Source organism: Candidatus Eisenbacteria bacterium (genome assembly GCA_035712145.1).
Lineage (GTDB): Bacteria > Eisenbacteria > RBG-16-71-46 > RBG-16-71-46 > RBG-16-71-46 > DASTBI01.
The window spans coordinates 1-57671 of the sequence record DASTBI010000159.1 but is presented as its reverse complement, the minus strand read 5'-3'; the positions used below and the strand labels follow the sequence as shown (position 1 = coordinate 57671).

The 57671-nt window shown below is 66.4% G+C and carries 49 protein-coding genes (1 of these 49 running past the window's edge); 38 read left to right on the top strand and 11 right to left on the bottom strand.

The window, feature by feature from the left end:
* From VFQ05_10635 to VFQ05_10610, 6 genes are all read right to left on the bottom strand, one after another.
* Positions 1 to 874 carry the 5' portion of a PilX N-terminal domain-containing pilus assembly protein gene (locus VFQ05_10635; protein ID HET9327221.1) on the bottom strand. Its footprint begins 383 nt before the window's first position, so only the first 874 of its 1257 coding nucleotides appear in the window; it begins with the start codon at positions 872 to 874; the stop codon falls past the left edge of the window.
* Positions 871 to 3888 (bottom strand): SdrD B-like domain-containing protein, encoded by a 3018-nt coding sequence (locus VFQ05_10630; GenBank protein ID HET9327220.1) that lies wholly within the window; start codon positions 3886 to 3888, stop codon positions 871 to 873. Before VFQ05_10630 ends, VFQ05_10635 begins: the two co-directional genes overlap by 4 nt.
* Positions 3888 to 4304, bottom strand: a complete 417-nt coding sequence (locus VFQ05_10625) for a prepilin-type N-terminal cleavage/methylation domain-containing protein (GenBank protein ID HET9327219.1) — start codon at positions 4302 to 4304, stop codon at positions 3888 to 3890. Before VFQ05_10625 ends, VFQ05_10630 begins: the two co-directional genes overlap by 1 nt.
* Positions 4305 to 4312: 8 nt before the next feature.
* Positions 4313 to 4792, bottom strand: coding sequence for a prepilin-type N-terminal cleavage/methylation domain-containing protein (locus tag VFQ05_10620; protein ID HET9327218.1), 480 nt, complete (start codon positions 4790 to 4792; stop codon positions 4313 to 4315).
* A 218-nt stretch (positions 4793 to 5010) separates the two neighbouring features.
* Positions 5011 to 5961, bottom strand: coding sequence for a M23 family metallopeptidase (locus VFQ05_10615; GenBank protein HET9327217.1), 951 nt, complete (start codon positions 5959 to 5961; stop codon positions 5011 to 5013).
* Positions 5962 to 6034: 73 nt separating this feature from the next.
* Positions 6035 to 8740: a M6 family metalloprotease domain-containing protein gene (locus VFQ05_10610; GenBank protein ID HET9327216.1), complete on the bottom strand. Its 2706-nt coding sequence runs from the start codon at positions 8738 to 8740 to the stop codon at positions 6035 to 6037.
* A gap of 189 nt (positions 8741 to 8929) precedes the next feature.
* On the opposite strand from VFQ05_10610, the gene VFQ05_10605 reads away from it, so the two are divergent.
* The 6 genes from VFQ05_10605 to VFQ05_10580 all read left to right on the top strand — a co-directional run bounded on the left by VFQ05_10605 (position 8930) and on the right by VFQ05_10580 (position 19886).
* A complete protein-coding gene (locus tag VFQ05_10605) occupies positions 8930 to 10240 on the top strand; it encodes a GWxTD domain-containing protein (protein ID HET9327215.1) in 1311 nt (436 codons plus the stop codon).
* The gene (locus VFQ05_10600; protein HET9327214.1) at positions 10237 to 11034 is read left to right on the top strand and encodes a C40 family peptidase; all 798 of its coding nucleotides are present in this window, start codon (positions 10237 to 10239) and stop codon (positions 11032 to 11034) included. The genes VFQ05_10605 and VFQ05_10600 overlap by 4 nt, the downstream gene beginning before the upstream one ends.
* A gap of 288 nt (positions 11035 to 11322) precedes the next feature.
* Entirely contained in the window at positions 11323 to 12579 is a 1257-nt protein-coding gene (locus tag VFQ05_10595) for a hypothetical protein (protein ID HET9327213.1), read from the top strand.
* Between the two features lie 360 nt (positions 12580 to 12939).
* The gene (locus VFQ05_10590; protein HET9327212.1) at positions 12940 to 15780 is read left to right on the top strand and encodes a TonB-dependent receptor; all 2841 of its coding nucleotides are present in this window, start codon (positions 12940 to 12942) and stop codon (positions 15778 to 15780) included.
* A 37-nt stretch (positions 15781 to 15817) separates the two neighbouring features.
* Positions 15818 to 18808, top strand: a complete 2991-nt coding sequence (locus tag VFQ05_10585; protein ID HET9327211.1) for a hypothetical protein — start codon at positions 15818 to 15820, stop codon at positions 18806 to 18808.
* 55 nt (positions 18809 to 18863) lie between these two features.
* Positions 18864 to 19886: a PorV/PorQ family protein gene (locus VFQ05_10580; GenBank protein HET9327210.1), complete on the top strand. Its 1023-nt coding sequence runs from the start codon at positions 18864 to 18866 to the stop codon at positions 19884 to 19886.
* 65 nt (positions 19887 to 19951) lie between these two features.
* Here the strand turns inward: VFQ05_10580 and VFQ05_10575 are convergent, their stop codons facing one another.
* From VFQ05_10575 to VFQ05_10560, 4 genes are all read right to left on the bottom strand, one after another.
* Positions 19952 to 21220 carry a Glu/Leu/Phe/Val dehydrogenase gene (locus VFQ05_10575; GenBank protein ID HET9327209.1) on the bottom strand — a complete coding sequence of 423 codons (1269 nt, stop codon included), beginning with the start codon at positions 21218 to 21220 and terminating at the stop codon, positions 19952 to 19954.
* A gap of 114 nt (positions 21221 to 21334) precedes the next feature.
* Positions 21335 to 22084, bottom strand: coding sequence for a hypothetical protein (locus VFQ05_10570; GenBank protein ID HET9327208.1), 750 nt, complete (start codon positions 22082 to 22084; stop codon positions 21335 to 21337).
* The gene (locus VFQ05_10565) at positions 22081 to 22734 is read right to left on the bottom strand and encodes a hypothetical protein (GenBank protein HET9327207.1); all 654 of its coding nucleotides are present in this window, start codon (positions 22732 to 22734) and stop codon (positions 22081 to 22083) included. The genes VFQ05_10570 and VFQ05_10565 overlap by 4 nt, the downstream gene beginning before the upstream one ends.
* Positions 22734 to 24869 (bottom strand): hypothetical protein, encoded by a 2136-nt coding sequence (locus tag VFQ05_10560; protein HET9327206.1) that lies wholly within the window; start codon positions 24867 to 24869, stop codon positions 22734 to 22736. The genes VFQ05_10565 and VFQ05_10560 overlap by 1 nt, the downstream gene beginning before the upstream one ends.
* Before the next feature lie 555 nt (positions 24870 to 25424).
* On the opposite strand from VFQ05_10560, the gene VFQ05_10555 reads away from it, so the two are divergent.
* The 27 genes from VFQ05_10555 (at position 25425) to VFQ05_10425 (ending at position 52926) form a co-directional block, all read left to right on the top strand.
* A complete protein-coding gene (locus VFQ05_10555; GenBank protein HET9327205.1) occupies positions 25425 to 26465 on the top strand; it encodes a rod shape-determining protein in 1041 nt (346 codons plus the stop codon).
* 72 nt (positions 26466 to 26537) lie between these two features.
* A complete protein-coding gene (mreC, locus tag VFQ05_10550) occupies positions 26538 to 27284 on the top strand; it encodes a rod shape-determining protein MreC (protein ID HET9327204.1) in 747 nt (248 codons plus the stop codon).
* The gene (mreD, locus tag VFQ05_10545) at positions 27281 to 27793 is read left to right on the top strand and encodes a rod shape-determining protein MreD (protein ID HET9327203.1); all 513 of its coding nucleotides are present in this window, start codon (positions 27281 to 27283) and stop codon (positions 27791 to 27793) included. Before mreC ends, mreD begins: the two co-directional genes overlap by 4 nt.
* Before the next feature lie 16 nt (positions 27794 to 27809).
* Entirely contained in the window at positions 27810 to 29618 is a 1809-nt protein-coding gene (mrdA, locus tag VFQ05_10540) for a penicillin-binding protein 2 (GenBank protein ID HET9327202.1), read from the top strand.
* A complete protein-coding gene (rodA, locus tag VFQ05_10535) occupies positions 29608 to 30828 on the top strand; it encodes a rod shape-determining protein RodA (GenBank protein ID HET9327201.1) in 1221 nt (406 codons plus the stop codon). Before mrdA ends, rodA begins: the two co-directional genes overlap by 11 nt.
* A 4-nt stretch (positions 30829 to 30832) precedes the next feature.
* Positions 30833 to 31618 carry a prolipoprotein diacylglyceryl transferase gene (lgt, locus tag VFQ05_10530; protein ID HET9327200.1) on the top strand — a complete coding sequence of 262 codons (786 nt, stop codon included), beginning with the start codon at positions 30833 to 30835 and terminating at the stop codon, positions 31616 to 31618.
* Positions 31615 to 32418: a hypothetical protein gene (locus tag VFQ05_10525; protein HET9327199.1), complete on the top strand. Its 804-nt coding sequence runs from the start codon at positions 31615 to 31617 to the stop codon at positions 32416 to 32418. Before lgt ends, VFQ05_10525 begins: the two co-directional genes overlap by 4 nt.
* Complete coding sequence (locus VFQ05_10520) at positions 32406 to 33137, top strand: ComF family protein (protein HET9327198.1); 732 nt, start codon at positions 32406 to 32408, stop codon at positions 33135 to 33137. The genes VFQ05_10525 and VFQ05_10520 overlap by 13 nt, the downstream gene beginning before the upstream one ends.
* 2 nt (positions 33138 to 33139) lie before the next feature.
* Entirely contained in the window at positions 33140 to 33790 is a 651-nt protein-coding gene (locus tag VFQ05_10515) for an energy-coupling factor ABC transporter permease (GenBank protein HET9327197.1), read from the top strand.
* Positions 33787 to 34506 carry an energy-coupling factor transporter transmembrane component T gene (locus tag VFQ05_10510; GenBank protein HET9327196.1) on the top strand — a complete coding sequence of 240 codons (720 nt, stop codon included), beginning with the start codon at positions 33787 to 33789 and terminating at the stop codon, positions 34504 to 34506. Before VFQ05_10515 ends, VFQ05_10510 begins: the two co-directional genes overlap by 4 nt.
* Entirely contained in the window at positions 34503 to 35492 is a 990-nt protein-coding gene (locus VFQ05_10505) for an energy-coupling factor ABC transporter ATP-binding protein (GenBank protein HET9327195.1), read from the top strand. Before VFQ05_10510 ends, VFQ05_10505 begins: the two co-directional genes overlap by 4 nt.
* 65 nt (positions 35493 to 35557) lie before the next feature.
* A complete protein-coding gene (locus VFQ05_10500; GenBank protein HET9327194.1) occupies positions 35558 to 36841 on the top strand; it encodes a replication-associated recombination protein A in 1284 nt (427 codons plus the stop codon).
* Between the two features lie 19 nt (positions 36842 to 36860).
* A complete protein-coding gene (locus VFQ05_10495; protein HET9327193.1) occupies positions 36861 to 39197 on the top strand; it encodes a M1 family aminopeptidase in 2337 nt (778 codons plus the stop codon).
* Between the two features lie 42 nt (positions 39198 to 39239).
* On the top strand, positions 39240 to 39674 hold the full coding sequence (locus tag VFQ05_10490; protein HET9327192.1) for a hypothetical protein: 435 nt from the start codon (positions 39240 to 39242) through the stop codon (positions 39672 to 39674).
* Between the two features lie 228 nt (positions 39675 to 39902).
* Entirely contained in the window at positions 39903 to 40127 is a 225-nt protein-coding gene (locus VFQ05_10485; protein ID HET9327191.1) for a NifU family protein, read from the top strand.
* Positions 40124 to 41203 carry an Mrp/NBP35 family ATP-binding protein gene (locus VFQ05_10480; GenBank protein HET9327190.1) on the top strand — a complete coding sequence of 360 codons (1080 nt, stop codon included), beginning with the start codon at positions 40124 to 40126 and terminating at the stop codon, positions 41201 to 41203. Before VFQ05_10485 ends, VFQ05_10480 begins: the two co-directional genes overlap by 4 nt.
* Positions 41200 to 42375, top strand: a complete 1176-nt coding sequence (locus tag VFQ05_10475; protein HET9327189.1) for a cysteine desulfurase family protein — start codon at positions 41200 to 41202, stop codon at positions 42373 to 42375. Before VFQ05_10480 ends, VFQ05_10475 begins: the two co-directional genes overlap by 4 nt.
* Positions 42376 to 42397: 22 nt before the next feature.
* On the top strand, positions 42398 to 43312 hold the full coding sequence (pdxS, locus tag VFQ05_10470) for a pyridoxal 5'-phosphate synthase lyase subunit PdxS (GenBank protein HET9327188.1): 915 nt from the start codon (positions 42398 to 42400) through the stop codon (positions 43310 to 43312).
* 5 nt (positions 43313 to 43317) lie between these two features.
* Positions 43318 to 43968, top strand: coding sequence for a pyridoxal 5'-phosphate synthase glutaminase subunit PdxT (pdxT, locus tag VFQ05_10465; GenBank protein ID HET9327187.1), 651 nt, complete (start codon positions 43318 to 43320; stop codon positions 43966 to 43968).
* Positions 43965 to 44993, top strand: coding sequence for a bifunctional oligoribonuclease/PAP phosphatase NrnA (locus VFQ05_10460; protein ID HET9327186.1), 1029 nt, complete (start codon positions 43965 to 43967; stop codon positions 44991 to 44993). Before pdxT ends, VFQ05_10460 begins: the two co-directional genes overlap by 4 nt.
* A complete protein-coding gene (locus VFQ05_10455; protein HET9327185.1) occupies positions 44990 to 45655 on the top strand; it encodes an ATP-binding cassette domain-containing protein in 666 nt (221 codons plus the stop codon). Before VFQ05_10460 ends, VFQ05_10455 begins: the two co-directional genes overlap by 4 nt.
* Positions 45603 to 46280 (top strand): heme exporter protein CcmB, encoded by a 678-nt coding sequence (locus tag VFQ05_10450; GenBank protein HET9327184.1) that lies wholly within the window; start codon positions 45603 to 45605, stop codon positions 46278 to 46280. The genes VFQ05_10455 and VFQ05_10450 overlap by 53 nt, the downstream gene beginning before the upstream one ends.
* Positions 46277 to 46945 (top strand): cytochrome c biogenesis protein CcsA, encoded by a 669-nt coding sequence (gene ccsA, locus VFQ05_10445; GenBank protein ID HET9327183.1) that lies wholly within the window; start codon positions 46277 to 46279, stop codon positions 46943 to 46945. Before VFQ05_10450 ends, ccsA begins: the two co-directional genes overlap by 4 nt.
* Positions 46946 to 47038: 93 nt before the next feature.
* Positions 47039 to 47425 carry a cytochrome c maturation protein CcmE gene (locus VFQ05_10440; GenBank protein ID HET9327182.1) on the top strand — a complete coding sequence of 129 codons (387 nt, stop codon included), beginning with the start codon at positions 47039 to 47041 and terminating at the stop codon, positions 47423 to 47425.
* Entirely contained in the window at positions 47422 to 49626 is a 2205-nt protein-coding gene (locus VFQ05_10435) for a cytochrome c-type biogenesis CcmF C-terminal domain-containing protein (GenBank protein HET9327181.1), read from the top strand. The genes VFQ05_10440 and VFQ05_10435 overlap by 4 nt, the downstream gene beginning before the upstream one ends.
* Before the next feature lie 20 nt (positions 49627 to 49646).
* Positions 49647 to 52163 (top strand): M14 family zinc carboxypeptidase, encoded by a 2517-nt coding sequence (locus tag VFQ05_10430; GenBank protein ID HET9327180.1) that lies wholly within the window; start codon positions 49647 to 49649, stop codon positions 52161 to 52163.
* 184 nt (positions 52164 to 52347) lie between these two features.
* A complete protein-coding gene (locus tag VFQ05_10425) occupies positions 52348 to 52926 on the top strand; it encodes an outer membrane beta-barrel protein (GenBank protein HET9327179.1) in 579 nt (192 codons plus the stop codon).
* A gap of 73 nt (positions 52927 to 52999) precedes the next feature.
* Here the strand turns inward: VFQ05_10425 and VFQ05_10420 are convergent, their stop codons facing one another.
* Positions 53000 to 54304, bottom strand: coding sequence for a citrate synthase (locus tag VFQ05_10420; protein ID HET9327178.1), 1305 nt, complete (start codon positions 54302 to 54304; stop codon positions 53000 to 53002).
* A 393-nt stretch (positions 54305 to 54697) separates the two neighbouring features.
* Between VFQ05_10420 and VFQ05_10415 the strand changes: the two genes are divergently transcribed.
* From VFQ05_10415 to VFQ05_10395, 5 genes are all read left to right on the top strand, one after another.
* A complete protein-coding gene (locus tag VFQ05_10415) occupies positions 54698 to 54820 on the top strand; it encodes a hypothetical protein (protein HET9327177.1) in 123 nt (40 codons plus the stop codon).
* Between the two features lie 61 nt (positions 54821 to 54881).
* Positions 54882 to 55130, top strand: a complete 249-nt coding sequence (locus VFQ05_10410; protein HET9327176.1) for a hypothetical protein — start codon at positions 54882 to 54884, stop codon at positions 55128 to 55130.
* A gap of 7 nt (positions 55131 to 55137) precedes the next feature.
* Positions 55138 to 56373, top strand: a complete 1236-nt coding sequence (dinB, locus tag VFQ05_10405; GenBank protein ID HET9327175.1) for a DNA polymerase IV — start codon at positions 55138 to 55140, stop codon at positions 56371 to 56373.
* Entirely contained in the window at positions 56373 to 57176 is an 804-nt protein-coding gene (locus VFQ05_10400) for a DUF72 domain-containing protein (GenBank protein HET9327174.1), read from the top strand. Before dinB ends, VFQ05_10400 begins: the two co-directional genes overlap by 1 nt.
* On the top strand, positions 57173 to 57589 hold the full coding sequence (locus tag VFQ05_10395) for an arsenate reductase ArsC (protein ID HET9327173.1): 417 nt from the start codon (positions 57173 to 57175) through the stop codon (positions 57587 to 57589). Before VFQ05_10400 ends, VFQ05_10395 begins: the two co-directional genes overlap by 4 nt.
* Positions 57590 to 57671: the final 82 nt, after the last annotated feature.

Sequence of the window (57671 nt, the reverse complement as noted above, 5' to 3'; positions counted from 1 at the left end):
CGGCCTGAGTGAGGCCGAGGGCGTCCCACGGCCCGGTGTAGAAACCGGCGCCGTTGTTGTCGCTGTTCTTCACCGGATTGCCGCCCTGTTCCGCCGAGCCGCCGCTGGTGATCGGCTCTTCGCTCCAGCTTCCCGGAAGGTCCGCGACATTCAATTCCCACGGGACACAAGGCCCATTGGGGCCCGCTGGGGCACCATGGACGCCATCGGTATAGGACGGCGTGTCGAGGCGGTGGTTGTAGCCGCAGACCTCGGCGCTGCCCGAGAAGTCGATGCCCTTCTTGGCCGACATCGCCGCGTTGCAGATCACGTTGTAGGGGCGTGGCACGACCTCGGTCTCGATGCGCCGGATGTCGTTGCCTTTCCTCCCGCGAGCCGTGACCACCCAGATCGGGAATCCGGTCAGGTAGTTGATCGGCGGGTTCAGATTCTGGTCATAGCGGTAGATCACGGTGCGCGCCGCGTCCGTCTTGTAGCGCACCGTGAGCACGTCAGCGGTCTTGTTGGCCGTGCTGTAGTCCAGCCATTCACCCGCGGGCTGACCGGTTCCCATGGCGAACGTATCGGCGCCGACCGGCGGAATGCTGCCCGGATTGGCCAGGAAGATCTGCCCGACCGTGCGGGGGTTCAGCGTATTGGGAATGTCGCCGTTACGAATGCGCGAGAGCGCCTCGCCCACTCCGGCCTCGGCGATGTTGAGCGCCGAGGCGTGACGCGCGCTGTGGCCGGCGATCTTGGTTTCCACCTGCAGCGACACCATGAGCAGCACGGCAAGCAGCGACATGGCCAGCAGCACCATCAGAGCCATGATCAGCGCGATCCCGCGCTCGCCGCGCGCGATCTTCGGAGCTGGATTAGAGCGTCGTGGAATCATCGGATGAACACCACCAGGGCGCCCGTCAGAGCTGTCACCTTGATGCCGGCGGCCACATCGGTGAGGTAAGGCGGCAACGGCGTGACGGGTTGTGTCCCGAAGTTGAAGTTGTTGACGGTCAGCGCCGGCACCATGTTGATCACCGAGCCGGCGGAGGGGTCGCTGTCGACCGCGGGCAGCCGGCCGGAGTCCATCGACAAGACGCGGAGCCCGCCCACGTAGCTGGTCTCGTTCTCGCGCCAGCCCATGGCCAGGTCGTCGTGCCCGACCACGCCGCCGAGGTCGGCGGCCACCAGCGACAGCGGAATACCCGGTGCGATGTAGGAGCGCTGATAGGCGAAGTTGATCACGCCGGCGAACATCAAGTTCTTGAACTCCTGGAGCTGCCCGGCGCCCACGCCGGTCTGGAGCCCGACGATGATGTCGGTCAGCGAGTCGTAGTCCACTTTGGTGGCGGCGATGCAGGTCACGGCGCCGAGCAACGGGAACGATTGCGCCAAGGTGAAGCGCGAGGAACCGGAGGACTTGCCGTTGTTGCGGAAGATCATGAGCTGGCCGGTGTAGCTTCCGGTCTTGGTGCCTACGATCAAATCTTTGAGGCCGTCGCCGTTCACGTCGGCGGCGGTCATGGCGTTGACCTCGCCCATGGACGCCGCCGCCAGGCCTCCCGAGGTCGGATAGGTCTCGAGACGTGAGTAGATGGGCGTGGTCGCGTTGTTGCTGAGCCACAGCTCGACCGAGCCCTGGTTCGCCGTCGGCGACTTGGTCCCGACCAGGATGTCCACCTGATCATTGGTGGACGATCCCGCGCAGTCGAGAGTCAGCACCGACTGCACGTCGCCGAGATTGGACGTGGTGTAGGCCTGGTTATAGGTCGTGCCGTAATAGCCCTCGTTGCCGCCCGAGTTCTGGTTGAGCCAGACGAAGAAGTTGCCGGGAGTCGCCTTCCGTGTTCCCGTGACCAGATCGGGCCGCGCCTTGGGCACGTCGCTGTCGAGGGTGTCGAGCGCGACCGACAGCACCGATTGCGGCGCATTGCGGGTATACGAAGGGTTGGGATCGAAGATCGGCGTGCTGTCGTACTGGTTGTACCAGATCGATACGTTGTCGGTGCCGCCGGCATCGGCGCCCAGCACGATGTCAGGGTCCCGCCGCGCGCCGGTGCCGCCGTTGTCGCTGCCCTGTTTCTCGATCAGGTCGCGGCTGGCGAGGCTCAGGACTCGGCTGGCGTTGAGCACGATGACCTGGTAAGCGGACATGCCGAAGTTCTTGTTGGTCTGAGTCGAGCCCGCGGTGACCCAGATCGGCGAGATCGAAGTGGTCGATGTCGGGTAGAAGCCGGGCGGAATGATCACCATGATCGCGTAAGGGGTGGTCGCGGGCGGCGAGTTGATCGGCACGTCGACGCTGTAGTTGCCGGCGCCGTCGGTGTACTTGTAGCCCTGGATCGTCAGACCTCCATCCTTGGTCACGCCCACCCACACGTTGGCGATGCCGGGCTCTCCGCTGTTCATCACGCCGTCTCGGTTGTTGTCGCGATACACGGTGCCCTGGATCGTGCCAACCGCGGTCTTGGTGAGGCCGAACTCGATGGACGCCGAGCCTCCATCGGTCATGCTTCCCGTGACCGGATTGAGGGTCGTGAACGTGAAGGAATCGGGGGCGGAGGCGGTCACCGTGAAGCTTCCCGTCTCCGCGAACAGCGTGGCCGTGCCGGAGCTGGCGGTGTAGCCGATCTCGCCGCCGGGCGACATCTGGAGGCGCACGTTCTGGAGTCCCGGCTCGCCGGCGTCGCGAATACCGTCCGCGTTCAAATCCTCGTAGGTCATCACGTAGACCCAGCCGCCCGGCGTCGCCGCGTCCGCGAAGTTCACGGTGGCGGTGGCGCTCGCGGCGGGGCCGAGATTGACCACGGTGCTGTCCGGCGTGTTCGTGCCATGGTAACCCGGGGCCGAGGTGTGCTTGACGGTATAGGTGCCGGAGCGCACCCGGAACAGGTAGTACCCGTTGGCCGCGGTCGTGGTCGAGTACGAGCCGCACCTGACGAAGGCGCCAGGGATCCCGGGCTCGGTCGCGACCTGCTGGGTGCCGTTGCCGTTCACGTCGTTGAAGACGTAGCCGTCGACCGGATACTCCTCCATGCCGAAGTTGGGCACGTTGCGGATCGAGTTGATCTCGGTCCGCATGCGCGACTCGGCGTAGTTGCCCTTCTTGTCGGGTCGTGCGGCGGGAGCGACGACCTCGACCATGATGCGCTCGATCGCCGAGAGCTTGGTGACCGGCAGTGGCCCGTTCGACCAGTCCCAGGGCGTTTTGCTTCCTTCCAGATAGACCTGGAACATCGCGGGAACGGTGCCGCCGGGCCGGCGCACCAGGGTCACTCGCTCCGTCTGGCCACCGTTGTAGCTGGCGATGTCGCCGGTCGAATCGCCATAGATCTGCCGGACCAGGACGTAGTCGTTGGGGTTCGGGGTCCGCCGCGCGTCGATGCCGTTCGCGTGGGCGATGTCGCTCGCGTTGACCTGCCCGTCGTTGTCCACGTCCAGCGTCCAGCGCACGACCTCGGCGCCACGCCGGTACTTGATCGGCGGCTGCCAGACGGTGCCGTTCAGCGGGAAGGGACGCGGTGAGCCGCTCGGGTTGTAGGCGAGCGGCGACTTGGGCACCGTGTCCGTGCCTGCCGTCGCGGGCTGCAGGTCGGCGTTGATCAGCACCTGCAACGAATCGATGTAGGCGATGGGGGGCTGGGGGGCGGCGGCGTAGTAACGATCCACGCCGTAACCGGCGCTTCGCAGGTCGCGGGTCAGCATGTCGAGCGCCACGCGGGCAGCCTGCGAGGCTTCGATCTGGTTCGACGTGCTCACCTTGCTGCTCTGTGCGGCGCGCATCATCACCAGCAGGATCACCATCACCGCCGCGAGGACGGTCAGCGTGATCATCAGCTCGATGAGCGTGAACCCGCGGGGAGCGTGCCGTCCCTGGCCTCGGATCAGGTGCTTGGGCAGCGGCATCATCATCGCCTCACGTACGTCACGGTGCTCACCGAGCGATCCATGTCCTGGTATCTCCAGTTCACGGTCACGGTGACTTTTCGAAGGTTGTCGAGCGGGACCGCCATGACGTCGACCTGGTAGAAGCGGAGCCAGGTGCGGTTCGTTCCCAGCGTCTCGAAGTCGGCGACGGGGTGGCGACCGATGCTGAGCTCTGGATCCGCCCAGTCCTTGCCCGCCACTTCCTCCACCTTCTCCTGCGCGTAGTAGTTGGCGCTCGAGAACAGGCGGTCGCGCACCTGGCCGCGCGTGCCCGCGGGGAAGAGCTGACTCACGGCCATCAGGCCGATCGACAGGATGACCAGCGCCATCATCAGCTCGACCAGGGTGACGCCTCGGTCCGACCCTGGGCATTGGGCAGAGCTTCGCGGGGGGCGCATGGCGTGGCCTATTGCGTGAGCACCAGGCCCGAAGCCTGGATGCTGACCGTGTCGCGGACGCCGCGCCGGTCCTGGAGGATGATGAAGCCGGATGCCGGGCTGGTGCCCCATTTGGCGCGGCCATCCGTGGTCATGTCGATCCACGACATGGTGCCGGCGCCGGTGAAATATTGAATGCCCTTCGGAAACCGCCAGTTGCCCGTGGTCTGGGCGGTCATGTGATCGATGATGAAGTAGTCGCCGTTGCTGACCGTCGTGAAGTGAAAATGCTGATTCACGCCGGTGGCGATCGCGCGCTCACGTCCGAGCCGGATCTGCCCGGCCAGATTCTCGGTCGCGGTCTTCAAGTGATAACTGCCCGAGAGCTGGGTCACCGTGGGCACCGCGAGGGCGAACAGGAGCCCGAGCAGGAGAAGGGTGACCGCAACCTCCACCAGCGTGAAGCCGGTCGAGCAAGATTTCGCAATATGGCAACGCCCGTTGAGCATAGAGTCCCCAACGAACAAGCAGTGGGTATGCCAGGGAGAGGGCAGGGCGGCCGCGTTCCCCCGGCGATGCGACGGTCATCGGCGCCAAGCCGTCAAAACTTGAGGGTTACGCGGTCATCACCGGGCGGCGTCGGTGCGAAGCGCGACCGCGGGTCGCGGGATCGAGATGCAGAGTGCCCGGCCGTCTCTCATGCACTGCATGGCTGAGCGGCTTCGGTTCAGCGCCCGGAGAAGTCGCTCATGACGAGCGCGAGCTCCGCGATCGTGCAAAGCGCACGACGCGCGCCCAGCTCATCGGGATCCCGCGAGGGATCCCGCATGCCCAGCCGCCGGTCGCAATCGGAGCGCCGTCGCGCGTTGGCGGTGGTATCCCGTGGCAGACAGAGGCCGGCCTTTCGAAGTCGGTCCAGATCGCGGGCGATCTCGCGCCAGGTCACCGGCTCGTCGGCCTCGGAAAGCGCCGGGGGAGGAGGACCCACCAGGTCCTCCCCCCGGCAGCCTGCGGCGGCGACCGCCCGCCTCCAGCGCTCCCGCGTCACCATGGTCTCCCCGTGCTCGCCGGGCGTGACGATGCCTGCGCACTCCGCCCACTGGAGATAGGGGCGGGCCCAGGTCGAATCCCGCTCTCGGCTCGGAAGCGCCGCGGTGACGAACCGGACTGGATCGAGCGTCGGTGACTTCTCCCAGCGCTCGTCCCACAGGAAAGGCTTGCGGACCTCGAAGTGAAGATGCGGAGACGTCGCCGTCCCCGACCTTCCGACGAGTCCCAGCGGCCGGCCCATGAGCACCGATTCGCCGGGAGAGACGTTCAGCGACCCGCGCGCGAGATGCGCGTAGACGCTCATCACCAGACTTCCATCGGGAAGCCGGTGGGCGAGAACCACATGAAGACCGTACCCGCTGCCCGCGTCCTGGGCGGCGACCACGATGCCGTGGGCCGCGGCTCGAACCGTGTCGCCGGCGGTGCGATTGGAGATGTCCGCGCCGGAGTGCCGGTCGCCGCGGCTCTGGATGTTGCGCGTCACCTGGAAGGGCTGCTCGCCGAAGGGCCCTGCGCTTCCGATGGCCAGGGGATCCCCCACCGGAAACGTCCAGCGGCCGGCCACGCACCAGCGATTCGAGATGTCGGGGCTCAGCGGAAGAAGGCCGCCGAGAAGAAGCGGGCCCATGGCGGCGAACACGAGTGGCGAACCGTCAGCCCGGCCGGTTGCCGAGCGCGAAGGCCCCCTGCGCATGCGGGGGTCAGCGCAGAACGACGACCCGCAACTGCGCCGAGCTTTCCTCGTGACGCGCGAAATAGACGCCAGGCGTCCAGGACGAGGTCTCGCTTCCCGGAACCTCCGCGCGCCAGCCTTCGGATGTCGTCCTGAAGGTCGCGCGAGCCACTCGGCGACCATGGAGATCGAAAACATCGAGCGTCCCCCGCGGCGGCCTGCCGTGACCGAGGAACGATAGCCGCTTTCCGGCACGCAGTGGATTGGGTCCGGCCCGGATTCCGGCGATCGCCACATTCGGCTCATCGTCCACCGCGGTCAGTGGCTGAAGCACCATCCTGCGATCGCGCTCCATGAAGACCGGCATGCCCTGGACGTAGGCGGTGTACAACACCGTCAACGACGTTCCATCGCGAAGGAGGACCATGGGTCGCACCGCCACGCCATCTCGAGCGGTCACCTCGGTGTTGCCCATGTCCCATCCACCATTCGAGCGCCATGCCTTGTAGAGGACCTGGAAGGCCCCGGAGGTGGCCGCCTCCATGACGACGTGCACGCCTCCCGCGGGATCTTCGGCGATCATGAAGTCCTGGATCGGCTGACCGCGACGCACCAGCACCGTGTCGCGGATGAAGAACCCGGCGCGCTGGTGGAAATGGAGCTCGCTGCCGCCTCCGCCCGTCGTGGCCCACAGAGCGTTCAGATTGCCCTGCTGGTCCACCATGGCGTGGACGGTCGGAAGGACGCCGCCCTGCGGCTGGATGAGTCGCCGGGCCGGGCGCACGCCGGAGTCCGGATGGCAGTGCGCGAACCACACGCCGACCTGGCTGCCGCCCTGGTCCACCCACAGCGCATAGCTCGATCCGTCCGGAGCGAGCGCCAACGCCGGCATGTCGGGCACCGTGCCGGGGGCGGAGACCGGCCAGGGGTCGCCGAAAGGGGAGAGGTAGGTGAAGCGCATGAAGTAGATCCGGACTCCATTGCCGTCGCTGTATTGCCAGACGAGCTGCACGCTTCCGGTGTGGTCAGCCACCATCGCCGGCGCGCGGGAGAATCCTGGAAGGTCGGTCAGTCGCCGCTCCGGAGTCCACACGCCGCGGATGCGCGAGCGGAAATAGAGCTCCTGCGGACCATGCCGCGCGTCGCTCCACACGATGCAGATGTCGCCGCCGGGGATGGTGCACACGGTGGGCTCCACGGCGCCCGTGAGGGACTGGCTGATGGTGACGGGAGTCTCCCACACGCCATCGGCATGCCGGGTCCGAACGACGACCTGCGGAATGCCGCCGAGGTATTCGCTGCCGACCGCGACGATGCCGCCCCCTTCGAGCATCACCGCGCGCGTGCCAGGGCCGGTGCTCGGCATCGGGTTGTACGAGGCCGTGGACTGGACTCGAGCGGGAAGCCAGCCCGGAGACTGGACCTGCGCCGTGAAGCCGACGTTGTCCCCGATCATGACGATGTCCCGCAGCGCGACATTGGTGATGTTGCCGAGCCGCGATCGAGTGTTGGGCCATGTGTCGTCGGCCCAGCGCGTGATGCCGGAGCTGCCGGGCATCGGATCGGCGGGGTCCCCGCGGTTGATCCCCTGGAAGAGATCGGTCCGGCCATCGCCCTCGATGATCCTCAGCGCGGGGAAGAAGCCGTTGTTCACCCGGTTGGAAGGGATGCCGGCCGCGATCTGCGCGTCGTCGACCTGATAGACCAAGGCGCCTTCGCTCGGGAGGTTGCGATCGAAGCCGAGCCGTTGGCGGTTCTCGATCAGGAAGTGCTCGGGATTGGATTCCCCCTGGAACCAGAGCTCGAGGATCTGCCCGCCCGTCTCGATCGGTGTCAGCGTCATCAGCGTGTCGCGCGTGGGCCGGGCCGCCGTGCGCCATCCCAGGTAGAGCATCGGCCAGGCCCCGAGATGGGATGGATACTCGGGTGACTGGCTGTCCGTTCCATAGGCGCCGGTGGACATCAACGACCAGCCTCCGGGCCCCACGTTCGGCGGATGCGTGAGCGGCGCCGTGTCGTAGAGGTCCGGCAATCCGAGCGCGTGACCGAACTCATGGCAGAAGACGCCGATCTCCGCGCGAGATCCTGCGCGGAAGGCCGACAACTCGGGGAGGATCGTGAAACGGTCCACGCGCACCTTGAGCGCCGTGCCGGGAATAAGGTCGCTGGTCGTGAAGGATCCCGCTCCGCTCCAGTTGGTCAATCGAGAGGTGATCGACCAGAGATCCTGGCGCGTGACGACGTTCTCCCCGCCCAGTCCCGAGTGGACCACCCACAGCATGTCCACGTAGCCGTCCTGATCGCGGTCGAAGTCCGACCAGTTGACCTGGGTGTCGCACTTGCGTAGGGCTTCGAGGACGGCGCCCGCGCTGTTCATCGGAGTCGTATTGCCGAGTCCCCAGGAATTGCCGGCATAGAATGTCTTGCTCTCGTCGAGGCGGACGGTGGCCACGACCTTGCCGATGATCTTGAGCCGGCTGCCGGAAACCCAGTTGTAGTAGTCGTACACCGATCCCGTGGCCGTCACGCCGGTGGTGTCGAACAGGGCCCGGTCCCACTCTGGCGCGCTGGGGTAGGTCAGCCCCTGGTCCGGGAAATCGATCAGGATGACCGGGATGAACCAGGTCCCGGCGACGATGCTGGTCCCCAAGGCGGGAGTCGACGGGACTTGGAACCGGCCGTCGTCGAAGGCCTGCGACACGACTGCGGGGACGTTCCCGGCCCGGGTGGGCATCACCGCTCGAGCGGGTCGCGGGAGCGCCAGGGAGGCGGCGCAAACGGCCGATAGAAGAAGGAAATGCTGGTGAAGCCTGGGCAATCGCCACTCCAGAGCCGAACTGGCCAAGACGCCCGGCGCAAGAACTATCCAGGGGCATCGTCATGGCCGTCAAGCAGTTTGTGCGGATGGGCTTGGAGCGTTTCCGTGGCCTGTGCTAGCGTCGTCCGCGCATTGGCTCTTCGGCGGATTCTGCTCCCATCATGCCAGCTTGCCCTGGTGATCGGGCTCTCATGGCGCATCCTGGGAGCGCCGGCTGCGCAGGCGGCCGAGATCCCGCCTCTTCGAGCCGAACAGCCTCCCGATTTCACCGCAGACCTCGTGCTCTCGCTGGATGCCGAAGGCCGTCCCGCGATGGGCATCTCGGTCACGGTTCCCTATCAAGGCCTGCAATGGGTCCAGCTCAAGACCCCGGCGGACTCGCGGTTCGCAGCCGACATCGAGATCTCGATCTCGTTCGAATCGCAGAAAGGCGGACCGCTTTACGGCGATGTCTGGGAGCGCCGCTTCGTCGTCGGCAGCTTCGACGTCTCGCGCTCCCCGCGTGCCGCCGCGGTCGAGCGGCGCAAGCTCGAGATCCCGCCCGGCACGTACGAGGTGACGGTCTCGGTGCGCGATCTGAATGGCGGCACGCAATCGAGAGCGCGCGATCGCATCACCGTTCCCGACTACACCCGTATTCCCGTGGGATTCTCGGACCTCGAGCTCGGAGTCCGCGACTCGAGCGGCGTGTTTCGTCTCATCCCCACCCGCGTGTTCGGGGCCGACGTGAGTCGGCTCACGGCCCAGGCCTCGCTGTTCGATCGCAGGCCCGGAGCCTGGCCGCGGCGCTATGTCTTCAAGTACCGGTTGATGGACGACATGGGCCAGAAGCTGAAGGAAGGATCCCAGCAGGTCACGCTCAGCCGCTCTGCCGAGCCCATCTTGTTCGGTCCTCTCAATACGGATCTCTTCGTGGGGTCCTACGTGTTCGAGGTGGAGCTCGCCGAGAAGAGCTCGCGCTGGCGTGTCGAGCGCAGGTTCGAGGTGGAGGAGAGCGGTCCGCCCAAGGGGCAGGATTTCGAACGCATCCTGGAGCCGCTGAGCTACATCGCCAACTCGGAGGAGGTCGATCGACTGCGAGCGCTTCCCGTGGATCAGCAGGCCGCAGGGTGGGAGCAGTTCTGGCGGCGCCGCGATCCCACACCGGATACGCCGCGCAATGAGGCTCTGATCGAATTCATTCGACGCGTCCATCACGCCGAGCGCCACTTCCAGGGTTATGGCCCGGGCTGGCGGTCCGACATGGGTCGGATCTACATCCGTCATGGCCAGCCGGATCAGGTGGAGACTCGGGCTCCGGGCACCGACACGCCACAGCTGGAGATCTGGTACTACAACAACCCGTTTCGCCGTTTTGTCTTCGGGGACCGCGAAGGTTTCGGGCGCTTCGTGCTCATGAGTCCCATCGGCGAATGAGCCAAAGCGCCGTGGTCCGTATCGCGGCGCTCGACGTGCGCCGCCGGCCCAGCCACCGGAGCGAGCTGAAGAGCCAGCTCCTGATGGGTGAGCTGGTCAGGCTGTTGTCCGTCGGCCGCGGGGGAAAGTGGTCGAGGATCGAGAACCGGACCGATGGCTACAAGGGTTGGGTGCGGCAGTGGGGACTTCGTCCCCTGACCGCGGCCGAGGCCGCCGAATGGGAGCGATCGGCGCAGTGGCGCGTGGCGTGCCGCCACCTCGAGCTTCGAGCCGGCCCCAGGCGTGGCGCGATCGTGACCCCGATCTTCTGGAACAGTCCGGTGGTGGTGTCGCGATTCGAGGGCGCCTTCGCCCGGCTGAGGCTGCCGGGCGGCGATCACGCCTGGACGGAGCGCCGTCACCTGCGCCGGTCCGGGCGCCCTGCAGGAAGCCTCGAGCACGTGATCCGGAGCTTGATCGGCGTTCCCTACCTGTGGGGCGGCCGGACGCCGCTCGGGTTCGACTGCTCCGGTTTCGTCCAGCAGGTGTTGTCGAGCATCGGCACCGAGGTCCCGCGTGACGCGCACGAGCAGTTCGTTGCGTGCCGGGGCTCCGGTCGTCGCCGGGCCCCGCGCAAAGGAGAGCTGGTCTTCTTCGGCAGGCCGGGCGGGCGGATGACCCACGTGGGGATCGCGATGGGCCGAGGCCTCGTCGCTCACGCCCAGGGGACGGTCCACGTGAGCAGCCTGACCCCATCCCACAGGCTCTACGACAGGGCGCTGGCGGTCTCTCTCCGGGCGGTTGGGCGTCCCTGACCGCCTCGACCCGGCCGACATTCCCAGTTGACAGGCTCTTGGCCAGCCTCCTACCCTGCCGGCGGGCGTTCGCCAGGACCTCCTACATGGAGGCTCTATCCTGGTTTGTCCTTGGAGCTCCATCCCACGGAAGTGATGGAGCCTTTGCTATGCCCTCAAGAGACGCTCGAGACCGGCTTCGAAAGGAGGTGGAGACCGGCAGAGATCGCGCGGTCGATCGCAGGCCAGCGAGCATTGGTCTGCCCACGTGGCATCGAATCGCCTACTGACCCTAGGAGGCAGTCTCATATGCATAGTCGAATCGCGAAGATCTTGGTCCTTGGTGCGCTGATGCTGGCGCTGCCGCTGCTCGCCCATGCCCAGACGTCCCGCGTCGAGGGCATGGCGATCCAGGGCGATTACATCAAGGATTACACGGGTATCTTCACGTACACGTCCGGCGTCTCGAACGTCGGCAACCTCGTTTACGGCGAGCTGGGCGTCGCGACGGGCGGTGTTCCCGTCGATCGCTCGGTGGGCGCGGTGATGGGGGATTGGTTCGAAGGGCGGATGGGCGCCTGGGCGATTCACATGCGGCAGTTCACGCCGCAGCTCGGCCAGGGCGACGCGACCAGCAACCCGGCTCCGGGCACGCCCCCGCTGGCCAGCGACCCGAACTTCCACACCAGCGAGCAGTTCGACATCATGTGGGGCAGGAAATTCGGAACCTTCGCGCTGGGCTTGCGCCTCAACCGGTCGTTCGGCCAGGTCGAGCTCGACAATGACCCGGTCGGCCTGGGGAACATCAGCGAGCTCACCTTCGACTTCACCCAGTTCGATCCCAACCTCGCCCGGAACGTGCTGGGCCTGGGTGTCGGCGTTGGGTTCGAGATGAGCCCGACGATGAACGTCGAAGCCAATCTCCATTGGCAGAGCCGCACGTTCGAGGTCGTGGACACCACGGGGGTGACGGTTACGGAGAACGACGGCTCGACCGCCTATCAGTTCGCGGCTCGCGCCTGGTGGCAGTGGCAGCCCAACGTGATGGTCGTCCCGGTGGTCAAGCTCTACTCGTACGACCTGTCCACCACCACCGGCGCCCTCGGCTTCGACAACAGCCTGGCGGGATGGCAGGCGGGCGTCGCGGGCAACTGGACGATCGGGTCCAACGACCTGTTCGTCCTCGGCCTCACCTTCGCCCAGAACAAGATCGAGCAGGAAGTGGACCTGTTCGGCGCGGGATTCGCCCTCGGAAACATCACCGAGACGTTCATGCCGCAGTTCTTCGCGGCGCTCGAGACCCACGTGAACAGCTGGCTCACGCTGCGTTTCGGCGCCAACAAGGGCGTGTGGCATTCCACCGAGTTCGAGGACGAAGGCACGCCCACCACGCTGACCATCCACGACTCTCCGTTCAGCATGTCGCTGGGCGCGGGCGTGAAGATCGGATCGCTCCAGTTCGACGCGATCGTGAACGATGCCTTCCCCCACAATGGGTTCAACTTCATCAGCGGCGCGACGACTTCGCCGGTGTTCCCCAAGGTCACCGCGACGTACGCATTCTAGATAGCCAGCAAAAAGTGGAGCGCGGGGCGCCTTGCCCCGCGCCCTTTTTTGGCGAGTCCGGCCCCCCAAGTCCCAGCCTTCCAAGGTCTTGAATGCGGTCTGCGCTCCTCCGCCTGTCCGAATTGACGTTGACATTTCAATGCGGAAGGTCCACCGTCGCTCGCATGTGGGCACAGTCCCACGCGCTCCAAGCCACGGATGGCGTTCCCCTCCCACCGCAACAGGGGAAAGGAGAGCTGGAAGAATCATGGCGTGTGCAGCAACCGCAAACATCCCCCTCTACAACCGATGGCCGTGTCGGGTTCTCGTTGTCCTCGAGACGAGTGCCGCTTCTTTCGGTTTGAAAGGAGAATGACGTCCATGCTCCACAGAGCTCCCCGGGTCGTGATGTTGGCGACGCTCTTCGCCACATCCGTGTTGACCGGCTCGATGACCCAGGCTGGAACCACCGGCAAGCTGGTGGGAAAAGTCACGAACGAGAAGAAAGAGCCTTTGGCGGGGGTCAACGTCCGGATCGAAGCCCAGCGAGTCGGCGCTGTCTCCGATGAGAAGGGTGAGTACTTCATCATTGGTGTCCTGGGCGGCGAATACGTGGTCCGTGCCAACATCCTCGGGTACGCGCCGTTCATTGCGAACAAGGTGACGGTCACCCCCGACTTCACCACCGAGCTGAACATCGAGATGAAGCCCGAAGCCGTCCAGATGGAGGAAGTACGGGTCGAGGCCGAGCGCCCGCTCCTCCAGAAGGACGCCACCAACACGACTCGCTTCATCTCCTCCGATCAGATCTCGCGGATGCCCACGCGCGGCTACCAGGAGGCGGCGGCTCAGTCGTCGGGAATCGTGAGCTTTCAGCGTCAGATCGACCGCGAGGCCCAGAACGGACCGACGCTCATCGTCCGCGGTGGCCGGCCGAACGAGACGGCGTACTACCTCGACGGGTTCTCCCAGCAGGATCCCCTGACCGGTAATGCAACGACCGCCATCAGCAACAACGCCATCCAGGAAGTCGTCGTGCAGAACGGCGGCTTCAACGCCGAGTACGGGCGCGCGATGTCGGGCGTGATCAACGTGATCACCCGTGAAGGCACGGACAAGTACAGCGGGAGCCTCGAGGCTCTCACCGATAACTTCGGCGGCTACGGCAACGACCTCCTGGGCGCGAAGATCTACGACAACAACGTGTACGACGGGACGCTCGGAGGCCCCATCTTCCCCGGGAAGGACTGGGGTAACTTCTATTACAGCGGCCAGCGCCGCTATCAGTCAGATCGCTCGCCGCGCGCGAACTACGACGAACCGCTGCCGTCCAACGCGCTCGCCGGATGGACGCACCAGGGGAAGCTCTCGATCCCTCTCGGCAAGCCGCTCAGCCTCAAGCTGAGCGGGTTGTGGGCGGATGACGATTGGCAGCAGTACCTCAATACTTACCGCTTCAACCTCGCCCATGCGCCGCGATACGAGGATCGGAACCGGTCGTTCGGCACCTTCCTCAACCACACGCTGAACGCCAAGTCGTTCTACAGCGTGGGCGCGAACTTCTATCAAACAGAGCGCACGCGCGGCGACGGCGTCTACTTCGACAACATCTACGGTTACGGAGAGTTCCCTCAGGCTGATCTTCGCTCGGACATCCGCTGGTTCTGGCCGGGGTTGAGCGGCCCGCAAGGAGATCCGCTCTCCGATTCGCTGCGCGCCTCCGCCGAGCGGGCGGGGGGAACCGGCCACGTGTTCGACGATTATCTGCGGCGCAAGTCTCAGTACTGGGCGGTGAGAGGCGACTACACCAACCAATGGAATGCGTTCCATCAGCTCAGGGCAGGATTCGAGTACGACCAGCACACGCTGCGTTTCTACAACCACTTCTTCCCGGTCAACTTCTGGGACGCCTCGGGCGACAGCATCAACAACGACGTGGATATCGACCGCTACGGATACTCCGCTGACGGTCAGGAGGAGACCGACGAGGGCATCGACGGCCCCCGCAAGCCGAAGGTCTTCAGCGTGTACCTCCAGGACAAGTACGAGCGCGCCGGACTGGTCGTGAACGGCGGGCTCCGCTACGACTACATCAACACCGATGTCGGCGCCCTGGCGGACGAGGACCTGCCGCTCGGCAATGACGGTACGCTCGACGAGCCGGACCTCGTCGAGAACAAGACCTACAGCCGGGTCAGCCCGCGCCTCGGGATCGGCTTCCCGGTCACCGACCGGATGGTGCTGCACGCGAACTGGGGCCAGTTCTTCCAGCAGCCAAATCTCCAGGACCTCTACGTCTCGTATCGCTTCCTGGAGCACAAGGTGCGGACCGGCGGGTACTTCGTCGGGTTCGGCAATCCCAACCTCAAGCCCGAGCAGACCACGGCTTATGAGGTGGGGATCAGCCAGCAGGTGAACGACTACGCCAAGTTCGACATCTCGGCCTACTACAAGGACGTCAAGGATCTGGTTCAGATCGAGGCGGTCCCCAGCTTCCCGAACCAGTTCTCGACCTATCGCAACAAGGACTTCGCGACCCTGAAGGGCGTGGACATGGCCTTCACCCTGCGCCGGGTCAACCACATCCAGGCCAACGTCGCCTATAGCCTGTCGTGGGCGTTCGGCACCGGTTCGGTGTCCAACACGCAGCGCAACGTCGCGTGGACCGCGAGCGATCCGCCGAAGCAGACCGCTCCGCTGGACTTCGATCAGCGCCACAAGATCTCGGTCAACCTCGACTACGGGCTCGGCAAGGCCGAAGGGCCGAAGCTGGGCGGGATCAACTGGCTCGAGAACTTCAACTTCAACGTCCTGTACAACATCGCCAGCGGGACTCCGTACACGCCGACCAACATCTACGACGAGGTGACGCTGGCGGCGGTGGCTTCGGAGCCCCAAGGCGCGCTGAACTCGCGTTACGGGCCGTGGACCAACAGCCTCGATTTCAAGGTTTCCAGGGGCTTCAATACGCGTGGTCTCAACCTGGCGGTGTATGCGCTGGTCCAGAACCTGTTCGACACCGACAACGCGATCAACGTGTTCTCGGGCACGGGCTCTCCGAACACCACGGCGTTCTTGAATACACCCGAGGGGCGCGCCGTGGGGCAGGCTCTCCAAAATGAAGGCATCGATCCCAATGCGGCATACAACATGGCACTGCAGAACGAGAACCTGTACAGCATCCCCCGTACGATCCGCTTCGGCATGCGGGTGGGGTTCTAGGTCAATGATCCGCACGGTGGAAACAGGGAGGAAGCTCATGAGAGCGGCACGAATCCTTTCGTGCGTCGCAGTGCTGATGATCGGTTGGACAGCCGTTGGATCCACGGCCGCGAGTCGTTTCCATCGCACGGCCAAGCCGGCGAAGGGAACGATCATCGACAACAGCCAGCGGATCGACGTCAACAACATCTCCATGGTCGTGACGAACACGGGATCGTTCGCCTACGACAAGGCCACAGGCGGGTCCGGGCTGGAGTTCCCCAAGGGGACCGGCAAGACGGCGGTCTTCGCGGCGGGTCTCTGGCTGGGAGGAGAAGTCGGCGGGGCCACCCGCCTCGCCGTCTCCGAATATTCCGACGAGTACGGGCCGGGAGCGATGGTCGGAACCGCACCCGATGATCCGGACAAGGCCGAGTACAAGGTCTACAAGCTGAACCGTGTGTACACCTCCACGGCGGAGCGTGACGCGGCGCTGGCGGACTATGAAGCCGGAGCCGAGACCCACGGCGCTCCGGACGTGGAAGTTCAGGCGGACGGAACATTGAACATCCTGGGTGACCAGATGCTCTGGGCGGTCTACAACGACGCCGATCCGGCCAATCACACGAACCGGGCGGGGAGCACCTCACCGCTGGGGATCGAGGTCCAGCAGACCACGTTCGCCTTCAACCGGGTGGGCGCGCTGGGGAACACGATCTTCATGCGGTACATCTTCATCAACAAGGGCGGGAACACGATCAACAACATGTTCGTGTCCCAGTGGTCGGATCCCGATCTCGGCGGTGCGTTCGACGACCTCGTCGGCTCCGACGTGCCACGCAGCCTCGGGTACGTCTACAACGCGACGAACTCGGACGGTCAATACGGAGAAGCGAGTCCCGCGGTCGGCTACGACTTCTTCAAGGGTCCGGAAGTGGGCGGGGCGCCTCTGCCGATGAGCTCGTTCAACAAGTACATCAACGGCACCGACCCCAACACCGCAGCGAAGACCTTCAACTACATGAAGGGGCTGGACGCCGATGGCAACGTGATCATCAATCCGGTCACCGGCACGCCGACCACTTTCTTCGTCTCGGGTGACCCGGTGACGAACACCGGATGGCTGGACACGAGCCCGGACGATCGCCGTCTCATGCTCTCGTCGGGACCCTTCACGATGGCCCCCGGCGATACGCAGGAGGTGGTTTGCGCCATCGTGGTCTCGCAAGGGACGAATCGTCTCTCCAGCGTGACCCTGCTGCGCTGTGACGACGACATCGCTCAGTCGGCGTTCGACCAGAACTTCGACCTGGCCAATCCGCCGAACCCCCCGGTGGTCACATCCACGCTGGATGACGGCGCCATTCGTCTCTCGTGGGACACGAGTTCGGAGAGCTATGACGAGGCCCCTTACAACTTCGAGGGCTACATCGTCTATCAGGGAGCTTCGATCGCCGGCCCGTTCACTCCGGTGGGGACGTTCGACATCGCGAACAGCATCACCACCGTCCTCGACAACGAGTGTGACGCGGATCTCGGCGTCATCCTGCCTCGGGTCAAGGCGAGGGGCAGCGACAGCGGGCTTCGTTACTCGATCACGCTCACCGCGGACGCGGTGCGCGGCGGGCCGCTCCACAGTGGGACGGCGTACTACTACGCGGTGACCGCCTATGCCGTGGGCATCGGCCAGACCCCGGTGTTCCTGGAGTCGCCGCGCAACGTGATGACCTTGATCCCCCAGAGCCCCCCCGCGGGCAGGGACTTCAGCTCGGCCCGAATCGTCAGCGGCCCAACCTACGGCCAGGTCGATCCGAACCTTCCTCCGACTCGCGACAGCGTCACCGTCCGCGTCGTGCACCAGGATTCGGTCCGCACCGCGAGCTACCGTGTCGGGTACAAACCCGACGCCACGGGAACCGCGACCTGGTACCTGGTGAGGACCATGGGCGCCCAGGTCGACACGGTGCTCAACAACATGACGAATTTCGGAGCGGACGAGGCGTTCCCGATCGTCGACGGCATCGAAGTCCGCGTGCTCGGCGCCATCTACAACCCGCTGGCCGACGTCCAGTACGTGAACGTGGGCCCGAATCCACCGGCCTACGACGGCGTGGCCGCGATCGGCCTCCACTTCTTCGACGGGGGAGCCGACTACGCGTTCAACCTGTTCGGCTCGGCGCTCGACCCGGTGGCGAACGGCAGCCAGTTCCCGAACCTCGAGATCCGCTTCACCGGGGGGCCGCCGGGGCAGAAGGCCTACCGCTATGTCCGAGCGAGCGGCCAGTACCTGCTCCAGGACTACGTGGACGTGCCCTGGACGATCTGGGACGTCGACCAGAACGTCCAGCTGAACGCGGGCTTCCTCGAGAACGCTCCCACCGCCAACGGCGCGTGGAACCCGGATACGACCGAGGCCACACTCGGAAACCGTGAGGTCATCTGGCCGATGCGGTCGGCGTATTCGCCCACGGCGCTGCCGTTCTACCAGGATCCGGTGCGTGACGACGCGCTCAACGAGGTCGATCAGCTCGATTTCCTGTACGCGCTGTGGCCGCACGCCACGGTCGATGCGCTGGGGGCGCAGATTCCGGCGGATCCCGGTGACAACATCCGCTACTCGCTGGACCCCATTCCGGCGACGGCGGGCATCCCGACCGGCGAGACGGAGAACGACTTCTACGCGTTCAACATGCAAGCGGCGACGGTGCTCAGCGCGTCGCTTGCCCAGAACGAGATGACTCGAATCAAGGCCGTCCCCAATCCTTACTTCAATCACTCGTCCTACGAGCTGAACCAGTTCAATCGCCAGATCAAGTTCACGCACCTTCCGGTCCGTTGCACGGTCCGCATCTTCAACCTGGCGGGCGATCTGGTCCGGACGATGGAGAAGAACGACAACTCGTCGCAGCTCATCTGGGATATCGAGACCAGCCACGGGCTTCCGGTGGCCAGCGGCATCTACGTCTTCCACGTGGACGCGCCGGGCATCGGGACCCACGTCGGCAAGCTCGCGATCTTCATGGAAAAGGAGCGCCTCAACACCTTCTAGGATGAGGCGAACGACCATGACGAACCTGACTTGTCGACGAGAGGAGAGTCTGACGATGAGAGCACAGCGAATTCTCGGGATGGCCGCGGTCATCCTCGTTCTTGGATCGGGTGTGGCCCTCGCGGCCGGGGACGACCGGCTCGGCACGTCCGGCGCCCCTGAACTCCGATTGCCGATCGGTGCCCGCAACGTGGGCATGAGCGGCGCGAACCTCGGCGCCGTGAGCGGCGTGGAGTCGATCTTCTACAACCCCGCCGGGATCGTGGGCAACGACTCACCCACTGAGGTCATGTTCAGCAACACGCAGTTCATCGCGGACATGGCCGTGAACTTCGTGGGGGTCGCGCAGAAGATGGGCAATGTCGGCACGGTGGGGCTGAGCGCCAAGGTGTTCAGCGTGGGGGAGATTGCCTTCACGTCCGAGACCGCTCCGGATGGCACCGGCGAGATGTTCTCGCCGACCTTCGCGACGCTCGGACTGACCTACGGCCGGCAGATGACGGATCGCGTGAACTTCGGCGGCACCGTGTACTACGTGGCCGAGAAAATTCTACAGGAGACGGCGTCCGGCGTGGCGTTCGACTTCGGCTTCCAGTACGACACCGGATTCCAGGGGCTGATGCTGGGTCTGGCCATGAAGAACTTCGGCCCGAGTCTGGAGTTCGATGGCGCCGACTTCGACCAGAACATCGTCCTCCCGGGCGATGATCCGCAGGCGTCGCCGCGCACCGTGGGCTCGGGCTCGGCGCATTTCGAGCTGCCGTCCAACTTTCAGTTCGGCATGTCATACCCGCTGATGCAGGGTGCGAACTCGGTCATGGTGCACGGCCTGTACCAGAACAACAGCTACGCCATGGACGACGGGCGCATCGGGGCGGAGTACATGTACCGCAAGGACGCCGCGCTGCGTCTCGGCTACAAGTACAGCGGGAACGAGGACGATCTGTTCGGACTGACCTACGGGGCCGGCGTCCGGGTCGGACTCGGCAGCGCGAACCTGTGGGTGGACTATGCGGGGCAGCAGGTCAGCGAGTTCTTCGATGACGTCCACCACATCTCGTTGAACCTCGCCTTCTAGATCAGCGATCGAAAAAAGACGGCCCGGCACCCGCGAGGCGCCGGGCCGTTTCGCTCTTCGGTCGCTCAGGCGTAGACGCCGCGCAGCATGATGACCTTGACCACCCGCTCGATCGCCACCATGAAGGCCGCCACCCGCATGTCGACGTGGTGCTCGAGGGATTTGTTCAGCACGTCGCGGAAGGCCTGGACCATGGTGTGCTCGAGGCGCTGGTTGACCTCGGCTTCGGGCCAGTAGAGACCCATTCTGTTCTGGACCCATTCGAAATACGAGACCGTGACGCCTCCCGAGTTGCAGAGGATGTCGGGGATCACGAAGACGCCCTTGTTCTGGAGGATCCGATCGGCGTCCGGCGTGGTAGGCCCGTTGGCGCCCTCGGCGACGATGCGGGCGAGGACTCGATCCGCGTTCTCGGCCGTGATCACGCTCTCGAGCGCGGCTGGAACGAGGATGTCGCAGTCGTGCTCGACGATCGGCGTGGACAGCGCTTTGCCGCCGGGGAAGCCCTTGACCCCGCGGTGGTCGGCCACGTAAGCGAGCAAGGCGGGGATGTCGAGCCCGCCTTCGTTGTGGATGCCCCCGGTGACGTCGGACACCGCGACGATCTTGGCGCCGTCCTTGTTCATGAGGTCGGCGGAGACCGAGCCGACATTTCCGAAGCCCTGAACCGCCACGCGCGCGCCGCGCAGGGGTATCTTCAGGTGCTCGCATGCCTCGCGCACGCAGAACAGCACGCCGCGTCCGGTGGCTTCGCGGCGTCCGGCCGAGCCGCCAACCTCGAGTGGCTTGCCGGTGACGACCGCGTACTCGGTCTTCCGCTCGTGCATGGAGTAGGTGTCCACGATCCACGCCATCACCTGCTCGTTGGTGTTGACGTCGGGCGCAGGCACGTCGCTCTCGGGGCCGAAGAGATCGGAGAGGTCCGCCGCGTAACGCCGCGTCAGCTTCTCGAGCTCGGTCTTGGAGAGCTTGTCGGGGTCGCAGATGATGCCGCCCTTGCCGCCGCCGAAGGGGATGTTGACCACCGCGCACTTCCAGGTCATCCAGGCCGCCAGGGCCTCCACTTCCTCGAGCGTGACGCCGGGGTGGTAACGGATGCCGCCTTTCGCGGGCCCGCGGATGATCGAGTGCTGCACCCGGTATCCCGTGAAGATCCGGATGGTCCCGTCGTCCATCTGGACCGGCAGCGACACGATGGTGATGCGCCGCGGTCGTTTGATGAACTCCTTGATGCCAGCCGGCAGGTTGAGGCGGGCGGCGGCTTCCTCGAACTGACGCTCGGCGTTGGCGAGCGGATTCAGCTCTTTTTGCGTGTTGACCCCTTCGGCACGCATGCGGTTCTCCCGGTGGGCGGCGGCGCCGATGCGGTGACGGAATCGATTCGGCGCGTACGAAAAAAGGCCGCGGGAGTATAGGACCCGCCCGCGAGCGCTACAAGGAGCGAGCCGTCAGCGGTAAGCGTGCTTGAGTCCGCCCCACGAGTAACGCTGCGTGTCGAAGAAGGCTGCCCGCGCGGGAGTCTGCGCGACCGGTGCGGCGCGGGTGAGGGGCGCCGTCGAGGCGTCCTCGGGCGGCAGCGTGTCGTCCTCGTGCCGCAGGATGTACCAGCGATTGGAGTCCGGTTCGAATCCGCGATCGCTGAGCTCCGGCGGGATCGCCGCCGAGTCGCCGCGCACCAGGAAGAAGTTCGCGTAGCCGGCCACTTCCTTGGTCGCCTGGTCGGCCACGATCCGAAGCGTCACCGAGGTGCGAATCAGCTTGTGGCCTCGGCCGGGCCGGTCGGGATCGTCGGTGACGCGGAAGGTTCTGTCGAAGATCAGCACGATGTTGGTGGCGGCCGGCTGGTTGGCATCGCCCCCCTGGAACAGGTTGGTGGTGCTCTCGACTTCGTCCTCGCGATTCCACGGCTTCGTGCGGTACGGCTCGCCGTCGGGATCCAGCAGACCGAATACGAAGCGGTAGTCGTTGTCGAACATCTCGCGGTACTCGAAGGTCGCGCGATTTTCGTAGCACCACTCGAGGAGTCTCATCAGGTTTTCCGGGCTGTCCGGCACCGGGGCCGGCTCGGTGATCCCCGGATCGCCGACCCTGGGATCGAACGGGTTGAAGCAGGCCGTGAGGCTGCAGAGCGCCAGCGAAGCCAGGAGCGCGCCGGCGGTCAGCGCCCGGAGAGCAAGGCGGAAGCGCACGAAGCTCATGTGCTGTTCAGCCTCCTCTTGCCCAGCGTCATCTGATTGGAGTCGTTCGGGTCGGCGTCCGGATCCCGCCGGTCCTCCCAGAGCACGATACGCCAGTTGCCGTCGGAGAAGCGGACCAAGGTCAGGTCGGCGAAGCCCACCGCCTGGAAGCTGGTCCGCGTACCGTCCGAGGCGTGCGTCGTCACCTGGTAGTGCCGGCTGATCCTGGCCGTGTTCCCGCCGATGTTGTCGGGGTTCAGGTCATCCGGCGCCCACTCCATGTGGTAGGCGTCCGGCCGCAGGCGGATGAAGCGCGTGTAGAACGTCTGCTCGATGTCGAATCCCCAGTCCCCGGGTGGCTGGCGGCCGCCGGTCGACGAGCTCCAGTCGGCGACGTCCTGGGGCCAGAAGAGCTGGTGATAGCCGACCGGTGGCGAGGTGATCAGGGAGTCGGCGAAGGCGCCGGCGTAGGCCGTTGCGCCGATCGTCCGGCTCTTGTCCGCGATCGCCTTGGCGATGGTGGCCAGCGTGGAGTCCGGGCTGCCGTAGTCCGGCACGAACGAGGTCGACGTCGGCGGCTCGGGCTCGGCGGGCCGGAAGTAGTCGCACCCGGACAGGCACGAAGCCAACGCCACCAGCAGAGCAAGTCCCAGTCGCGCCGAGCGTGTCATCACGGTTTCCACGAGAACTGAAGCGAGCCGGTCCAGTAGTCCTGCTCGCTGAGCGGTGAAGGCTCGGCGACTCCGGACGAGAAATCGGTCGACCGGTCGGCGTAGTACTGGCGTCCCACGTTCCCGGACAGGGTTCCCCGAGAGCCGATGGGGATGTTCAGGCTGGCGGTTCCCTCGAACGTGAGATTGCGATTGTCGCGCTGTGGAGTGGTCACCCCGTTCAGGGTTCCCTCGCGCGAGGTAGAGCGATACTTCGGCCAGAACGTCAGCGAGAGAAGAGGGCTGGGCGTGTACTGGAACCGGGTGAGCAGCGAGAAGATGCGGGACTCGTCGGCCGGCCGGAAGACGTATTCGCCGTCCGACAGCCGCGTCCACCCGCCGCTCGGCTGAACCTGGCCGCTGTGCGTCAGATCGATCGACAATCGAGGCGTGAGCACCGCGTTGAGCGTTGTGAGAGTTCCGTAGTCGAGCGCCACACGATCCGCGCCGGTGAGGAAGTTGTACGAGGTGTAGTTGGCGCCCAGGGTATTTCGCTGCGACGCGGTGAGTCCGGCCAACAGCCTGTAGGTCCAGCGCCACTCGGCCCGGTAGGTCCTCAAGGTGTTGTTGGCCGAGGTGCTGGCGCTCGGGATGTTGACGAGCTGGTTTCTCATGACCTCGAGCATGAGTCCGCTGTTGAAGTCCTTGGTGAAGACGTAGGTGCCGTCGATCTGGTACGACTGCAGCGCCTGGTCCCGAGTCACGGGGGGCGTGGGGTAGACGCCGATGACATGGTAACGATACGAGTTGAGGCCGATGCGCGCATTGATCCGTGTGTCGAGATGGCCGAAGAGCCGGCGTGTCAGGGACCCTTCGAGGTTGCGCAGTTGGCTCTTCTCCCCGTAGCCGCCGGTGGCCGAGAGCTCGGGAGACTCACCGTTTGCGTGGTTCAGCGAGAAACGGCCTTCGACCCCCCAGCCCCAGTAGGTGGTGCGGGCATCGAGGGTGGTGCCGCTCGTGTTGCGCGCGGAAGGGCCGTTGAGCGCCGTGATCTGCTCGTTGTGGGCGATCCGCTGGGTCAGGGTGACGAATCCATCCGGGCCGAGGCGGGATCGCAGCGCCGCGTCCAGCGCCAGACGGTTCGAGCCAAGGCGGTCGATCACACCCGTCGTTAGATTCGCATCAGCCACGTCGCTGCCCTGGAGCGCGTAAGTGGTCTTGAAGCCCACCCTCGCGTTGTTGAACAGGGACAGGTTCCCGTTGAGGTTCCCGATCAGGTCGTGGGTGTTCTCATGGTTCGATGCGGTGGCGAGCAGCACCCGGCTCCGGCTCGCGGTCGCTTTTCCGTTCAGCTCGTGCACGAACCATGCTCCGATCGTTTGTCGAAAGCGACCATTGGCCTCGGCCGACCATCCGTGCTTGTCCTGCTCCTGGTCGTGGCGCTCCTGCATGCCGGCAAAGAGGTTGAGCTCCGAGTTGATCCTCGGGGACGGTCTCTGGCGGGTGCGCAGCGAGAGTTGGTATTCGCTGCGCCGATCGGCAACGTTGCTGACGGTGGTGGGATCGTCGGAGTCGTAACCGTAGAGCAGCGCGCGAGCCCCGACGGAGTAGTCCGGGTTGAGGCGCCAGCCACCCTCCGTATTGGAGTCCCGCGTTTGAATCTGAGTGGTCGCCCCGCTGGTCTCGAGGCGGTCGAGCACGATGGTCGTCACGTTGCGGATGAACAGCGCTCCGTAAACGAAGTTGTAGTCGGCGCCGTTGAGCCACGAGCTGCGAGTCTGGAAGAGGTTGTAAGTCGTGCTGTAGGTGAAGTCGTTGACCCCCGCGGTCCGCGCGGCCAACGGGTTGAACCGCTCGCGCAGCAGCGTGACACCCACGCTGTCCACCGGGACGTGCATGCTGTCCGCGATCGCGACCAGCCGGGAGAGCGGGAGCCGGTATCGGATCGAATGAGCCCGCAGCGTGTCGGGCGCGATCTCGAGGCTGTCGGCGAGGCGGAAGAGGCCCCGGAAGGTCAGGCCCAGCGTGTCCCGCAGCAGCGTGGTGTCGGCGAAGGCGTAGCGGCCGGTGAGGTCTTCCTGGGCGCGGCCGGGCAGGACGGACGCGGCCACGAGCAGCGCGGGGACGAGGAGAAGCGAGAGCTTGCGAAGCAGCATTCGTTGGGTACGGGGCGCCTCTATCTTCGGCGGTGCCTAGGCCCTCGTCAAACCCTCGGAGGGCCCCTCGCTCATACCCGCGCCGGCGCGGTCCGGCCTCAAAAAAAGCGCGCCGGCGCAAGGGCGCCGGCGCGTCGAGTGTCCGGAGAGCCGCTTCGGAACACCCGATGAGGGTATGCGGGACTTCCCCCGCATGCAGGACGTGATGGGCAAGGACCGGTCCAACGCTCTCGCCGGGTCTGCCCGTCGTCCGAACTGATTGGGAAACCGTAGGATGCCCAGTCGGTCCCCGACTGGGTTCGGGTCCTGGACCGGGGAGACTCGGGAGAAGTGTCGCGAGCCTCGACACTGGCGAGGTCTCCCGGGGCCCGGGAACGCCGCTCCCCGGCCCCCACGCCAATTGATTGGGTCCAAACCGCTTGAGGGCTCAAGTTCGGGGTGCTAGCGTGCCGAAGCCCATTGTGGGACATGGAGGCCCCGCGACCCACCTCACGGCGCCGTTCATCGCGGCCGACAAGCTCGACGACGTTGTAACCACTCATCGGAGAGGCATGGATGTTTCTCGATAGCTTGATGGGTTTTTTCTCGACCGACGTCGCGATGGATCTTGGCACCGCCAACACGCTGGTGTACGTGCGCGGCCGCGGAATCGTTCTCAACGAGCCGTCGGTGGTCGCCGTCGACAAAGCCTCGGGACGCGTGCTCGCCGTCGGCAGCGAAGCCAAGCTGATGCTCGGCCGCACGCCGGACGAGATCAACGCCATTCGTCCGCTCAAGGACGGCGTCATCGCGGACTTCGAAGTCACGGAAGACCTTTTGCGCGAGTTCGTGCACAAGGTGCAGAAGCACAAGTTCCTGGTGAGGCCGCGCATCATCATCTGCGTCCCCTCCGGAATCACCGAGGTCGAGAAGCGCGCGGTCATCGACTCCGCGGTGCGGGCCGGGTGCCGTGAGCCGGTGCTGCTCGTGCCGGAGCCCATCGCCGCGGCGATCGGCGTGGGCCTCCCCGTGGATACGCCGACCGGGAACATGGTGGTCGACATCGGCGGCGGCACCACCGAGATCGCGGTCATCGCGCTCAACGGCATCGTAACCAAGACTTCGATCCGCGTGGGCGGCGACGAGATGGACGAGGCCATCGCCAACTACGCGAAGAAGGCCTACAATATGCTCATCGGCGAGCAGACCGCCGAGCGCATCAAGATCGAGATCGGCTCCGCTTTCCCGCTGCCCGAAGAAATGGACATGGAGATCAAGGGCCGCGACCTGGTGCGCGGGATCCCGCGCACGCTGAGAGTCTCGAGCGTCGAGATCCGTGAAGCGCTCCAGGAACCGATCGGCAACATCGTGAACGCGGTGCGAGAATCGCTCGAGCGCACGCCTCCCGAGCTGGCCGCCGACATCGTGGACCGCGGCATCTTTCTCAGCGGCGGCGGCGCGTTGCTCCGCGGCCTGGACCTGCTCTTGCGCGAAGTCACCAACCTCAACATCCGGGTCGCGCAGGACCCGCTCACCGCCGTCGTCCTGGGAGCGGGCAAGGTCCTCGAACATCTCGAGGACTACGGAAAGGTCATCATCGGCGGTCACAGGGACTGAGGTCTTCGCCCCATGGGAGGCGTTCTCCCCCCCGCAGAGCGCCGCAGCAGTGCCCTGGTCGCTCTGTATGTCATGCTGTCTCTCCTTCTCCTCATCGTCGGCGAGCGTCTGCCCCAGGCCTCGCTGCGCGGGTTCGGCGCCTTTCTGTTCGCTCCCTTCGATCGCGTGGTCCTGGCCATGGACCGGCTGGGCGCGGCGTGGATCGAGAATCAGGAGCTGCACGAGCGGCTCACGGCGCTGAGCCTCGAGAACGCCGTGCTGAGGCGGGCGGGAGAGGAGAACCGTCAGCTTCGCCAGCAGCTCGCGCTCCCGGGGTACCGGAATCCCTTTCTCAGGCCGCTCGAGATCATCGCGATGACCGGGGAGCCCATCCCCGCGGCCGCGACGCTGAGCGCCGGAGCCAAAGCCGGCCTGCGCGTGGGCGACGTGGTGGTGACGAGCGAGGGGCTGGTGGGCCGCGTCTCCGAGGTCTATGCGATGCAGAGCCGGGTCGCCCTGCTCAGCGATCCCACGGTCTCGGTGGCGTGTGAAGTCGAGAGCACCGGAGTCCTGGGCGTGGTGCGGTTCACCCTCTCACCACGGCCTTCGCTGACGCTGACTTCGGTTCCGTATGCCGACACCGTGCTGGTGGGTCAGCGCGTGCTCACCTCGGGGATGTCGCGGCGATACCCGCGAGGCATTCCGGTCGGTCGCGTGGTCAAGGTGGGCCAGGAGCCCGACGGTCTCACGCAGGCCGTGGAGCTCCAGCCCGCCGCGCGGTTCACGCGGCTGCGCCACGTCTTCGTGATTCCAGGACCTCTCGATCCGGGGGCGCGATGAGAGGCCTGGGCGCGCTGGCGACCGCTCTGATCGCGGTGTTGCTGCTGCGCTCGACCGCCCTGGCCTCGCTCGCCGCGCGTGGCATCGTGATCGACGTGCTGACGTTCGCCACGGTGGCCTGGGCCTTGCGGCGCGGGGCGGGCTGGGGCGCGACGTTCGGCTTCGCGCTCGGCCTGTTCGCGGACCTCGACACCGCGCACTGGCTCGGTCGCCACGCGCTGATCCTGAGTTTGCTGGGCTACGTCGTCGGCCGTCTGTCGGGAACGCTGGTGCAGGAGAGTCCGCGCACGCAGTTCGTCCTGCTGCTGATCGCCACCGCCGCGCACCTCACGTGGACGGCGGCCTTCGAGCTCGGGGGATTCCACGCCTGGCAGGTGATGGTCACGCGAGTGGCGCTCGGCTCGGTGGTGACGGCGTTCCTCGGCGCCTTGGTGCTTTCGATCATCCGCCGTCTGGGCGGACGCACGATCCTGGGACATGCAGACCTACAATCAGGAAAGACGCTCTAAGGAGAGCCGGTTCTTCGTGCTCGCCGCCCTCGCGGTCGGAGGGTTCGCGGTGATCACGGTCGGCCTCCTCATCCTCCAGATCCAGGATCACGGCTACTTCCTGAGGCTGGCCCAGGAGAACCGCGTCCGGCTGGAGGTCATGCGGGCGCCGCGGGGCGCGATCTATGACCGGAACGGCGAGCTGCTCGCGGACAACTACCCGAGCTTCAACATCGTCTTCCGTCCGCTGCCGGCGGAGAGCACCGCGCGCGCGAAGCTGGTGGTCGATCCCCTGTGGGTGCGGCAGGTGAGCCGTCTGCTCGAGGAGGACACGACGCGCGTCACCGAGCTGGTGCGGAAGGCGAACCGCAGTGGCCAGACCGCCACGCTCAGGCACAACGCGCCTTTTCCCGTGCTGGCCGCGGTCGAGGAGTCGCGCGCCGAGTATCCCGGTCTCGAGGTCGTGATCCAGCCTCTGAGGCGCTATCCGCACGGCACGCTGGCCTCGCATCTGCTCGGCTATGCGGGCGAGATCAACGACAAGGAGCTGGTCGAGCGCGAGCAGCAGGGCTACCAGGCCGGAGACCTCATCGGACGCACCGGAGTCGAGCGCACCTTGGAGGAGTTCCTGCGCGGGCGCGACGGGGCGGAGTTCGTGGTGGTCAACGCGATGGGACGCCGGGTGTCGACGCTCTCCGAGGGCCCGCCCCAGCGGCCCGAACCGGGCCACGACATCGTGATGACGGTGGATCTCCGGGTGCAGCAGGCGATGGAAGAGGCGATGGCCAAGGTGTCGCGCGGGGCCGCCGTCGCCATCGACCCGCGGGACGGCGGCATCCTCGGCATGGTGAGCCGACCCGCCTTCGATCCCAACGAATTCTCGCGAGGTCTCTCGTTCGCCCGGTGGAAGCAACTCTCGAGCGGCGGCGCGAACCCGCTACTCAATCGCGCCATCCAGGGCGCGTATCCTCCAGGCTCGACGTTCAAGGTCATCGTCATGCTCGCCGCGCTGCGCTCGGGAGTGGCGAGCGTCGCGTCCCGCTTCGCATCGTGCTTCGGGAGCTATCACTTCGGTGGACGCTCGTTTGGCTGCTGGAAGCGCGAGGGACACGGCTCGCTGGACTTCCCTGGCGCGCTGCAGCATTCGTGCGACGTCTACTTCTATCAGATCGGGACCAAGCTCGGCCTCGCCCGGCTCGAGGCCGCGGCCCTCGCCTTCGGCCTCGGCGAGAAGACCGGAATCGATCTGCCGCAGGAGCGCCGGGGTCTGGTCCCGAGCCAGGCGTATTACGACAAGCGCTGGGGTGTCAACGGCTGGCGCAAGGGGACGCTGCTCAACCTGGCGATCGGGCAGGGCGAGCTGCTCGTGACGCCGCTGCAGCTCGCGCTGATGGCGGCCGAGGTGGCGACCCAAGGACGCCCGGTCCGGCCGCACGTCGTCAAGGAGGTGCGTGGCGCGCCGGACTTCCACACGCCGCGCCCTTTGCAGCCGGGCGTGGCCGCCGATCCCGCGGTTTGGCGCGCCGTGCAGCACGGCATGGAGCTGGTGGTGGAGTCCGGCACCGGCACGGCGTCACGGGTCCAGGACGTGAAGGTCGCAGGGAAGACGGGCACCGCGCAGAATCCTCACGGCAACGACCACGCTTTGTTCGTCTGCTACGCCCCGGCCGACGACCCGCGCATCGCGCTGGCGTTCGTCATCGAGAACAGCGGTCACGGCGGCAGCGTCGCCGCGCCGATGGCCGGCGCCGTGCTGCGCCGCCTGTTCGCTCCCGACACCTCGACCACCGAGGTGCCTCCCGTTCCCATACCGATCGACACATCGGGGGTGGTGCGTGGGGACTAAGTGGCGGCTGCCATCGATCGACATCGCGCTCACCGTGGCCGCGTTCCTGCTCGTCGCCATGGGGCTGTCGATCGTCTACAGCGCCACCACGGTGCCGGGGCAGCACGAAGGGCTCTGGGCCAAGCAGCTGCTGTGGTTCGGCTTCGCGCTGGCCGCGGCGTGTCTGGCGGCGGCGATCCACTACCGGCTCTACGACACGTTCGCCTACATCCTCTACGGCATCTCGATCCTGCTGCTGGTGGCCGTGCTCGGCTTCGGCACGAGCGCGATGGGCGCCAAACGCTGGCTGGAGCTGGGCCCCATCAAGTTCCAGCCCTCCGAGCTGGCCAAGATCGCCACCGTGTTCGTGCTCGCGCGGCGCTTCGACGACCGTAATCTCGACCTGCGCAGGATCCGCGACTGGCTGCCGCCGCTGCTGATCACGCTGGTGCCGTTCGCGCTCGTGGCCAAGGAGCCCGACCTCGGGACTTCGCTGTCGTTCCCGGTGATCCTGGTGGCGATGTACTTCTGGGCGGGCATGCCCCCCGGCCACCTGCTGCTCGGCCTCTCGCCGGTGTTCAACGTGGCGCTCTTCTTCCTGACCGGATCGCTCCTGTGGTTCGCGGCTGGCTTCGCGGTCCTGCTCGGCGCGGTCCGGCCCAAGCTGTCGACGTTGCTGCTGGCCGTGGCCGTCAACGGCGCGGTCGCCTATGCGGTGCCGCACCTCTGGGACCAGCTGCACGACTACCAGAAGCGCCGCATCGAGACCTTCCTCAATCCCGGCCAGGATCCGCACGGCGCGGGCTACCAGATCATCCAGTCCAAGATCGCGATCGGGTCGGGAGGACTCGTGGGGAAGGGATTCCTGCGCGGAACGCAGAAGGGCCTCGCGTTCCTGCCCATGCGGCACACCGACTTCATCTACTCGGTGGTGGGCGAGGAGCTCGGCCTGCTGGGCGCGTTGACCGTGGTGATACTGTACGCGGTCGTGATTCTTCGTGGCTATCGACTGGCGCTGCAGGCGCGCAACGGCTTCGCCAGCCTGATGGCGGTGGGACTGGTCTCCGCGCTCTTCTATCACATCATCGTCAACATCATGATGACGATCGGCTGGGCTCCGGTGACCGGTCTTCCGCTGCCGCTGCTCTCCTATGGCGGAACCGCCCTGATCGTCAACTGCATTCAGCTCGGCCTGCTGCAGAACGTCGCCATCCGACGTCAGGAATACTGACCGCGTGCATCCGGACATCTTTCACTGGGGCGTTCTCCACATTCGCTCCTACGGCCTGCTGCTGGCCATCGCCTTCCTCTTCGGCACGTGGGTCTCGCTGCGCGAGGCGCGGCGCCTGGGGCTCGACGAGGACCGCCTCATCACGGTGATCCTCGTGGTGCTGGTGAGCTCGGTCGTGGGCGCGCGCGCTCTCTACGTGCTCGAGCACGTCCAGGAGTTCCGCCGCGAATGGGGCAGCGTCCTCGCCGTCTGGCAAGGCGGGCTCACCTTGTACGGGGGCGTCGTTGCCGGGACCGTGGCCGGCCTGATCGCCGGGCGCCAGCTCGGCATGCCGATGTGGACGGTGGCCGACGCGCTGACGCCGGCGGTCGCGCTCGGGACGGTGATCGGCCGCGTCGGCTGCTTCCTCAACGGATGCTGCTACGGCGTGCCGACCAGCCAGCCGTGGGGCGTGGTGTTTCCGTCCGATTCCTTCGCCGGTCTCGAGTTCGGCAACGCGGCGGTGCATCCTTCACAGCTCTACTTCGCGCTGGCGGGGCTCCTGTTGTTCGTTCTCGTGTGGCTGCTGCGCAAGCGTTTCCGGGTTCCGGGGACGCTGTTCTGGATCTTCATCGGCTTGTTCGCCCTGATTCGGATTCCTCTCGACGCCACGCGCGCCTACGAGCCCGAGGCGACCCTCATCACGCTTCCCACGATGGAGATCAAGGAGAGCCAGGTGACGAGCTTCGCGCTCGCCTTGTTCGCGACCCTGATGGTCCTCCGTCTGCGAAGGCTGGCGGCTCGCGCGTGAGCCGTGGTATCGCCCTCGCGGTCCTGGGCGAGCCGCTGGCCTACACCTGTTCGCCCGCACTCCATCGCGCCGGGCTCACCGCGGCCGGGCTCACCGGCACATCGGCCGCGCTGCGGACCTCCGCGACGTCGGTGGGCGAGCGGCTGCGCGAGCTCGACGCATACGGGTTTCGAGGGGCGAATCTGACGCATCCGCTCAAGGAGGCCGTGCTCGCTCATCTCCATCGCGTCTCCGAGTCCTCGCGCAAGGCGCGCTCGGTGAACACCGTGGGATTCGGCGACGACGGCTTGTGGGGAGACACCACGGACGGCCTGGGCTTCATCGATCTGCTGGCCACGCTGGGCCGCGATCCGAGCCGGGAGCGGGTATGGCTGCTGGGCGGCGGCGGCGCCGCGCGCAGCCTGGCGCTGGCGCTCGGCGAAGCCGGCGCCACGGTCGTTTCGTATGTGCGGCGGCCCGATGACGCGCGCCCGAGCTTCTCGGAGATCGAAGGCGCCACGCTGCGGCCCTGGTCGTCACTCGGCGGCGCGCCTGCCGGCGAGCCCGTCACCATGGTCGTGAACGCGACACCGCTCGATGCTCCGGTGGCTCTCGATCACCTGCCTTCGCGCGCGCTGATCGTCGATCTCCGGTATGGGCCCGAGGTGCATGCCTGGATCCGGGAAGCCCGCGCGACCGGTCGTGAGGCCTACGACGGACTCGGGTTGCTGGTGTTCCAGGCGCGGCGCTCGCTGGCGCTGTGGCTCTCGCGCAGAGTCCCCGTCGATCCGCTCGCGCGAGCGGTGGGGTGGCCACGCTGAAGGGTGGCGCCCCCGCCGCCATCGATCGCCTGGTCCGCGCCGCGGCGCTGCTGCGGGACGAGCTCGAGGCGTTCCTGCTGCCGCTGCGCTGCCCCTCCTGCGGTCTTGGTCTCGATCCCGATCGCGCGCTGTGCGAGCCCTGCGGCGCGGCGGTACCGCGGCTCGACGGCGCCGTCTGCGTCCGCTGCCTCTCCGCCGGCAAGGAACCGCCGGGATGCCTGCGCGAGCCCGGCTATCGAGCCTATCCGGCCTGGGTGTACGACGAGCGGGCGGCGTGCGCGGTGCATGCGCTCAAGTTTCACGGGCGCCCGCGGGTCGCCACCGACCTCGGCCGTCGGATTGCGAACGCACTCCCTTCGGCCTATCGTCCGGACCTGGTCCTGGGCGTACCACTGCATCCGGCTCGCCGCAGAGAGCGGGGCTACGATCAGGCCGGACTGCTGGCCGAAGCCACGGCGAAAGCACTCGGTTGCCCGAGGCTGGAGGGAAGCCTCGAGCGCGTCCGACCCACCCGGCCGCAAGCTCGACTCGACCCGCGCGCGCGACGGGCCAATCTGGCGGGTGCGTTCAGGGTGACGGAGGCTCGGGCGCTCGAAGGGAGAACGGTTCTGGTCGTCGACGACGTGATCACCACCGGAAGCACCATGGAAGCTTGCCTGCAGGCGCTCGCCGCGTGCGGCGCACGAGCGACCGGCGCCGCCCTGGCCTTGTCGCACTGAGCATGTCGCATCTCCATCTCCCCGACGGGGTGCTGCCGCCGTGGATCTGGGTGGGGTCCCTGATCCTGGTCCTGGTCACGCTCGTCTTCGCGGGCCGGGTGATCGATCCTCGCCGCATCGCCTATCAAGGATCGCTGGCGGCCATGATGCTGGCCGCGATGGCAGTCCCGCTCGGCCCGCTGGACTTCCATCTCTCGCTGGCCGGACCGGTCGGCGTCCTGCTCGGCGCGGCCGCGGGGTTCCAGGTGATGTTCGTGGTGAGCCTGATCCTCGCCTTCATTGGCCATGGCGGATTGACGGCGGTGGGACTCAACACGCTCGTGCTCGGACTCTCCGGAGCCACCGCGAGCCTGGTCTATGGCGGAGTGGCGCGGCGAATGAAAGCGGCGCCGGCGCTGGCGGTGGCGACGGCGGCGGGGCAGATCGTCTCGGGGCTCCTGTGGTTCGGCGTGGTGACGCTCGCGCTGCGAGCGCCGCAGCATCCCGCGAGCCTGAGCGCAACGCCCCCGCGGCTCGAAGTGGTGAGCGCCGTGATGATCGCCTTCTGGATGCTGGGCCTGCTCATCGAGACGGTGGTCGCCTTCGGCATCGGGCGTTTCCTGTCGCGCGTCCATCCCGGGCTGTTGCCGGCGCTCTCCGGGGAATCCGCGTGACATCCCTGCTCTCCAGAATCGATCACCACGCGAGCACCGGGAGCTCCTCGTGGCATCGCGCCAGTGCGCTCGGGAAGCTCGCGATCGCCGCGGGCATCATCGGCATCGCGATCACCTCCCCGTCGCTGATCCTGCTCGCCGTGGTTCACGGAATGGCCTGGGTGCTGGTGGCGACCAGCCGGCTCCCCGCGCGGGTGGCCGTGCTGGCCGCCGCATATCCGCTGCCCTTCCTGGGACTCTTCCTGATCTCCCGCTGGGACGGCACCGCCGGGACCCCTCTGGTTCTGCTGCTGCGGCCGCTGACCGCGAGCCTGGTTGCGGCGTGGCTGGTGGGCACCACGCCGTATCCCGATCTCTTCGCGCCGCTGTCCCGGCTGCTGCCGCGCCAGACCGGCGATGGACTCTTCCTCACCTATCGGGCGCTGTTCGCGCTGCTCTCGCGCAGCGAGCGGCTGAGCCAGGCCATGCGGCTGCGCGGCGGGTTCTCGGGCTCGCTGCGGCGCCGCCTGGCACTGGCGGGAGAAGGCATGGGCACGCTGGCGGTCCACAGCTTCGATCGCAGCCAGAACCTGTATGCCGCCATGCTGCTGAGGGGGCACTCCGGCCGGATCTGCGGCTGCCGCCACTTCGCCCACCGCTCGCCGGCGGACCTGCTGAGCCTCGCGGTGGCGGTCGTCGTCACGGCCTCGGCGATCCTGCTGTGGAGGGCCGCATGAGCGAGTCGATCATCCGCGTTTCGTGCGTGAAGCACACTTACCCCGACCGCACCGAAGTGCACATCTGTGGCCTCGACTTCGTGGTGGAGAAGGGGCAGCGCGTGGTGGTGCTCGGGCCCAACGGGTGTGGGAAGAGCACGCTGCTGTTCCACGTGCTGGGACTGCTCGAGCCGCGCGAAGGGGATGTCTCGGTGTTCGGAGTCAACCCGGCTCGGCATTTCAACCGCATCCGGGAGCGGGTGGGCGTCCTCATGCAGGACGTGGACGAGCAGATCATCGCGCCGACGGTGTGGGACGACGTCTCGTTTTCGCCGCGCAGCTACGGATACGACCAGGACGAGGTCGACAAGATGGTCGAGCGCGCGCTGGAACGCGTAGGCATCACCCATCTGCGGCACAAGGTGTGTCACTACCTGTCGGGCGGCGAGCGCCGCAAGGTCGCGCTGGCCGGCGCGCTGGTGCTGGAGCCCGAGCTGCTGGTGCTCGACGAGCCCTTCCAAGGTCTCGATCCGGCCTCGCGCGCCGATCTCGTGGGCCTGCTCAACCAGCTCCACCGGCTGCACGGCGTCACGCTCGTCATCGCCACGCACGACGTCAACGTCGTGAAGGCCATGGCGGACGTGGTGTACGTGCTCGCCGGGCGCGGCGAGATCGTCGCCCAGGGCACTCCTGATGACGTGTTCCGCGACGCCGCGCGTCTCAAGCGCAGCAACGTGGAGCCGCCGGTGCTGGCCGAGCTGTTCCAGCGGCTCGAGCAGATGGGCATGTCGCTCGGGCGGCCGCTCGCGGTCGAGGAGGCGGCGCAGATCCTCTTCGAATGGGGCCGAGCCCGTGGCCTGGCTCAGGCGGCGCCCGCGAAAGCCACGCCGCCACCGCCGGCGTCTCCGGCGCCCGCTGCTCCGCCTGGCACTCCAGCGTCCGAACCTTCTCCGTCGCAGCCCACTCTTCCCCTCGAGCGCTCGACGACGGCCGGCGAAGACGCGTGAGCGGGGACTTGTTCGGCGCGCCGCTTTCGGACGCGCCGCCGCCGGCCGGACCGCTGGCCGACCGCATGCGGCCGCAGTCCTTCGACGAGCTGGTCGGCCAGGAGCATCTGTTCGCGCCGGGCTCGCCGCTCTCGCTGTTGCGCGACGGCCAGCATCTGTCTTCGATGGTGCTGTGGGGGCCCCCGGGCAGCGGCAAGACCACGATCGCGAGGCTGATCGCCAGGACCGCGAACGCGCCGTTCGTGGCCTTCAGCGCCGTGCTCACCGGGGTCAAGGAAGTGAAGGAGACGATGGCGCGCGCGGCGCTGGAGCGGCGCCGCACCGGGCGGCCCACGGTCCTCTTCCTCGACGAGATCCATCGCTTCAACAAGGCGCAGCAGGACGCCTTCCTGGCCCACGTCGAGCGCGGCGACATCGTGCTGATCGGCGCCACGACCGAGAATCCATCGTTCGAGGTCAACGCGGCGTTGCTGTCGCGCGCGCGGGTCGTGGTGCTCAAGGAGCTGGGCCCCGAGGACCTGAGGCGACTGATCGAGCGCGCCGTCGCCGATCCCAGAGGCCTCGAGGGCGCGGTCGAGGTCACGCCGGAAGCCGTGGAGGTGCTCGCCGCCGCCTCGGACGGTGATGCGCGCCGAGCGCTCAACACGCTGGAGATCGCCGCGGCGGCCGCCGTGGCGCGGCCGCCTGCGGACGGCAAGCCGCGCATCGAGGCCGACGACGTGCGCCACGCGCTGGCGCGAAAGCACCTGCGCTACGACCGCGCGGGCGAGGAGCACTACAACCTGATCTCGGCGCTCCACAAATCACTCCGCGACTCCGATCCGCACGCCGGGCTCTACTGGCTGGCTCGCATGCTGGCGGCGGGGGAGGACCCGCTCTACGTGGCACGGCGGCTGGTGCGCTTCGCCAGCGAGGACGTCGGCAACGCCGACCCCCAGGCGCTGCCGCTCGCCGTCGCCGCCTTCCAGGCCTACCACCAGCTCGGCACGCCCGAGGGGGAGCTGGCGCTCGCGCAATGCGCCGTCTATCTGGCGACCGCGTCCAAGAGCAACGCCGTCTATGAAGGATTCGGCCGCGCCATGGAGGAGGTGGAGCAGAGCGGGAGCCTGCCGCCGCCACTGGTGATCCGCAACGCGCCGACCGGGCTGATGAAGCAACTCGGATACGGCGCCGGCTATCGCTATGCTCACGCCGAGGAAGGCCGGATCAGCGACCAGCAGCACTTCCCCGACGAGCTCGTCGGCCGCCGCTTCTACGAGCCTACGGGCGAAGGCTACGAAGCCGAGATCGCGCGGCGGATGAAGGCGTGGGAAACGCTGCTGGCGCGCAAGAGAGAGAGCGGATCGTAGGGGCTGCGGAGAGAACGCCATGCTTCTTCGCGTCGGTATCATCTCGCTGCTGCTCGTCGCCGGCATCGCGACGAGCGGCGCGCGGGCCGCGGATCGCGACACCCGGTGGTCCTACGACGCCTTGTTCGATCAGTTCCGCGCCCAGAAGCTCGATCCTGCCCGATGTGCCACCGTCGGAAGCTTGCTCATCCAGCGGGATGCCGCCACCTTTGCGCTCGAATCGGGCGACCTGGTCCTCGCCACGCCGGTGGGCGGCCGGGTGTGGAGCGCGGTGTTCACCGGACAGGGAACCTTCGCGTTCACCCCCGCGACCGAGGTCGAGCGCGATCAGCTCCGGCGCTTCATCGGCACATCGGTGCTGCGCATTGCCTTCGACCAGCTCACGCTGTTCTTCGCGGACAGCACCGAGGCGGAGATCGTCGCCGCGGCGAGGTTGTCGCCTGGAAAGCCCTCATCGTCCGCGGAACAGGCGCTCTCCCGCACGATCGACGATGTGTCGCATGCTGGATCGCGCAGCATCGATCCATCCCTGGGCCGCTCGCTGGTCGACCGGGTTCCCGATGGGTACTTCTTCGCCGCCATCCATCCTGTCTCCGGAAAGACAATCTACCTGAACCTCAATCCCTACGCCGGTGAGGAAATGGTCCTCTACCGCTCGAGAGAAGGGCCGAAGGCGAGCGGCCTCTACCGGATCTACGATCGCGAGGTTCTTTCCAAGTTCCGGCTCGGCGGCCGAAGCAGCGACGACTTGCAGACGGACTACCGACCGGCGTTCCGCGTGCGACACGTCACCGCGGACGTCCAGATCCAGCGTTATACGGACATCCGCGCCCAAGCGCGGCTCCACGGCGTCGTCGAGGCCTCCCAGGCCGAGTTCCTCTCGTTCGGGCTGTTCGACAAGCTTGTCGTCGACTCGGTTCGCGTGAACGGACGGCCGGCGGCATGGTCACGCGGCAAGGACAGCCCCTTGCTCTGGGTCCAGTGCGCGCCGCCGCTGGTCGCGGGCGATTCCGTCCAGGTCGAGGTCCAGTACCATGGGCCGATCATCAAGCGCGACGGCGACTGGTTCTGGCTGGAGAGCGATCTGACCTGGCTGCCGGTCCATCAGACGCAAGTCCGCGCGACCTACGACCTGACGTTCCACCATCCGGCCGACATCCAGCTCTCGAGCATCCATGAGCGCGTCTCGAAGGAGACGAAGCGCGGCACCACGACGTCGCGCTGGGTATGCGATCGGCCCGTTCAGTACGCGTCCTTCAACCTCGGCTTCATGAAGGAGCATCAGGTGAAGGCGAAGGGAATTCCCGAGGTGATCGTGCTGATGTCGGGCGAGCAACACGGCGAGTGGGCGCGTGCGCTGGCCGAGGAGGGAGTCGCGTCGGGCAAGGACATGGAGAAGCAGGTTGGCGCCGACGTCGCCAATAGCCTGGCGTTCTTCCAGAGCGTGTACGGTCCGCTCCCGGTGAAGCGCTTGTTCGCGACCGAGACGCCCATCGCTCACGGCGTCTCGTTCCCGGGAATGATCGCGCTCTACGCCGGGACGTTTCAAACCAACGCGCGCTACGGCGAGAACGAGCTGTTCCGCTCGCACGAAGTGGCGCATCAGTGGTGGCCCTACGGCGTCGGCGTGCGGAGCTACCACGACTACTGGCTGAGCGAAGGGTTCGCGCAGTTCTCCGCCTTGTGGTTCCTCCAGACCTCGAATCGCACCACGAAGCGCTACTTCGACATGCTCGAGGAGTGGCGCAAGGACATCGTGGAAGGACAGAGGCAGAAGCTCGGCACCGGGCTCCGAATCGCGCCCACCTGGCTCGGGTCCCGCGCGGCGGTCAACAACGGGCAGGGGGCCTACCACACGGCCATCTACGAGAAGGGCGCCTGGATCCTGCACATGCTGCGCAACCTGTTGCTCGACCTCGACAGGATGAGCGACGAACGATTCCGCGCGTTGATGAAGGACTACTACCAGACGTATCAGGGCCAGGAGGCATCGACTCAGGACTTCCGGCGCGTGGCCGAGAAGCACGCCGGGCAGGACCTGGGCTGGTTCTTCAAGCAGTGGGTCTACGGCACCGACATTCCGGCCTACCGGTTCTCCTGGAAATCCGAGCCCGCCGCCGCTGGAAAGTTCAAGGTGCGATGCAGGATCGAACAGCGGGAAGTTCCGGAGAGCTTCCGCATGTCGGTTCCGATCTTGATCGACTTCGGCGATCGGGGGCATGCTCGTTTCAGGGCCGAAGTGGCGGGCCCCACCACCGAGATCGAGCTTCCACCGCTCGACGCCGCGCCGAAGCGCCTGGTCTTCAACGACCTGGCCTCGGTGCTGTGCGAGGTCGAGAACGCGGACTGGCGCTGATCCCCGGCCGCTGCGCTCGAGCGGTTGCCAATGGAGGGCATGATGTCGCGAGCACAGCGATGGATGATGGTGGCGGCGCTGATCGGGCTGATTCCCGGCTCGACCTGCCGCCAGGCGGATACGAAAGCGGGGCTCGACGAGCCGGTATCGCTCCGCAAGGGGCAGTGGGTCTCCTTCACGCCGGGCCGCCCGCTCGAGATGGCGTTCCTGCGCGTGGTCCAGGACTCGAGATGCCCGAAGAACGTGCAGTGCATTCGCGCCGGTGACGCGGTGGTCCAGTTCGCCGCGAAGAGCGCCGAAGGCGGCATGAGCACCTTCCTCGCGCAGCTGCCGGAAGGCGCACCGACCGATTCGATTCCGTGGGCGACCTGGAGCGATTACCGCCTGCGCGTGCTGAGCCTCGAGCCCTATCCCGAAGGCGGTGTGACGGTCGACACCTCGGCCTACGTCGTGAGATTCGTCGTCAAGAAAGGCTGATCGCTCGAGGCCACCCCCGGCGACGCTTCGCGCCACCTGAGCCGATCGCGCATCCAAAGGCACCCGAGCGGGTCGCACAGAGCCCAGGGTCAAGAGCTTGTGAGGACCCGCCGTCCTGCCGAATGAAATTCGGCTCATCGCGAAGTCGGGAAACATTTTGACGGCCGCCGGGTTGGCCCATAATCTAGCCGGTTCGAGTCACGACCTTCAGGAGACCTTGGAGATTCCATGCGCGAACAGGTGGTTCAGGTGATCGAGAAGCTCCGGCCCGTCATCCAGGCGGATGGCGGCGACCTGGAACTCCTGAGCGTCTCGGACGATGGGGTGGTGACGCTGCGGCTGCGCGGCTCCTGCACGGGATGCGGCAACGCGGCGGTCACCTTGAGGAACGGCATCGAGCGCTGGATCCGGGGGAAGGTGCCTGGGGTCCGCGAAGTCGTGGCGGCCGAATGACCGACCGACTGGTGAGCGAAGGCACGGCGTCCCGCGAGGACGTGCTGAAGGCGCTTTCGACGGTGCAAGATCCCGATCTGCATCGCGACCTCGTGACCCTCGGCATGATCGAGGACCTGACCGTGACCGACGGCCGCGCCGCGTTCACGCTGGTGCTCACCACGGCGGCCTGTCCGCTCAAGGACCAGATCGAGGGCGACTGCCGGGCCGCGGTCGAGAAGCTTCCGGGGATCCGGCAAGTGGAGATTCGCACCACGTCGCGTGTTCGCAAGTCCGCCGCACCGGGCTCCGATCGCAAGGAGATCCCGGGAGTGGCCCATGTCCTGGCGATCGGGAGCGGTAAGGGTGGCGTGGGCAAGTCGACGGTGGCGGCCAATCTCGCCGCCGCGCTCGCTCAGGCCGGCGCCAAGGTGGGCCTTCTCGACGGCGACATCTACGGCCCCAACCTTCCGCGCATGCTGGGAGTCCACAAGCAGCCTTCGCAGCGTGACGGCAAGATCGTGCCGGTCGAGGCGTGGGGCCTTCGCTTCCTGTCGATGGGCCTCCTGGTCAGCGAAGGCGAGGCCGTGGTGTGGCGCGGGCCCATGCTCCACGGGGCCATCAAGAGCTTCCTGCACGATGTCGACTGGGGCGAGCTCGACTACCTGCTGGTCGACCTTCCCCCGGGCACGGGCGACGTGCAGCTCTCCCTGGTGCAGCAGACGCACGTGGCCGGCGCGGTGGTGGTGACGACGCCCTCCGCGGTGGCCATCGAGGACGGCGTCAAGGCGGTCTCGATGTTCGAGAAGCTCCAGGTGCCGATCCTCGGCGTGATCGAGAACATGAGCCACTTCGTGTGCACGCATTGCGGCACGCGTCACGACATCTTCGACACCGGAAAGACGGAAGCCCGGTTCCTGGCCTTGGGCGTTCCGTACCTGGGCGGGATTCCTCTCGATCCTGGCGTCCGTGCCGCGGGAGACGAAGGCCGTCCGGTGGTGGTCGCCGAGCCCGAGCGGGAGACCGCGCGGGCGCTCACGCAGATCGCAGGCCATCTGGCGCGGCGAGTGTCGATCCAGACGATCGGAGCCTCGTGAGACCGAACCGGGAGATCTACGCGGATCACGCCGCCACCACGCCTCCCGCGCCCGAGGTGGTCGAAGCGATGCGCCCATTTCTCGGCGCAGCATTCGGAAATGCTTCGTCGGTTCATCGGCGTGGCGAGGCGGCCCGGGAAGCGATCGAGACCGCGCGCGGTCAGGTCGCCGATCTCGTGGGGGCGGCGCCGGAGGAAGTCGTCTTCACCGCATCCGGTTCCGAGGCCAACAATCTCGCGCTCCAGGGCGTCCTTGCGAGCGCGTCCTCACCGCGAGCCCGGCTGGTGGTCTCGGCGATCGAGCATCCCTCGGTGCTCGAGACCGCGCGCCACCTGGCGTCCCGCGGCGTGCCGCTCACCATCGTGCCGGTCGACCGCGACGGCCTCGTGGATCCCGACCGGCTCGAAGCGGCGCTCGGTCCCGACGTCCACCTGGTGTCGGTCATGTGGGTCAACAACGAGACCGGCGTCGTCCAGCCCATCGAGGCGATCGGGGAGCGCGTGCGCCGCGCCGGCGCCCGCTTCCACATCGATGCCGTTCAGGCCGTCGGGAAAGTGCCGGTGCGCTTCGCCGATCTCCCCTGCGATTTGTTGAGCCTCGCCGGACACAAGTTCTACGGACCGCTCGGCGCGGCGGCGTTGATCGCCCGGCGTCGCACGCGGCTCGTGCCGCTCGTCCACGGCGGCCATCAGGAGCGCTCGCGACGCGCAGGCACCGAGAACCTGCCGGCCATCGTGGGGCTCGGCGCCGCGGCGGAGCTCGCCATGACGCGGCTCGAGTCGGGACGCCACGAGGCGGAAGCGCTCGGTGGCCGGCTGCTGGAGCGGCTCGAGTCCGAAGTGGACGGCGTGCGGCTCAACGGCCATCGCGAGCGGCGGATTTCGAGCGTCCTCAACGTGGCCTTCGAAGGGGTCGACGGTGAAGCGATGCTGCACGAGCTCGACCTGGCGGGGATCACGGTCTCCACGGGATCGGCCTGCAGCGCTGCTTCGGCGGGACCTTCCCACGTGCTGCTGGCGATGGGGCGCACGCCGGAGGAGGCCCACGCCAGCGTGCGGTACTCGCTGGGCGAGGGGCTCGAGGAGGCGGATGTCGAGACGATCGTCCGCGAGACGCGGTCCGCCATCGCACGTCTGAGCAAGCTGAACCAGCCAGCGCCACGTTCGGCATAGGCGCCAGAGAGGAGAGGACAAGATGAGCACCCAGGAGCAGTTCCGGCTCAAGGTCGGCCTGGCCGAGATGCTGAAGGGTGGCGTCATCATGGACGTGATGACCCCCGACCAGGCGCGAATCGCGGAGGAAGCGGGCGCCGCGGCGGTCATGGCGCTCGAACGCATCCCGGCGCGAATTCGCCGCGAGGGCGGCGTGGCGCGCATGTCCGATCCTCAGCTGATCCAGGAGATCGAAGCCGCGGTCTCGATCCCGGTCATGGCCAAGTGCCGGATCGGGCACCTGGTCGAAGCACAGATCCTCGAAGCGCTGGGCATCGACTTCATCGACGAGAGCGAGGTGCTCACACCCGCCGATGAGGAGCACCACATCTGGAAGCACGACTTCAAGGTGCCGTTCGTGTGCGGCTGCCGCGATCTGGGCGAAGCGCTGCGGCGGATCGGCGAAGGCGCGGCCATGATCCGGACCAAGGGTGAAGCAGGGACGGGCAATGTCGTGGAAGCGGTGCGGCACATGCGCGCGGTGCAGCAGGGCATCAAGCACCTCACCACGCTGCGCGAGGACGAGCTGATGGCGGAGGCCAAGCGCCTGGCGGCGCCTTTCGAAGTGGTGCGCCAGGTCGCCAACACCGGCCGGCTTCCCGTGCCCAACTTCGCCGCCGGCGGCGTGGCGACCCCGGCGGACGCCGCGCTGATGGTGCACCTCGGGGCCGAAGCGGTGTTCGTCGGCTCGGGCATCTTCGAAGTTGGTCTCGACAACAAGGACACGGACGCTCGTGCCGAGCAGCTGCGCATGGCCAAGGCGATCGTCCAGGCCGTGACCCATCACGACCGCCCGGATCTGCTCGCCAAAGTCAGCGCCGGGCTTCCCAAGGCGATGCGCGGCGTCTCGATGGAAGCGATCCCCGAGGATCAACAGCTGGCCAAGCGAGGCTGGTGACCTTGATTCCTCGTGTCGGCGTTCTGAGTCTTCAGGGCGACTACGCCTGTCACCGATCGTCGATCGAGGCGCTCGGCGCGACCGCGGTGCGAGTGGTGCTGCCCGAGCACCTGAGCGGCCTGGACGCGCTGGTCATGCCTGGCGGGGAATCGACCACGATGCTGCGGCTCATGGAGTCGAACGGCCTTCGTGAGCCACTCATGCAGTTCGTGCGCGCTCGCCCGGTCCTGGGAACCTGCGCCGGCGTCATCCTGCTGGGCCAGGAGGCCGACCGGCTGCCGCATCCGCCGCTCGGCGTGCTCGACGTCTCTGTCGAGCGCAACGCCTACGGCCGGCAGATCGACTCGTTCACCGCCGAGGTGGAGAGCCCGGTGGTCGGCGGCGGCTATCACGGCGTGTTCATCCGCGCCCCGCGCATACGCCGGGTGGGGAGTCGCGTCGAGGTCGTGGCCACGTTGCGCGATCCCGCCGGCCCGGAAAGCACGGTGGTTGGCGTGCGCCAGGGCCGGATCGTGGGCCTCAGCTTCCATCCCGAGCTGACGACCGACCTGCGGTTCCACCGGTGGTTCCTCGAGACCGTGGCCGGTCTCGAGCTGCCCTCCGCCGACCCGTCGCTGGCCCAGGTCACCCATGCTCCCGACACGGAGACTCCGTGAGCGAGTCATCTCCCGCGCGCCGCGCCTTTCACGATTTCCTCGCCCGCCACCAGCGCTTCCTGCTCACCACGCACGTCAACCCCGACGGGGATGGGCTGGGCAGCGAGGTGGCCATGGGGCTCTGGCTGCGCTCGCTGGGCAAGACGGTGCGCATCCTCAACGACTCGCCGACCCCAGCGGCCTTTCGCTTCATGGCTCACACCATCCCGCTCGAGGTTTTCGAGCCGGATCTGGCCGAGCAGTGCTTCAGCGAGGCCGATGCGTTGATCGTCCTCGATACCAGCAACCGCCCGCGCATCGGGCGTCTCGGACCGCTGATCGACCGGCACGTGATCGCGGTCGCCGTCGTCGACCACCACGTCTCGCACGCGCACGGCTTCGGACTGGTGAATCTCATCGCGCCGGACGCCTCGGCCACGGGAGAGATCGTCTATCAGCTGATCCGGGAGTCGGGCGGCGCGCTCACGCGGGAGATCGGCGAAGCGCTCTACATCGCGTTGATGACCGATACCGGCTCTTTCCGCTACTCGAACACCGATCCGGACGCGCATCAGATGGCGGCCGATCTCCTCTCGCTCGGACTGGATCCGCAGCGGCTCTACGCGCAAGTCCATTCCCACGCCTCGGCGGAGCGCATGAGGTTCTTCGGCGAGGTTCTGAGCGCGCTCGAGCTCGACTGCGAAGGCCGCCTCGTGATCATGGAAGCGACGCCCGAGATGTTCTCCAAGCACGGGCTTTCCGGCGCGGACACCGACGGCCTGGTGGACCTGCCGCGCGGGATCGCCGGCGCCGAGGCCGTGGCGCTCTTCTCCGAGTTCGAGCCGGGGAAGGTGAAGGTGAGTCTCCGCTCGACCGGTCGCGTGACCATCGATGCGGTCGCCACCCGGCTCGGGGGCGGAGGTCACCCTCATGCCGCCGGCGTGATGCTGCATGCTTCGCGCGCCGAGGCGCGGAACCGCGTGCTTCCTGAGCTGCGGCGCTTGGTGGATGAGCTGATTCCCTCCGGAAGGCCTGTTCGCGAGTGAGCGGCCCGGGCGACGGCGCGTGGGCGACGACGATCGAGGCGAAAGCGCTGTCGCATCGTTATGGTCACCGCCCGGTGCTCGACCGATTGAGCTTCACCTTCAGCGGGCCGGGAATCGTGGCGGTGCGCGGACCGAACGGCTCGGGCAAGTCGACCCTGATGCGCCTGCTCGCGGGCCTTCTCCGGCCTTCGTCCGGCGAAGCTTCGCTGAGCGTGGGGGGCAACGTGCTCCCGGCGCGGGAGCGGCATCGCTGGATCGGATACGCGGCCCCGGATCTGGCCTTCTACCCCGAGCTGACCGCGATCGAGAACCTCACCTTCGCGGCCGAGGCCCGCGGCCTGCCGAGTCCGGCCGAGCGTGGACGCGACCGACTGCGGAAGGTCGGGCTCATCGAGCGCGCGAACGAGCGCGTCCAGGCCCTCTCGTCCGGCATGGCTCAGCGCCTGCGGCTGGCGTTCGCGCTGCTCGACGACCCGCCGCTGCTCCTGCTGGACGAGCCGGGCAGCCACCTCGACGACGAAGGACGGCGCGGCCTCGCCGCGCTGATCGGAGATGAAGGCGCACGGCGGCTCGTGATGATCGCCACCAACGACGAACGGGAGGGAGCGCTTGCCGGCCAGCAGGTCGAGCTCGAAACGCGCGGTCTGGGCCATCCTGCGTAAGGAGTGCCGCAGCGAATGGCGCACGCGCTACGGCCTCAACGCGGCGCTGCTGTTCGCGGTGACCAGCCTCGCCGCCGTAAGCTTCGCGGTCGGAAGGATGAGCGATCGTCCCGACGTGCTCGCGGCGCTCTTGTGGGTGGTGCTGCTGTTCGCCGCGCTCGCCAGCCTCGCTCATACCTTCGTGCGCGAGACCGAGGGCCACACGATGGTGCTGATGCGCCTGGTGGCTTCGCCCACCGCGATCGCGCTCGGCAAGCTGCTCTTCAACCTGCTCTTCCTGATCTCGATCGAGGCCGTCACGGTGCCGCTGTTCCTGATCCTGATGGGCGCTCCGCCGCCGCGCTGGGGGCCGTTGCTCGCCGTGCTCGGTCTTGGCAGCCTGGCGCTCGGAGCGGGATCGACCGTCGTCGCCGCGATCATCGCCCAGACGCGGGGTCGAGGTGCTTTGTTCGCGGGAGTATCGTTCCCGGTGCTGCTGCCGATCCTGGCCGCCGCGGTCAGCGGCACGCGGGCCCAGTGGACCGGCGCGCCCGTCGGCGCCGAGCTGCGGCTGCTCGCCGCCTACGCCGTGGCGCTGCTGGCCGTGAGCCTGCTGCTCTACGACCATCTCTGGGAGGACGCATGATCGCGCGCACGCTGCTGCTCGTGTGGATCGCGGGCTGGATCGTGGCGGCGTTTCTCTGGGCGCCGCTCGTGCCGGTGCTCGGCGAGACCACGCGGGTGCTCTACTTCCACATTCCGGCGGCGTGGGTCACGGTGCTCGCGCTGGCGTGGTCGATGATCCACAGCCTGCTCTATCTCAAGCGCCGCAACCTCGAGCACGACCACCATGCCGCAGCCGCTGCCGAGATTGGGCTCCTGTTCTGCGTCGTGGCCACCGTGAGTGGCGCGATGTGGGCCAAGGCGATGTGGGGCGCGTACTGGAACTGGGATCCGCGCGAGACGTCGATCTTCTTCCTGCTGCTCATTTACGTCGCCTACCTGGCCCTGCGGAGCGCGATCGACCAGCCCGAGCGCCGGGCCCGGCTGGCCGCAGTTTACTCGGCGATGGCATTCGTTTCCGTGCCTTTCCTCATCTTCGTGGTGCCTCGGATCTACTTCAGTCTGCATCCCGACCCGCTCATCAACCCGCGGGGGAAAGTGGACATGGATCCCCGCATCCGCGTGGTATTCTTCGCCCTGCTGGCGGGGTTCACGATGCTCTTCTTCTGGGTGCAGTCGCTGCGGGTCCGAGTGGCCCGCGTGGAGCATCGGCTCGAAGAGCGGAGAGGGAGCGCGCATGAGCGGTGATCTCGTGGTGATGTCGGTGGCGATCCTGGGGTGGGGGCTCCTCTTCTGGTACCTGATGCGTCTGGAGCGGCGCGTGGCCGATCTGGAGAAACGATGAATCTCAAAGCGATGCTGGCGGTGATCCTGCTCGTGGTCGCCACGGCGATCGGGATCACGAGCTTCAAGAAGACCGTGACCCCGTACATCTCGTTCGCCGAGGCGCGGGAGGCCCGCGGGCTGGTGCAGGTCAACGGCACCCTTGCCGACAAGAAGTACGTGCTCAAGCCGAACGAGCAATTCCTGAGCTTCCGGCTCAGGGATTCGAAGGGCGAGATCCTGCCCGTCGAATACCACGGGGTCGTGCCGGGCAACTTCGATCAGGCGACGTCGATCGTAGCGATCGGCCACTACCAGGATGGGACATTCACGGCCGAGCAGCTCCTGGTGAAGTGTCCGTCGAAGTACCAGGCCGAGGCTGAAAAGGGCAAGACCCGATCGTGAACCTCGGCCAGGGGATCACCTGGGTCGTGTTCTTCGCCGCTCTCGTCGCGGGCCTTTCCTTCCTCGCCGCCACGGTCGGACGCGAAGGCGCATGGCGGTGGGGCGTTCGGGCGTTCACCATTCAGTGGGCCGGGCTGGTCTCGGCCACCGTCTTCCTCTGGTACATCCTCTTCACGCATCAGTACCAGTACCAGTACGCGGCGAACTACTCCTCGCGCGCGATGCCCAGCCACTACATCTACGCCGCGTTCTGGGGCGGACAGGAGGGAACGTTCCTCCTGTGGGCGCTCATCACCGCGACGCTGGGCCTGGCGCTCATGCGGATGCGCCACCCACTGGTGACGCCGGCGATGTTCTTCCTCAACCTTCCGCTGGTGATGCTGGCGCTCGTCACCGTGATGCGCGGGCCCTTCCTGACCTTCCCGGAGGGTCGCATTCCCGTCGATGGCCAGGGCCTCAATCCATTGCTCCAGGACCCCTGGATGACGATCCATCCGCCGGTCCTCTTCACCGGGTTCTCCTCGCTGGTGGTGCCGTTCGCGATTGCGATGGCGGCGCTGGTTAAGCGCGACTACGACGGCTGGATCAAGCCCGTCCTCCCCTGGGCCGTGCTGTCTACCGCCGTGCTGGCGACCGGATTCATCATGGGCGGCGTGTGGGCGTACAAGGTTCTGGGCTGGGGCGGCTACTGGGGATGGGACCCGGTCGAGAACGGCTCGCTGATTCCCTGGTTGTCGAACATTGCGCTGGTCCACGGGCTGCTGGTGCAGCGAGCGACCGGGAGCCTACGGCGCACGAATTTCTTCCTCGCCGTCACGTCGTACGTGCTGGTGCTCTACGCCTCGTTCCTCACCCGCAGCGGCGTGCTGGCGGATTTCTCGGTGCACTCCTTCGTCAATCTCGGACTCAACGGCTTCCTGCTCTCGTTCCTGTTCCTGACCATGATCGTGGGGTATGGCACCTGGGCATGGCGCTGGAAGGACATGCCCGGCCCCAAGGAGCCGCTCGGAAGCTTCTCGCGCGAGTCGATGATGTGGCTCGGCCAGCTCGTCTTCATGCTGATGTGCGCGCTCACCGCCGTCGGCATGAGCGCACCACTCATCACCCGGCTCTTCGGACCGCCATCGAACGTGCAGACCTCGTACTACAACCTGGTCAACGCTCCGCTCGCCATTGCCATGGGCCTTCTGCTCGGCGTCGCGCCGCTCATGCGCTGGCGGCACCAGGACCCCGGGGCGTTGATGCGGGCCGCGGCGCCGTCGGTGGCCGTGGCGGCCGCGATCGCGGTGATCGCCGCCGCCCTCGGCGTTCGCGAGCCGATGCCGCTGGCCGTGGTGTTCGGGGCGGCGTTCGCGCTCAGCGCCAACGTGGTGGTCACGCTGCGCGGGTTCCGCGCGGGATGGAAGCACGGCGTGGCGTTTCTGGGTCACACCGGCGTCGCGATCCTGCTGATCGGCATCGTCTCCTCGTCCAACTATGGCCGGGCGGAACAGGTGCAGCTTCCGGTCGGCAAGGAGCGTGACGTGCTCGGCTACCGGCTGAAGTTCGAAGGCGTGCGCGCCGGCGAAGGCGGTCAGGACCGGGCGGTGATCGCGGTGCGGGCGCCGGGCGGAGGTTTCGAAGCCCTGCCGGCGCTCTACTGGAGCGAGTTCAACCAGGGCTACATGAAGAAGCCGCACATCCAGCGCTACCTCACCTACGACCTCTACATCTCGCCGCTCGAGATGGTGGGCGCCGAGAACGAGGTGAACGGCGTCTGGTTCGAGAAAGGCGAGTCCAAGACCATCGGCCAGGTCACCTACACCTTCGTGGACTTCGACCGCCAGATGGGCGAGGTGGTGCGCATCGCCGCGCGGGTTCGGGCGGAGATCGGCGGACGCACCGTGCCGGTGCGCCCGGTGCTCGAGATCAACCTCAAGGAAGGCATTCCCAACCGTATTCCGGACTACCTGCCGGGCGGCGCCTCGGTCCAGATCGCCTCGGTGGATCCGAACACCGGGCGGGTCGCGCTCGAGCTGCCCGGCATGCCCCGAGCGAAGTCGGAGGAGATCCTCGCGGTCGAAGTCAGCACCAAGCCGCTCATCAACCTGGTGTGGTTCGGAGCGGTGCTGATGCTGGCCAGCGCATTCCTCAGCGTCCTGCGGCGCACGATCGACGTGCGCAAGATGACCGAGGCGAGAGGAACCGCCGCCGGATCCTGAGCTGGACTCCGGCTGACCCCATGGCCGCCCGCTCCCTTGCCACCGCCCTTCTGCTGGCGACTCTGGGCTCCTTCCCAGCAGTCGCCGGTTCCTCCGCCGAGCCGCGCCTGGTTCGAGTGCTGCTGGATGGCCACACGACCGCGGAAGCGCTGTTGCGCTCCGGGCTCGATGTGGTGGCGGTTCGCCGCGGCAGCCACGCGTTGATCCTGGAGTGGCCCGGCGACGCGGAAAAGCTCATGGCCCTTGGCGCCGCCTCCCGGGTCCTCGACGAATCCCCTGGCCGTAGCGCCGCCTCGGCCAGCCGCGTGGAACGGTCCCGGCGGCCACCCGCTGCGGGCCGCCAGGTATGGAGCGCGGCTCGCGAGGATGGACGGTACCGACTCGAGACCTTGCCCGCGTTCGGCGAGGGTAGTCTGGGAGGGTATTGGACGCTCGCCGAGATCAAGATGGAGCTCGATGCTCTCGTCGCCAACGATGTCGCGGGAGTGGTGGCGGACAAGGTCGACACGATCGGTGCATCGCTCGGCGCGCCCGGTCATCCCTCACGCCCCATATGGGGGCTCGCTCTCGGCAAGGCGATCCCGGGGCCCGATCCTCGGCCCGTCGTCTTCCTCCATGGGCTCACGCACGCGCGGGAGCCCATGGGGATGCAGACCGTGCTGCGCCTCGCCGAGGATCTGGTCTCCCGATATGGCGTCGATCCCGAGGCGACCTACCTTCTGGATCATCGCCGGATCTACATCGTCCCCGTCGTGAACCCCGGCGGCTTCAAGTTCAACGAGGATCAGTACGTGAGCTCCGGCGGTCTCTACTTCGGGATGCATCGGAAGAACCTGCGTGACACCAACGGAGACGGCGTGATCAGCGCCAGCGTCGACGGCGTCGATCTCAATCGCAACTACGGTTACCTGTGGGGGCTCAACGACATTGGCTCGAGTAGCGATCCGACGACCGGAGGTTATCGAGGAACCGCTCCATTCTCGGAGCCGGAAACCCAGGCGATGCGTGATGCCATCGTGACGCTCCAGCCCAGAGTCGCGCTCGATTTCCACGCTTTCGGCGATCAGCTGCTCTATCCGTGGAGCTATACCACTGCGGCAACCGAGGACTCGGCAGGCTTCGTCGAGTGGAGCGACGAGATGACCGCTGGAAACGGATATCAAAGTGGTCAGGGGCCTCAGGTTCTCTACGAAACGAACGGAGACTTCACCGACTGGGCGTATGGCGACGTCGTGCTCAAGCCCCGCGTCCTCGCCTGGACTTCGGAGATCGGCGGCCCAGGTGACCTTTTCTGGCCGCCTCCGTCGCGAATCAGCCCGCTCGCCGAGGAGAACTTCCGCGCCGCCTACTACGCGGCGTACGTTGCCGGGGCCTGTGTCCGTGTCGAGGAGTGTCGGGTGGCGGAGTCGACGTTGAATGCCGGCTCGGTGGCCCACATCGAGATTCGAGCCCGCAACCAGGGCGCGGGAGGGACCGCCCCTGGATTGACCGCGACCCTGTCGTCCCTGACGGCGGGTGCGAACGTCGTGGAGGGCGCCGCCTCGCTTCCGACCCTTGGCCCACTCCAGAGCGCGGCAGCCACCGAGGTGGCGCGCTTCCGGGTCTCGGTCGATGATTCGGTGACTCCGGGCCGGCTACTTCGCTTCCGCGTGGACTTCTCGGATCCGACTGGCTTCTTCTCCCGGGACACCGTCGACGTCCTCTGCGGGACGCCGACGCTGCTCGTTGCCGAAGACGCAGCGAGCACCGGAAACTGGACCGGCAGATGGGTCATCGAGAATTCGGACCCCACGCGACCCGGTCCGCACTTCTCCGATCGGACCGGCACCTACAAGCCCAACAGCGATGCAGCGTTCACCTTGAACGCGCTCCTCGATCTGTCGCACGGTGTCCACGCTTACGCGTCGTTCGTGGCGCGCTGGGACTTCGAGCCGGATTATGACTGCACGGTGATCGAAGCGAGCCTGGATGGGGCGAGTTGGACGCCACTGAAGGGAACCGGGACGAGCTGGGGAAGGAGCGGCGGCGAGCAGCCGCCTGGCTCCCCCGTCTACGAAGGCACCCGACGGATCTGGCGTCCCGAGCGGTCCGACCTATCTCCCTTCTCCGGTCCCGCAAGTGCGCCGGTCCGTCTGAGATGGCGCCTGCTGTCCGACACCGGCGGCCAGTTCGACGGCTTCCGCTTCGATTCTCTCCGCGTCATGGTCTTCGATCCGGCCGTTCAGCCCTCACCGGTGGCGGTTGGCGACGCCCGGTCACCGGTCCTCGAGCTCGAGGCTCCTTTTCCAAACCCGGCGCGAGGTCTCGTGCGGACCGTCTTTGCCGTTCCAAATCGGACGGATGTACGGCTCGAGGTCCTCGACCTCCAGGGCCGTCGCATCCGCAGTCTGGCGGCGGGGCCTCGTCAGGCCGGGCGATACGCCCACGGCTGGGATCTGTGCGACGAAGACGGGCGGCCAGTCGGATCCGGCGTCTACGCCCTGAGGTTGAGCACGTCCTCCGGGAGCGCCACGCGCAGGCTGGTCGTGCTCCACTGACTTCTCGTGCGGTCCCACGGACCGGCGGGGCCAAGGACGGGCATTCTGCAATGCCGATCGCCTTTCGTGCCCCCGAACTCGTTTCGATTCATGCCTGCACCTCCGGTACGGCCCTTGCGCCTTCCCTCCGGGTTCGAACGGACGACCAAGACTGGGTGGTCCGTGCTCCCCAAGGAGGGCTTCGATGAAGACGTTCATTCGTTCAATGGTGGTGCTCGCCGTGCTCGTTTCCATCCCGGTGGTGGCTTCCGCTCAGGTCGGGCTGGCGAAGCGGCTGGTCACGGTGGGCGTGGGTGGAGGCATGAGCGTCCCCGTGAGTGACGCGGCCGACGCCTTCAACAACGGCTTCAACGTGCAGGGCTTCGCGCGTCTGAACGTGCCGAAGCTTCCCGTGATGCCGCGGTTCGACCTCAACTTCTCGCGTCTGGCGATCGACGAGTCTCAGATCGGCATCCCGGGCACCCAGCAGATCATTTCGGGTCTCGCGAATCTTCAGGTCAGCGTGCTGCCGCTCGGACCGGTTCGCCCCTATGTCGTGGCCGGACTCGGCGCCTACAACCTGAAGACCGAGACGGAAGGTGTGACGCCGACCTCGGAGAGCAAGACTCACTTCGGGATCAACGGCGGCGCTGGAGTGGCCCTGCACCTGGGCATGATCAACGGCTTCATCGAGGGCCGGGTCGACAACGTCTACACCGAGGAAGGGGCCATCGACGCCAATCAGGTGCAGTTCGTCCCCGTGACTTTTGGCCTGACGTTCTAGAGACGCACCGGAGAAACGACGCGCCGGGCGGGGAATCCCCGCCCGGCGTCTCTGTTGCCCTGGCTTCTGCCGCTCAGCCGCGCTGGTCGAGATTCACGTAGGCGCGCTTCGCCGATCCGGTGTAGATCTGCCGGGGCCGCGCGATGCGGAAGTCGGGATCGCGGCGCATCTCGAGCCACTGCGCGATCCATCCCGGCATGCGGCCGATCGCGAACAGCACGGTGAACGCGTTCACTGGAATACCGAGCGCCTTGTAGATCACGCCCGAGTAGAAGTCGACATTGGGGTAGAGCTTCCGGCTCACGAAGTATTCGTCCTTGAGCGCGATCTCCTCGAGCTGGAGCGCGATCTCGAGCAGCCGGCTCGAGATCCCCACGCGGGCGATCACCTCGCTGCAGGTGCGCTTGAGGATCGCGGCGCGCGGGTCATAACTCTTGTACACGCGGTGTCCAAATCCCATCAGGCGGGCGGTATCGTTGTGGTTCTTGGCGCGGTTGAGGAACTTCTCGGCGCTGCCTTCCTCTCGCGCGATGTTCTCGAGCATCTCGATCACCTGCTGATTCGCACCGCCATGGAGGGGCCCCCACAGGGCGCTGATTCCGGCAGAGATGCTGGCGAACAGGTTGGCGCGTGAGCTGCCCACCATGCGCACCGTGCTGGTCGAGCAGTTCTGCTCGTGGTCGGCGTGAAGAATCAGCAACAAATCCAGCGCTCGTGCCAGTACGGCATCGACTTCGTATTCCTCGCAAGGCGTTGCGAACATCATGTGCAGGAAATTCGACGCGTAGTCGAGCTGGTTGACGGGATACACAAACGGCTGCCCGATCGAGTGCTTGTACGAGTAGGCCGCGATGGTCGGCATCTTGGCGATCAGCCGGATCACGGTGTCGTGCAGATTCTGCTCGGTCTCCGGCTGCTGGTAGAACGTCGCCAGTGCCCCCACCGCGGCGGCGCATACGGGCATGGGGTGGGCGTCGGCGGGGAGCGCCTCGAAGAAGCGCACGAAGTTCTCGTGCAGCATGGTGTGGCGTGTGATTTCGCGCGCGAACCCGGTGAGCTGGGTCTGGGTCGGCAGCTCGCCGTGGATCAGGAGCCAGGCGACCTCGAGGAAGGTGCTTCGCTCGGCCAGCTCCTCGATCGGATAGCCGCGGTAGCGCAGGATGCCTTTCTCGCCGTCGATGAAGGTGATGGCGCTGCGGCACGCGCCGCTGTTGCCGTAGCCGGGATCGAGCGTGATGATGCCGGTCTCCGTCCGCAGCTTCTGGATGTCCATCCCGACTTCATCTTCGGTGCCTCGAATCAGCGGAAAGGCGTGGGTCTTGCCGTCGACGGTGATCGTCGCTTCCGACGTCACCTTCTGCGCGGCGGGGGTGGTCATGAAAAAGGCCTCCAGCGAGGCGCGTCCGACCCGGGTCCGAGGCGGATGGCGGCTCGAGATGGTTACGGTCGACGTGTGCCGGTCGATCGCAGCATGCCACGGCTCGATATCCCTGCACAAAGGCGGTGGGAATAGGTCTCGAACCGGGAGGATGTCCGGCCGATATCTATCGAAATGGGTCAGCGCGCGGGAGTGAGGCGGAACACCGCAGAATCGAAAGAGACCTGCCCCTCGTGCGGTCGCGAGGTGTCGGTCCTGGCGACCGGTCATTGCCTCTATTGCCTTCAGCCGTTGGCAACAGGGGCTCAGGTCGTCGAGACCGGAAAGATTCTCCGGCTGAGCGAGTTCGAGCGTGCGCGGAGCCATAGCAAACGCTCACGAGGGAAGAAGGCCGTGCGCTCGGCGCGGACCGGCTTCATCACGGCTCTGATCGGGGCGATCCTGGTCGGGCTCTTCTTCGTCGGGATGCAATGGCTGGTGGCGTTCTTCGGCAAGGGCACGGCCTGGCGGAATTAATTTTTTTGGCTTTCAAAGTGCACGTATGTGCACTATGATCGCGCTCGAGGCCACTCACCCCATGTTCGAAACGCTCAACCAGCCCGTGGACGTGCTTACGGTTTTTTTGGATGGCCGCGTCCGGCCTTTGCGGTTCCGCTGGAAGGGCCGAGTGATCCGCGTAAAAAAAGTGACCGGAGAATGGTCGAGGCGTGAAGGCTCCCACCGGCTCGCGTACTTCTCGATCGAGAGCCATGGGTCCGAATCCTACGAGCTGTGCTACGACCCGCGCGGCCCGAGCTGGATGCTCTGCAAGGCATGGTCGACGTGAGGCCGAGATGATCCTGCTGGTGGATATGGACGCTTTTTTTGCCTCGGTCGAGCAACTGCACCATCCGAATCTGCGCGGCCAGCCGGTCGTCGTGTGTGGTGACCCCGGCCGACGAGGAGTCGTGACGGCTGCCTCGTACGAGGCGCGGCCTTTTGGAATACGCGCAGGCATGCCGCTTCAGGAAGCGCGGCGTCTGTGTCCTCAAGCTCAGTACATCGAAGGCAACCCTGAGAAATACGTCGCGCTCTCGCTTCGAATTCTAGATTTTTATCTGGAATTCACTCCCGACGTCGAGCCTTTCAGCGTCGACGAAGCATTTCTTTCGATGGCGAGCACGCTCGATCTGGCCACCGAGATCGGTCGAGAAATCCAGACGCAGATCGACCGGAGATTCGGTCTGGGAGCCACCATCGGAATCGGGCCCAACAAGCTCATCGCCAAGATGGCTTCTGGTGTCCGCAAGCCACGGGGACTGACGGCCATGACGCCAGAGCAGTTCCGTGAATATTTCTGGCCTCGCGAGGTGCGTGAGCTCTGGGGCGTGGGAGAGAAGCTCCAGGGGAGGCTCGAGACTTTGGGAATCGCCACGGTCGGCGACCTTGCACGCGCGAAAGCCGCGGATCTCGAAGCCGCGTTCGGCGTGATTGGCCCACAATTGCGCGAAGCGGCCTCGGGATACGACGACACGCCGTTGATTCCGTATCATCACGGGGTCGATCCCAAATCCATGGGACACGAAGTGACGTTGTCTTCAGATACCGATGACGCCGAGTACCTGCGTGGAGTCCTGCTTCGGCTTTCTGACCAAGTCGCTCGTCGCTTGAGAAATGAGAAATTTCGGGGACGCACGGTTGCAATCAAGCTCAGAGACAAACGCTTCATAACCCATCTTCGGCAGACCACGCTCCGGGAATACACCGACGATCATCGGGTGATCTTTGAGCATGTCTCTCGCAATTTCGATTTCTTATGGAAAGGCGGGAGTGTGAGATTGCTGGGTGTCTCCGTGTCGCATCTCGAGCGTCGTGAAAATGTCTCGCAATCAGAATTATTCACGAGCCATGCGCGGGAAGGCAGGCTTCAGGATGCGCTGGACCAGGTGCGTGACCGGTTGGGTGAAGCCAGCCTGATCCCGGCGGGGGCGATGACGGGACGATCACGGCTCTCTCACGTGCCTTTTGGAGCCATCTCCTCACGGGCCATGGCTCCCAGAACGCGCCGCTCGGATTCTGCCGAGGGCTGATGGAATCTACCCGAATCCTGGTCGGCACGTCGGGATATTCGTACCGGGACTGGGTGGGGAATTTCTATCCCTCCGGAATGGCTTCACGAGAATTTCTGACTTTCTACGCGCAGCACTTCGACACGCTCGAGATCAACACGACGTACTACGGTATCCCCAAGCCGAATGTGCTGGAAGGCATGGCCGAGCGCACGCCGGAAGATTTCAGATTTGTCGTGAAGCTCCATAAGACCATGACCCACGATCAGTCGCTGGATCCCGCGACATTCAGAGATTTCAACGCCGCCATCGAGCCTCTGAAGCAAGCCAGAAAATACGACGGGCTTCTTGCCCAATTCCCGTGGGCCTTTCAGCGCACCGACGAGAACAGAAGATATCTCGCCGCGCTTCGTCAGCAGCTCGAGAACGAGCCTCTGTTCGTAGAGTTCAGGCATGACTCCTGGCTGGTCCCCGAGCTCGAGGCTTCTCTACGCAAATATAGGATCGGGTTTTGCTCGGTCGACGAGCCCGCGTTGCCGGGCCTTGTGCCCAAAGTGGCCATGAGAACGACAGAAAGCGCCTACGTGCGCTTCCATGGCCGCAATGCCGGCGCCTGGTGGGGAGGAGATCGCAGCGGTCGTTATGATTACGAATATCGGCGTGACGAGCTCCAGGAGTGGATCGGAAAGATTCGTGATCTGGCCGATCGCGCGCGCCGCGTATATCTTTTCTTCAACAACTGCCACGCGGGCCAGGCCGCGCGCAGCGCCAAGCTCATGCAGGAGCTGCTCAAACAGCACCAATTGCCGATGGGAGGGGCATGACCGTTCCGCGCCGAGTCTTGTTCTTGTGCGTTCACAACTCTGCGCGGAGCCAGCTCGCCGAGGGCCTGGCCCGCGCGTTCGCGCCACCAGGAGTCACGGTTTGGAGCGCGGGTACCGAGTCTGGTCGCGTTCATCCGGTGGCCATCCAAGTCATGGACGAGATCGGCTTGGACATACGAGCCCAGACGTCCAAGGCGCTCCAGGACGTGCCCTGGCGCGAGGCGGACACCGTGGTCACTTTGTGTGCTGAAGGGGCCGACGTCTGCCCCACGGTTCCGGGAGACGTGCGCCGCATGCACTGGCCACTCCCCGACCCAACAGCCGCTCCTGAACCCGATCGGCTCCGTGCCTTTCGTGAAACGCGTGACGAGATCCTGCGGCGCCTCAGAGAGCTCTGGCCGCAGCAGTCCTGACGTCTCGCGAGGCGCGTGCATCGAGTCGTTTGAGCTGCATGAATCCAGCTCCGAAAGACTGCTCGGCGGCGTATTGATTGTG

Coding starts and splice junctions, on each gene's coding strand:
- VFQ05_10495 (HET9327193.1), top strand. CDS start 36,861: ATGCTTCTTCGCGTCGGTATCATCTCGCTGCTGCTCGTCGCCGGCATC.
- ccsA (HET9327183.1), top strand. CDS start 46,277: ATGATCGCGCGCACGCTGCTGCTCGTGTGGATCGCGGGCTGGATCGTG.
- VFQ05_10625 (HET9327219.1), bottom strand. CDS start 4,304: ATGCGCCCCCCGCGAAGCTCTGCCCAATGCCCAGGGTCGGACCGAGGC.
- VFQ05_10400 (HET9327174.1), top strand. CDS start 56,373: ATGGAATCTACCCGAATCCTGGTCGGCACGTCGGGATATTCGTACCGG.
- VFQ05_10610 (HET9327216.1), bottom strand. CDS start 8,740: ATGCCCACCCGGGCCGGGAACGTCCCCGCAGTCGTGTCGCAGGCCTTC.
- VFQ05_10500 (HET9327194.1), top strand. CDS start 35,558: ATGCGGCCGCAGTCCTTCGACGAGCTGGTCGGCCAGGAGCATCTGTTC.
- VFQ05_10565 (HET9327207.1), bottom strand. CDS start 22,734: ATGACACGCTCGGCGCGACTGGGACTTGCTCTGCTGGTGGCGTTGGCT.
- pdxS (HET9327188.1), top strand. CDS start 42,398: ATGAGCACCCAGGAGCAGTTCCGGCTCAAGGTCGGCCTGGCCGAGATG.
- VFQ05_10560 (HET9327206.1), bottom strand. CDS start 24,869: ATGCTGCTTCGCAAGCTCTCGCTTCTCCTCGTCCCCGCGCTGCTCGTG.
- VFQ05_10440 (HET9327182.1), top strand. CDS start 47,039: ATGAATCTCAAAGCGATGCTGGCGGTGATCCTGCTCGTGGTCGCCACG.
- VFQ05_10620 (HET9327218.1), bottom strand. CDS start 4,792: ATGCTCAACGGGCGTTGCCATATTGCGAAATCTTGCTCGACCGGCTTC.
- VFQ05_10420 (HET9327178.1), bottom strand. CDS start 54,304: ATGACCACCCCCGCCGCGCAGAAGGTGACGTCGGAAGCGACGATCACC.
- mreC (HET9327204.1), top strand. CDS start 26,538: ATGCTGTCTCTCCTTCTCCTCATCGTCGGCGAGCGTCTGCCCCAGGCC.
- VFQ05_10630 (HET9327220.1), bottom strand. CDS start 3,888: ATGATGCCGCTGCCCAAGCACCTGATCCGAGGCCAGGGACGGCACGCT.
- mreD (HET9327203.1), top strand. CDS start 27,281: ATGAGAGGCCTGGGCGCGCTGGCGACCGCTCTGATCGCGGTGTTGCTG.
- VFQ05_10600 (HET9327214.1), top strand. CDS start 10,237: ATGAGCCAAAGCGCCGTGGTCCGTATCGCGGCGCTCGACGTGCGCCGC.
- VFQ05_10480 (HET9327190.1), top strand. CDS start 40,124: ATGACCGACCGACTGGTGAGCGAAGGCACGGCGTCCCGCGAGGACGTG.
- VFQ05_10575 (HET9327209.1), bottom strand. CDS start 21,220: ATGCGTGCCGAAGGGGTCAACACGCAAAAAGAGCTGAATCCGCTCGCC.
- VFQ05_10585 (HET9327211.1), top strand. CDS start 15,818: ATGAGAGCGGCACGAATCCTTTCGTGCGTCGCAGTGCTGATGATCGGT.
- VFQ05_10490 (HET9327192.1), top strand. CDS start 39,240: ATGTCGCGAGCACAGCGATGGATGATGGTGGCGGCGCTGATCGGGCTG.
- VFQ05_10595 (HET9327213.1), top strand. CDS start 11,323: ATGCATAGTCGAATCGCGAAGATCTTGGTCCTTGGTGCGCTGATGCTG.
- VFQ05_10430 (HET9327180.1), top strand. CDS start 49,647: ATGGCCGCCCGCTCCCTTGCCACCGCCCTTCTGCTGGCGACTCTGGGC.
- VFQ05_10410 (HET9327176.1), top strand. CDS start 54,882: ATGTTCGAAACGCTCAACCAGCCCGTGGACGTGCTTACGGTTTTTTTG.
- VFQ05_10485 (HET9327191.1), top strand. CDS start 39,903: ATGCGCGAACAGGTGGTTCAGGTGATCGAGAAGCTCCGGCCCGTCATC.
- dinB (HET9327175.1), top strand. CDS start 55,138: ATGATCCTGCTGGTGGATATGGACGCTTTTTTTGCCTCGGTCGAGCAA.
- VFQ05_10505 (HET9327195.1), top strand. CDS start 34,503: ATGAGCGAGTCGATCATCCGCGTTTCGTGCGTGAAGCACACTTACCCC.
- VFQ05_10580 (HET9327210.1), top strand. CDS start 18,864: ATGAGAGCACAGCGAATTCTCGGGATGGCCGCGGTCATCCTCGTTCTT.
- VFQ05_10570 (HET9327208.1), bottom strand. CDS start 22,084: ATGAGCTTCGTGCGCTTCCGCCTTGCTCTCCGGGCGCTGACCGCCGGC.
- VFQ05_10515 (HET9327197.1), top strand. CDS start 33,140: ATGTCGCATCTCCATCTCCCCGACGGGGTGCTGCCGCCGTGGATCTGG.
- VFQ05_10555 (HET9327205.1), top strand. CDS start 25,425: ATGTTTCTCGATAGCTTGATGGGTTTTTTCTCGACCGACGTCGCGATG.
- VFQ05_10615 (HET9327217.1), bottom strand. CDS start 5,961: ATGGGCCCGCTTCTTCTCGGCGGCCTTCTTCCGCTGAGCCCCGACATC.
- VFQ05_10395 (HET9327173.1), top strand. CDS start 57,173: ATGACCGTTCCGCGCCGAGTCTTGTTCTTGTGCGTTCACAACTCTGCG.
- VFQ05_10590 (HET9327212.1), top strand. CDS start 12,940: ATGCTCCACAGAGCTCCCCGGGTCGTGATGTTGGCGACGCTCTTCGCC.
- VFQ05_10425 (HET9327179.1), top strand. CDS start 52,348: ATGAAGACGTTCATTCGTTCAATGGTGGTGCTCGCCGTGCTCGTTTCC.